We start from the raw sequence: 56631 nt of genomic DNA, 5'->3' as shown, positions 1-56631 counted from the left end.
CGGATCACATGGCGGGCGTCGGGATGCGGCCCCGCGTGGCACGTGCGGGAGCGCGGATGCGCGGCCGGCAGCCGCGCGATGATGGGGCCGGGGCTCAGGCGCCGGCCGGATGGCCCGGGCGCGGCTGCGGTGCCATCGGCGGCACCGTGATGTCGTCGTTCAGGCGCAGGAACTTGAACCCGGCCAGCACCTGGCCGTTCTTGTCCGCCTGCCGGTTGCGCTCCTCGCGCGCGGCCGCGCGGGCGATGAACGATTCGAACGTCTCTTCGCGCACCTGGGGGTCGGACGAATGGAGGAAGTGGCGCTGCCCGTCGGCGCCCAGCACGACGAGGCCCACGTGCGACGCCCAGTACTGGCCGTCGCGCGTCGAGATCACGTTGACGAGGTCGCCCTCGCGCAGCTGGCCGGTGATGGCGGCCACGCGGTCCTTCGGCACATACGCCTGGCGGCTCGTCTCGACGGGGACGCTGGCGTCCGTGTGGTGGCGCGTCTTGAGGAAGCGGGCGCGGTCGATCGTCATCGTGTATGCGGGCCCGTCCGGGCCCGCCAGCTCCGCGCTGACGTCCGTCACGAGCCAGCGGTTGGCGACGTTCCAGTCCATTTCCGTGTAGTGGTTGCGCGTGGCCACACCGACGACACCGTCGCGGTAGCGGATGCGCTGCAGCATCCAGAAGAATTCTTCCCACGACTGCGACAGCGCCATCGCGTACGTGTGTTCCGCGAACACGACGCAGTCGCTGTGGTCCAGGCTGAACATCGGCAGGTCGTCATGGACCTGGTACGGGAATTCGCCCAGGAGGTTCAGGCGGTAAGGCTGGCCAAGGTTCTTGCGGGCGATGGCGGCGATGCGCTTGCGCAGGTCGGGTTCCGCGTCGTGGACCCACGCGATGTAGCGTCCGGCTTCGACCGGATGCATGCGGTACAGCGGCTTCGCCAGGATCGCGTCCAGCGGTTCACTGGCCGCGACCTGTGCCGTCGGGACGGTATCGACGGTGGCCACGGGCGGTGCCGCGGGCGGTGCGGCAGGCGGCGTCGCGCAGCCGGCGACGAGGGTGGCGATCAGGGAGGGCAGCAGAAGCGCGGGCAGCGCGCGGGCAGGACGCATGACGGGTCTCGGACGATAAAACGCTACGCTAACCCGTCCGGCCGATGCTGTCAAAATGAAAATATTTATGCGGGTATAACCCGGCGTCATCGGCGCCGCCGCACATGCCTCTAAGTTATAGATTCTTTAACAGTAATCATTATCCAATGGCGTTGCCATCATCAATACTGTCCGCGCGACCGGGAGACACCGGCCTTGACAAGACAACGACAGGAGAGAGAAATGTTGAAGCAGAAGCCGCTCGCGGCCGCAGTCTCGATGGCGCTACTGGCCGCGGCGGGTGCGCCCGCGCTGGCCCAGAGCGACGCCGGCAGCCCGCAGATGCAGACGGTCGAAGTGACGGGCATCCGCGCATCGATGGCGAAGTCGCTGGCCGTGAAGCGCGACGCCACCGCCAACGTCGAAGTGATCACGGCCGAGGACGTGGGCAAGATGCCGGACAAGAACCTCGCCGATTCCCTGCAGCGCCTGCCCGGCGTGGCCGTGCGCACCGATTACGACGAAGCGGAAAAGGTCGCCATGCGCGGCACCAATCCGGACATGTCGCTCATCATCTTCAACGGCCACACCGTGAGCAGCGGCGACTGGTACATCGCGGATCAGGCGTCCAGCAGCCGCTCGACGAGCCTGTCGCTGATGCCGTCGTCCGTGCTGAACCAGGCCATCGTCTATAAAACGTCGCAGGCGAACATCGTCGACGGCGGCCTCGCGGGCACGATCAACGTCACGACGCGCAAGCCGCTGGCGCAGAAGGAGCGCCTGTCCGGCGTGGCCAGCGTCGGCGCCAGCTATGCCACCTTGCCGGGCAAGACGGCGCCGGACCTGAATGCGTCCGTCAACTGGAAGAACGAGGCGGGTACGTTCGGCTTCATCGTCCAGGGCTTCGCGGAAAAGCGCTACATCCGCCGCGATTCGGCGTCGCGCCTCGCGTACGGCACGAGCAGCGGCTGGGACGTCATCAACACGAGCACGATGAAGGGCATCACGGACGCGTCGCTGGCCGGCACCGGCTACAAGGCAGCGGACCTGAACGGCGTGCGCATGCCCGGTTCGATGAGCACGGAGTTCGTCGAAGGCGTCCGCGACCGCAAGGGCGGCATGTTCTCGCTGGAGTTCAAGCCGAACCAGGATCTCGATTTCACCGTGACCGGTTTCACGTCGACGCTGAAGGCGCCGAACTACGGCCGCTTGAAGGCCGGCGCCATCTACAGCATGCTGCTCGGGAAGGCGTCGCTGGCGGATGGCGCCACCGGCGCGTCCGCGCCGAACACGAACTCGAACGGCCAGCAGGTGTTCGCGGCGATCCGCAATCCCGTCATCGTCACGGAGACGACGATGTACGGCGACCAGCTGCGCGTGCTGAAAAGCGCCGACATCATGTTCCCCGACGGGACGACGCCCCAGTACACCGGCAACTCGGAAGGCTTTTATCGCCAGGGCGCGCGCGCCACCAGTTCGTTCCTCGACCTGGACGGCAAGTGGCGCGTGAACCCCGACTTCACGCTGAAGACCTTGCTGTCGACGACACGCGGCGTCGGCAAGACGGACTGGGACCAGGGCCTGACGTATGCCAGCTTCGGCACGGGCGTGTCGTATGCGCTGGCCGGCGTCGACAATGCGCCGTACGTGAAGTACTACGGCACCGGCATCAAGCCCGACCAGCTCGTCGTGCGCACGATCTCCGGCCTCAAGACGACGGACCGCGAGACGAGCGGGCAGGTCGATGGCGAGTACCGCGTCGCGCAGGGCTGGCTCCAGTCCGTCGAAAGCGGCCTGCGCTACGCCGACCACCATCGCGACAGCGCGCGCCGCTATCCCGCTTACCACAACGCGAACCTGCAGGCGGGCGCGCCCACGAGCACGATTCCGTGGCCGTCGAACTTCGGTGCGGGCCTCGATGGTCCGGTCGGCTGGGACAACACGGGCTACACGTTCGACCCCGCCGTGCTGATGGCGTATTTTGCCAACGCCACCAAGACGACGAGCGACGAGTACGAGCGCCGCATCGCGTCCGAGCTGCACCTGCGCGAGCGCCAGACCTCGGGCTACGTGATGGCCAACCTGGAAGGCGAGCACTGGTCCGGCAACGTGGGGCTGCGCTTCGTGCAGACGCGCATCAATGCCGACATCCCGACCCCGATCGCGGCCGGCATCTGCCAGCGCGCGGCGCCGGGACAGCCGGCGATCCCGTGCGCCGCGTATCCGGGCGCCATCTCGACGGCCGGCGACCTGCAGCCGTATTACGACGACGTCCCGTTCAATCCGCTGACGGGTAATATGTACTACTTCACGAAGACGAACCGCCGCTTCGATAACTGGCTCCCCAGCATGAACGTGCGCTACGAGCTGAGGCAGGACCAAATCGTGCGCTTCGGCGCGAGCCGTACGGTGGGACGCCAGAACTACAACCTGCTCGGCGCCGGCTTCGGCACGCCGACGTGCGATGCGCAGGGCTGCCGCGTGACGGGGCCGAACCCGGACATCAAGCCGCTCACGTCGGACAACCTCGACGCATCGTGGGCCTGGTATTTCGCGCGCCGTTCGATGGTGGGCGTGGACCTGTTCTACTCGCGCATCGAGGGCTATGCGAAGACCGGCACGTCGGGCGGTTCGACGATCGACTTGTGGGACCCGGCCGCGCAGGCGATGAAGACGTATGCCGTGCAGACGTCGCAGCAGCAGGGCGCGCACATCGCGGGCCTGGAACTGTCGTACGAACAGCCGATCGGCACGACGGGCTTCGGCATCACGAGCAACGTCAGCCGCGCGCACACGAAGGTCGACGATGGCCGGCCGATGGTCGGTGCATCGGAATGGGCCGCGAATGTCGGGGGCTATTTCGAGAACGACAAGGTGTCGCTACGCCTCGTGGCGAACTATCGCAGCGAGTACGTGAACAGCTCCACGGCCCCGGCGCCGACGGCGAACAGCCAGGGCTTGTACAGCGTGAACGGTGTGTTGATGCCGACTGCGCCGACGATGGCGGCACCGGTGACGACGCTCGCCTTCAACGCCAGCTGGAACATCACGCGCAACCTGTTGCTCGCCTTCGATGCGACGAATCTGACCAACGTGAAGCGCGCCTACTATCGCTACAGCGAAGAGGAACAGCAGAAGCTGGACGTGAGCGGCCGCCAGTTCTACGTGAACCTGAAATACCGGTTCTGACCCGTCCCGCGCGTTCGCAAAAGGAGGCCGCGGCCTCCTTTTTTCATCATGTTGCACTGCCGCGTAGGCGGAGTTGAAGGTGGGCTGTAGGACTGGAACTCATGGGGACGGACAGTGTGCGGCACCTAACGGTCCATACCCCTCATGCTTCGTTACGATGGAGGCGTCGAGTGAGGCGCCATGCGATGTCTGCGGCGACCAACCACCTCGACAGGTCAGCCGGTCGCCTCGAGGACCGGCACCAGAATTCACGCCGGCGATGCGAACGCGCCGGCCTAACGGAAGCGGAGGTTGCCATGTCCACGACGACGACGAACCATCCACCCAAGCACCTCGTGCGGGAATACCTCGAACGGCGCACGAAGGACACGACGCCCCCGCCGACACCGGAAGAAATCCGGCGCCAGTTGGGGTGGGGCATGCTGATGCCGTCCGACGACCGCATCGGCACCTCGCGCTCCTGAACCCGGATCGCGCGCGCCATGCGCGTGCCATTTCACTCCCACCGTCACGAACAGGAGAACCACCATGACCGCCAAGATCGGCAGCAAACACATCGCCCAGCACCGCGGCAAGAAAGAGCGCGAGGAAATCCACAAGATGAACATTGCGCGCGAGGCCATCAAGATCGCCACGGCGCGCGCCAAGTACCGCAACCAGCAGAAGGGCCAGCGTCCGCAGGCCACGGCCGCGTGATCGTCGCCTGATTCGTCCGCCACATCCGCTTCCGAGGGCCCGCCATGGCAACATGGCGGGCCCTTCCGCATTCGCCGGCGACGTTCGCCGACACCGCCGCCATTGACCGGCACCGGCCCGCCATTGGCCGAAAAGCGCTTCCATCCCGGCCCCCGTCTCCGTTATCGTGTCGACATTCGATCCAACGACAACCGGAGATGACATGAATAGCGAAGCTTCCTACCACCTGCGGCGCCAGGTGTTGTGGGGCCTGGTGCTGGTGGGGCTCGGCGTGGCCTTCCTGCTGGACCAGATGGATATATTCGACATCCGCAGCTTGTGGCATTACGCGCCGCTGCTGCTCGTCGTGGTGGGCATCAACCAGACCATCGGCTACCCGAGCGCCCGCGAATTTTCCAACGGCCTGTGGACGGTGTTCATCGGGCTGTGGCTGTTCGCCGTGCTCGAGGGGCTGTGGGGTCTCACGTTCGGCAACAGCTGGCCGCTGCTCATCATCATCAGCGGCATCACGATGGCGGTCCGGCCGATCGCCGAGCGCCGCTTCGGCCAGAAGGGAGGCAACGGCCATGGAAAATAACACGAACCGCGCGTCGAGCCAGGTCGTGCTGGGCCTGCTCGTCGTGGGCATGGGCGTCCTGTTCCTGCTCGATAACCTGGACATCCTGAACTTCCGCCACGCGATCGGTTTCTGGCCGCTCGCCTTCATCGTCGCGGGCGCCGTCGCGTTGTTCGGCAACGGATCGCGCAGCAGCAATTACATGGGCGGCGTGCTTGTCGCGATCGGCGTGCTGATGATCGCCGGCCGCATGGGTTTCTTTTACATCAGCTGGGGCACGCTGTGGCCGCTCGTGATGATCGCGCTGGGCGGCCTCGTGCTGTTCCGCTCACTGGGCCCGGGACGCGTGGCGCGGCCCGGCATGGCCGACGGGGCGGGGGCGGACAACGTGGTCGACGTCGTCGCCGTGCTGGGCGGCTTCGAGCGCCGCGTCACGACGTCGGATTTCCGCGGCGGCGAGATCACGGCGATCCTCGGCGGCTGCGAACTCGACTTGCGCGAAGCGTCGATCGTCAAGGAAGCCGTCATCAACGTCTTCGCGATCTGGGGCGGCATCAACATCAAGGTCCCGCCCGACTGGACCGTCGTCCTCAACGGCACGCCGCTGATGGGTGGCTTCTCGGAAAAGACGGTGACGCCACCCGACGCCAGCAAGCGCCTCGTCATCACCGGCTACGCCATCATGGGCGGCGTCGAAGTGCGCAACTGAGGCCAGGCCCGTGCACGGCATCTTCGCGAACTGGCGGGCGACAGCCCTCTACCTGCTGGCCTGGCTGATGCTGGGCCTGCTGTTCGCGGCCATGTTGGCCGTCAGCGGCGCGGGGTGGGGCGCCAGCGTGCTGTTCGCCGTGCCGCTGGCGTACCTGTACGCGTACGCGGCCGGTTTTTCCGCCTACTACGTGTGCCGCGCGTATCCGCTGGGCCGGCGCCGGCCCCTCGCCATCGCGGCCGGCGTCGGCGTGACGGCCGCGTGCGTGGCCGCGCTGTGGTGCGGCATGGGCGCCGCCTGGAACAGCCTGCTGGCCGCGCTGGCGCCCGACAGCTACGTGCCCGTCGCGAGCGGCCCCGTACTGGCGGCGATGTTCGCCGTCGGCCTGATCCTGTACGGCCTCGCGGCCGCCGTGAACTACCTGGCGATCGAGTCCGAACGCGTGCGCCAGCTCGAGACGCAGCGCCTGCAGATGAAGCTGACGGCCCAGGATGCGGAGCTGCGCATGCTGCGCGCCCAGGTCGATCCGCACTTCCTGTTCAACAGCCTGAATTCGATCAGCGCGCTGACGTCGCTCGATCCGGCAGCCGCCCGCGCGATGACCGTGCAACTGGCCGAATTCTTCCGCCTCACTTTGGGCCTGCGCGCCGACCACATGGTGACGCTCGACCGCGAATTGCAGCTCGTGCGCCATTTCGTCGCGATCGAGCAGGTGCGCTTCGGCGATCGCCTGCGCTTCGACGCGGCGATCGATCCCGCGGCCGGCGCCTGCCTGCTGCCGCCGCTGCTGCTGCAGCCCCTGATCGAGAACGCCGTCAAGCACGGCATCGGCCAGTTGGTCGAGCCTGGCCAGGTGCGCATCGAGGCCGTACGCGCCGGGTCGATCCTGCGCATCCGCGTCGAGAACGACGTCGACCCGGACGGCAGCGCCGGCACGGCGCGCGGCACGGGCCTCGGCCTCGTCAACGTGCGCCAGCGCCTTGCCGCCGTCCACGGTCACGAGGCCAGCGTGCACTGGGCGCACCGTGACGGCCGCTTCGTCGTCGAGCTGGCGCTGCCGGCCGTCACGGCGGCCCTCCCGCACACCGCAACCGAACTGGAAGGAATTTGACGATGCGCGTGATCATCGTGGACGACGAACCGCTGGCGCGCGCCGTGCTGCGCGAACACCTGGGCTTTTTTCCAGACGTCGAGATCAGCGGCGAATGCGCGAACGGTTTCCAGGCCGTGAAGGCCATTGCGGAACTGGCGCCCGATCTCGTGTTCCTCGACATCCAGATGCCCAAGCTGGACGGCTTCGAGGTCGTCGAGCTGGCCGGCGCGAAGACGCATTATGTGTTCGTGACCGCGTACGACCAGTTCGCGCTGCGGGCGTTCGACGTCCATGCGCTCGACTACCTGCTGAAGCCGTTCACGCGCGAGCGCCTCGCCCAGGCGCTCGCGCATGTGCGCGAACGCGTGGCCGCGCCCGCGCAGGGCGGCGACACGATGCGCGCGCTCGTCGCCGACGCGCAGGCACGGCACCAGCCCATCGAGCGTGTGCTGATCCGCGACGGTGCGCGTGTACAGGTGATTCCCGTCGACCGCATCGATTACGTCGAGGCCCAGGACGACTACGTCGCCTTCTTCGCCGATGGCCGCCAGTGGCTGAAGAACCAGCGCATGGCCGAACTGGAAAACCAGCTCGATCCGCAGGCGTTCCTGCGCGTGCACCGGTCGTACATCGTCAACCTCTCCGCCATCGCGCGTATCGAGCCGACGGGCAAGGATGGTCACTGCGCCGTGCTGAAGTCCGGTGCGCGCATTCCGATCAGCCGCAGCGGCTACCCGAAAGTGCGCGACCTGATGCGCTAGGCCGCCTTGGCGACGTGCCACCACGCGGGCAGCAAGGATTTGACGTCGGCCCGCGTGAAGCGGTCGTCGATCAGCCAGACGACGCCGCGGTCCTGTTCCGTGCGGATCACGCGGCCCGCGGCCTGTACGACCTTCTGCATGCCGGGATACAGGTACGTGTAGTCGTAACCGACACCGAACATCGCCTGCATGCGCTGGCGCAGCTGCTCGTTGACGGGATTCACCTGGGGCAGTCCCAGGGTCGCGACGAAGGCGCCGATGAGACGCTCGCCCGGCAGGTCGACGCCTTCGCCGAACGAGCCGCCCAGCACGGCGAAGCCGATGCCGCGGCCACCAAGGGCGAAGCGCGCGAGGAATTCGGCCCGTTCCGGCTCGCTCATGCGGCGCGCCTGGCGCCACACTGGAATGTCGGGATGCGCCTGCTCGAAGCGGTCCGCGACCTGCTGCAGATAGTCGAAGCTGGAAAAGAACGCGAGGTAGTTGCCGGGCCGCGCGTGATACTGGTCGGCCATCAGCGTGGCGATCGGCGCAAGTGAGCCGGCGCGTTCCTGGTAGCGGGTCGAGATGCCGTGTGCCACGTGCACGTCCAGCTGGCTCGCGCTGAACGGTGAATCGACGTCGATCCATGCCGTGTCCGCGGGCATGCCGAGCAGGTCGGCGAAATAATGCCACGGACTCAAGGTGGCGGAGAACAGTGTCGTCGAGTGTGCACAGGCGAAGCGCGGGCCGAGAAAGGGGGCCGGCACGACGTTGCGGATGCAGAGCGTCGTGTCGCGCTCGTTGTCGCGCGTGACGTCGAACAGCGAATGCTCGCCGAACGATTCGGCCAGCCGCCCGAATTGCAGCGCCGCGAAATAAAAGTCCTGCAGTTCCGGGTCCAGCGGCACGGGGAACGCCGCCATATGCTCCGTGATGGCGCTGGCCGCGGCCTGCAGCGCGTTCAGCAATTTGTCGGGCAGCGCGTCCAGCACCTGGTAGGGCAGGGGCGCGGACTTGCTCACGTCGGTCCAGGCGCGCTTGACCTTGTCGAGCGGCTTGTGCAGCGCCGGCGGCGCGACGGCGCGTGCCGCCCGCAGGTCGCCGCGCTGCATGGTCGCCGTGTACATAGCCCGTGCGCGCGACACGAGGTTGTGCGCCTCGTCCGCCAGCACGCTGACCTTCCAACCCCGGTCCAGCGCGAGCGCGTACAGCATCGCGCCGCCGTCGAACCAGTAGTTGTAGTCGCCCACGACGACGTCGCTCCAGCGCACCATTTCGCTGCCCAGATAGTACGGGCAGACGTCGTGCGCGAGGCCGATGTCGCGCAAGGTGGCGCGGTCGAGCATGTCCGCGTTCGTCGCTGCTTCACGCGCGGCCGGCAGGCGATCATAGAAACCCTGCGCCAGCGGGCACGATTCGCCGTGGCAAGCCTTGTCCGGATGCTCGCAGGCCTTGTCGCGTGCACTGAGTTCGAGCACGCGCAACGGAACCGTGCCGCCAGCCTTCAACGTCGCGGCCGCGTCCAGCGCGAGCTGGCGGCCGGGCGTCTTCGCGGCCAGGAAAAAGACCTTGTCGAGCTCCTGGGCCGGCGCCGCCTTCAGCACGGGGAACAGCGTGCCGATGGTCTTGCCGATGCCGGTCGGCGCTTGCGCGAGCAGGGCGCGCTTGCCCGCGTTCGCGCGGAAGATGGCTTCGGCCAGCTGGCGCTGGCCGGGACGGAAGCCGGCATGCGGAAAGCGCAGCGCCGTCAAGCCCGCGTCGCGCGCCGCGCGGTGCGCGAGCTCGCGCTCGGCCCAGGCGACGAACTGGCGGCACTGGTCGTCGAACAGCGCCGCGAGTTCGGCGCGCGTGCGGGTCTCGCTCAGCACCGTCTCCTGCTGGCTGCCGATGTCGAAGTAGACGAGCGCCAGGTTGACGTCGGCGAGATCCAGCTCCGTGCACAGCAGGTGGCCGTAGACGCGCAGCTGGGCCCAGGCGAGATGCCGGTGGTTGTCGGGTACGGAGGTGAACTGGCCGCGGTACGTCTTGACTTCTTCGAGCAGGTTGCGGTCGGGGTCGTAGCCGTCGGCCCGGCCGCGCACGTGCAGCGGACCCCAGTCGCCTTCCAGCGGCACTTCGCTGCGATAGTGCTCGCCGCGCCGCGATGCGACGACCGCGTGTCCGGCGATGCCTTCCTGTGCCATGGGCGACGGCGTGAAACGGAGGTCGAGGTCGCCCTGCTTGGCCGTGAACTCGCATAGCGCGCGCACGGCGACGACGTAGCGCGCGTCGGTCGTGGCGGCGCTCATGCCGCGGCCTGCTCCCACTGCAGATAGCACACCGTGATCGGCATGCCGTGCGCGGCGCAGTAGTCGATCCAGCGCAGCTGGTTGCCTTGCAGGCGGTCGCCGGGACCCTTCACCTCGATCATGTCGTAGCGCGCTTCGTTCGGCCAGAACTGGATCAGGTCGGGGAAGCCCGTGCGGTTTTCCTTCACGTCCTGCAGGATGCGGCGGAACCACAGCTGCAGATGCGCGGCCGGGATACAGTCCAGTGCCAGTTCGATGACGTCGCGCTCGAGCCAGTCCCACGCGACGAACGGCGATTGCAGGCCCGCTTTCTCGTCGTACGTGGCGAGGATGGCGGCGCGGTGCCGCCCGTCGTCCAGCAGGGCGAGGCAGGCGTCGAATTCGGCCTTGCGGCGCTGGTAGAAGTCGGCCGCGTGCAGGTCGGCCGGGCCGCGGTGGAACGGGTGGAAGAAGGCGCCGGGAATGGCCGCGAACACGGCGCGCCAGCACAGGAGGCCGAACAGCGTGTTGGCCAACGTGTTCTCGACATAGAACACGGGTGCGTCGTCGCGCCACAAGTGCTCGAGTACGACCCCTTCGACGCGCCACTCGCCGGCCGGCAGCGGCAGACAGAGGTCGAGGCGCGCGGCCGGCGTCGCGCGGCGTGACGGCCCTTTCGGATGGCCCAGCTTGCGCGCCAGGCGCGGGCCGATGCGCAGCAGGTGCTGGCGTTCCGCCTCGTTTTCCGGTGCCGCGCACGCCGTCTCGAACAGGGCGTAGGCCGCGTCGAACTTCTCGTGCTTTTCCAGCACGCGCATGGCGCGTCCGCGCGCGCCCGGGTAGCGGCACCCGGCGTACACGGCGTACGCATTGTCCCAGTCCCGTTCCTTTTCGAGCAACTGGCCCAGCTGGAACAGCAGGCGTTCGCGGCGGCTGTCGAGCCAGTCGTTGCCGAACGCGTGGCGCGGCAGGCCGGCCAGGATGTCCAGCGCCGGCTCGCCCGCGTAATAGCGCTCCTTGCAGGCGTGCAGTTGCAAGTAGTGCTCGATGTCCTGGCGCGCCCGGAAACCGCGCGACGCCGGCGAGAACTCGACCCGCTCGTAACGAAACAGGCCCAGGTCGGACAGGACGAACTCCGTCCAGTCCTGCGACAGGTTGCCGAAGAAGACGAGACGCAGCCGGTCGCACAGCGGTTGCACGAGCAGGCGCAGCGCGAGGTCGTCGCAGCCAGGATGCCATTGCGAGAACGGGCGCTCGTCCGCGTGGGCCGGGTCGGCGCGCAGCGCCTCGAGCTGGTCGGCCTTGCGCGCACTCTTTTGCGCGCCCGTCAGGCCGAACGCGTCGGCCAGCTCCGGCTTGGACAGCAGGTCGAACAATTCGTCGAGCGTCAGCGCGGGATCGGACTCGATCCAGCCGCTGGGCAGCAAGGCCTGTGCCGCGGCGCGGGGGCAGCCGATCTCGGCATAGTTGAGCTTGCTGGCCCGGAATAGCGTGCCTTTGCGCATCACCATCCGCACGAACAGGGCACGCGCGGGCTGCGGCAGCCGCGGAAAGGCGGCGATGAAGGCGTGCTCCTCGTCGATCAGGAGGTCGGCGTAGCGCTCGGCGATCCAGTCCAGCACGCGCTGGAAGTTATCCAGATAATAAAACTCGTTTTCCAGGACTTTGATCATCGTCATGCGGCACCAACTGTACTTTTGTACAGTATAACGGTGCCGGCGGCGCTGGCCCAGTGCTTTTGGCATGCGGCGTGTCGCCGCGTGGTTTTTTTCGTGCCGTCTTATTGTCGGGATGGCATGCGTGGTCCGCAAGACCTGTCGGCGCATGGGGGCGTGATGGCGCCATCGGCGGCGGCCTCGTGAGGGGCGCCGGTGTGCTGGAGGATGGCGGAGATCAGTGCGACGTCCGTATCGATCGTGGCAGGGGGCGTCGTCTTCGCGGCTGTAGCCCGTTTCTGTCGGGGCGGCACGCCGCCCGCATGCGCCAGCACGGGTGCCTGGTTCGTTACCGTCCGAGATGCCGGTTGCGCCCGCGTCGCCGGGTGATGGACTGCGGGCGGTTGCGCGCGCGATGGCGTCATGTCGGCTGTGGAATGCGGCGGGGCGGCGGGCGGGGGCGTCGCAATCGATGGCGTCGCAATCGATGGCGGCGATGTCGGCCCGGCGAGATCGACGATGACGGCGCCGCGTATCGTGGCCGATGCGTGCGCGCCTGGTTCGGCGACCGCGCGCGCGGATGCGGGCGGCTGCGCGGACGTTTCGGCGGCCAGTGCCGCATTCACGTCGTGCTCGATCGCGAAGGCGCTGGCGCGGGCTGCCGTACCGCCACCGGGCGCGACGGTCGCGTGCACCTCGTGTGCGACGGACGCGTTCGCGCCTGCCGTGTCCTTGTGCCGCGGTGGCGTCGCATTGCGCACGAGCCAGGCCAGTGCGACGAGCAGGGAGCAGGCCAGTACGCCCGCCGTACCGTACCAGAACACGGGGCGGGCGCGGAACCGCCGGCCGCGCGCCTGGCCGTCGAGCAGCGCAAGGATATTGATGTCGCCGGTCGCCCGACGCGACGACGACATCAGGTTGGGACGTCTGGAGCCGGGTTGATTTTCATCTGTAGGGCGCACCGCTTTACTCCTAAGATTTGAGACTAATGCCTATTAGAAACAAGCCGGAGAAGCCGATGCTGATCTTCCAGTTGTTCGACAAGGGCGTGCTGGACGACGCGGAAGGGCGCCAGATCGACTTCCGCAACACGATCATCATCCTCACATCGAACGCGGCGTCGAGCCAGATCATGCAGGCCTGCCTGAACAAGGGGCCGGAAGAACGGCCCACGCCGGACGCGCTGGCGGAACTGATCCGGCCCACCCTGATGAAGCATTTCAAGCCCGCGTTCCTGGGCCGATTGACGGTGGTGCCGTTCTATCCGATCGACGACGCCGTCCTTGCCAATATCATCCGCCTCAAGCTGAACCGCATCCGCGAGCGCGTCGCGGCAAACCACCAGGCCCGCTTCGACTACGACGACGCACTGGTCGCGGCCGTGCTGGCGCGCTGCACGGAAGTCGACTCGGGCGCGCGCAACGTCGACACGATCCTGAGCGGCACCTTGCTGCCCGAGATCGCGGACGCCGTCCTTGCAAGGATGGCGGAAGGTGGCGCGATCGGACGCGTGAAGGTCGGCGCGACGAAGGCCGGCAAGATCAAGTATGCCGTCGAGCCGGCATGAGGAGGCCGCCATGCTGAACCTGGACCGGTTGCTCGCGCCCGTGAGCGCGGAGAAGCCCTGCGGCGAGGACCTCGCGTTTTCCAGCGAGATCGACGCCATTGTGCGTGCGCGCCAGGCCGACGATCCGTCGCTCGAGCAGGGCGCCTGGGTCACGGACCTGAAGGAGGCGGATTGGAAGTTCGTCGCGCGCCAGTGCGCCCAGCTGATCGAGACGCGCAGCAAGGACTTGCAGCTGGCCGTCTGGCTGGCCGAAGCGGCCGCGCGGACGGACGGCCTGCGCGCGCTGGGCGACAGCCTGCTGCTCGTCGCGATGCTGTGCGAGCGTTACTGGGACGGCCTGTATCCGCTGCCCGACGAGGACGGCGTCGAGCGCCGCATCGGCAATCTCGCGTGGCTGGCTGCGCGCATCGCGCCGTGGCTGCGCGACGTGCCGCTGACGGAGGGACCCCATGGCCACGCGCTGCGCGAGTTCGACGTCGCGCGCATGGAGGGCGGCGACGCGCTGTTGAAGCTGGAAGGGGCGCGCCAGCGTACGTCGGCGGCGTTCGCCGCGAACCTGATGCGCGACTGCGAGCATTGCGCGGCCGCGATCGACCGGCTAGAGAACAGCGTCGACCCCGTGCTGGGCGCGGACGGACCCAGTTTCAGCGCCGCGCGCTCGGGGCTGGAAAGCCTCGTCCTGTTCGTCAAACCGGCATTGAAGGAAACGGTGCCGACGCCGATGCAGGCCGTGGCCGACGTCGTGGTCGCCGCGCCGATGCATGCACCGGCGCCGGCGGGGCCGCTGCAATCGCGCGCGCAGGCGCTGGCCCAGCTGCGCGCGGTGGCCGAGTACTTTCGCCGCACGGAGCCGCACAGCCCCGTCGCCTATTTGGCCGACAAGGCCGCGCACTGGGGCGAGCAGCCGCTGCACGTGTGGCTGCGCGCGGTCGTGAAGGACGATGCGGCGTTCGCCCAGATCGAAGAGATGCTGGGCGTGGGCGCGCGCACTTAGTGCGCAGGCGGTTTCGGCATCTGCGACTGGGCGGCCTTCAGCTGCTCGGTCGCGCGCGCCACCTGTTCCTCCACGCGGCGCATGGCGTCGCGCGTGGACTGCGTCACCTGTTCGTAGCCCTTGAACGCGTTCTCGATCGCCGCCTTGATGATCTCCACGGCGTTTTCCTGGCCCGGCTTGACGTTCTGCGTGACGTCGTAGATCAGCGCGGACAAGGTGTTCTTCGCTTCGGCCAGGTGGGTGTCGGCAGCCTGCTCGAATTCCTTCTTGATGTCGCCGATGATCACCTTGAGCTGGTCGCCGTAGGCCGCGGCTTCCGTCACGCCCGGCTGCACGCGCGAGGACAGGGCGTCGATGGCGGCCTTCGGATCGGGCGCCTGGCTGAACTGGCGGCTGGCCTCCAGCGTGTTTTCCATCGATTGCTTGGCGGTCGCCAGGTTCAGCGCCACGACTTGTTCGACGCCCTGCACGGCCTTGCTGGCCAGGGCATTGAAGGTCTGCATCTGCAGGTCGAACAGCGTCTTGGTGGCGGATGCGAATTGCTCGGGATTGTTGAACATCGATTTCTCCTCGGTTAGGAAACTACGGCGGCGACCTGGGTGACTCCTTCGTGTTCCGGCTGTTAATTATTTAGTAGGCAATGGTTTTTCGCAACGGGCGTCACGATAGGGCCCGTCGGCACGCGCCCAGCCGGGGCCCAGCGGTGTCTGCGAGCACGTCATGGTGCCCGTGCTCTTGCTGCGCCAGTGGTACCAGGGCGCGGGCTCCGCGTGCAGCGCGATGGGCCCGAGCAGGGCGACGACCAATGCGGTCAGAATAAACTTCGTCATGGTTCGTCGAGCTTAACCGCTTCGTGCCCCAAGTCAAGCGGACTTGAGCTTCCCATCGTGGGAAGGTGTATGCTGAGCGCATCGACGAGGACCACACCATGGATACGACGGCACGGGAAACCAGTTTCAACATCGGCGAAGCGGCGCGGGCATCCGGCGTGACGGCCAAGATGGTGCGTCACTACGAATCGATCGGCCTGCTGCCGCCGGCGCGCCGCACGGAGGCCGGGTATCGGCAATACGGCATGGACGACGTGCGCATCCTGCAATTCATCCACCGGGGCCGCGCGCTGGGCTTTTCGCTCGACCAGATCGGCGGCCTGCTGGCCCTGTGGCGCGACAAGGACCGTGCGAGCGCCGATGTGCGCCGCCTGGCGCTCGAACACATCGACGAACTGGATCGCAAGATCGCCGAGCTGGAAGCGATGAAGCGCACGCTCGCGGCACTGGCCAGCTCGTGCCATGGCGATGAGCGCTCGGATTGCCCCATCCTGGACGACCTCGCCGCGCACTGAGTCGCTGGACCGCACGGCGGCATTGCGGTGTAATGGCGCCATGTCTTTCCGCCCATCACTGTCCACGAGCCTGATCGCGCTCGCCATCGTCGTGCTGGCGGCCGCCGTGGTCGTTTGGTTGATCGGCTCGCGGCTGATCGCCGTCGCGCCGCACGCCGTGCCGCTGCCGGGGCTAGTCGCGGAAGACGTATGGCTGCAAGCCGCCCCGGACCAGCGCGTGGCCGGCTCGTTCCTGCGCGGACGCGGCAACGGGGCCATACTGCTGCTGCACGGGATCCACGGCGACCGCCGCGACATGGTCGACCGTGCCCGGTTCCTCCATGCGCAAGGCTATGCCGTGCTGTTGATCGACTTGCCGGGCCAGGGTGCAAGCACGGCATCCGCCGTTACGTTCGGCCTGCGCGAAGCGGACGGGGTGCGGGCGGCGCTCGAGGAATTGCGGCGCCGCGCGCCGGGCCAGCGCATCGGCGTGATCGGCGTGTCGCTGGGGGCGGCGTCGCTCGTGCTGTGCCGCGACTGTCCGCCGGTGGATGCCGTCGTGCTGGAATCGATGTATCCGACGATCGTGGACGCCGTCGCGAACCGGCTGCGCATGCGGGTGGGGCCCGTGGGCGGACCGCTGTCCGCGCTCCTGCTGTGGCAGCTCCCGCTGCGGCTTGGCATCCGGCCGGATGCACTGCACCCGATCGCACACATCGCGGACCTGAAGGCGCCCGTGCTGATCGCGGCCGGCGCCGCCGACCTGCACACGACGCTGCCCGAGACGCAGCGCCTGTACGCTGCGGCCGCGGCGCCGAAAGCGTTGTGGGTCGTGGAAGGCGCCGCGCACGTGAACCTGCACGCCTACGCGCCTGCGGACTACGAACGGCGCATCGGCGCGTTCTTCGCGCAGCACCTGAATCCTGCCCCGGTCGCCGACGCGCACTGAAACGCAAAACGCCGCAATCCTTGAGCAAAGATTGCGGCGTTTTGCGCCAGTATCCTGGAGGTCATTACGACCGGTAGCATTTGGTGCCCACGGAGGGACTCGAACCCCCACACCTCGCGGCACATGGACCTGAACCATGCGCGTCTACCAATTCCGCCACGTGGGCATGCAAAACTTCAAACGTACAGTAAACAACAAGGTAGCTTTTGGTGCCCACGGAGGGACTCGAACCCCCACACCTCGCGGCACATGGACCTGAACCATGCGCGTCTACCAATTCCGCCACGTGGGCATGCAAAACTTCAAACGTACAGCAAACAACAAGGTAGCTTTTGGTGCCCACGGAGGGACTCGAACCCCCACACCTCGCGGCACATGGACCTGAACCATGCGCGTCTACCAATTCCGCCACGTGGGCTATCAAATGAACCTGTACAATGCTCGCCAGCTGGTGCCCACGGAGGGACTCGAACCCCCACACCTCGCGGCACATGGACCTGAACCATGCGCGTCTACCAATTCCGCCACGTGGGCATTGGACCGCTTTGCTTGCATTGCTCGACGTTACCGCCGAATTCCGCTACGATATCAGGCTTTGCTGTTTTGCGCTAGACCAACTTCCGTTCGTCCCAGCGCGCATCGCCTGCGCAGCGCCTTCGTTTTTGGCTGTGCCGTTTCCGAAGAGACCGAGAGTATAGCGGATGGCCGGCAAATGTCAAAGGCCTCCGAGCGGGACACTCGCGGCACGCTTCGCTGTCGAAGTTAGGCGAATCCCACCGTCCTCCGTTACACTACGCCTGCCCATGTGTCAATGTAACGAGATCCGCGCCGTCAGACAGAGGGCGGCGCCACCACTGAGAAGAAGAATACGAATTTGAAGCACCCAACTCATACCATCCCAAGCCGCGAGGAAATCCTCGGCGTGTTTCGCGAAGCCCGCGGTCCGCTCGACAGCGGCGCCCTGGCCCGAGCCCTGCAAGTCAATCCGGAAGCGGAAGGCGTGCTGACGCGCCGCTTGAATGCGATGGAGCGCGACGGCCAGCTGCGCGCCAATCCGGCGGGCGAGTACGCGCTCACGGACCATTCCAGTTTCATTTCCGGCCGCATCAGCGCGCACCGCGACGGCTTCGGCTTCGTCATCCCGGACGAGGGCGGCGAAGACCTGTTCCTGCCCGATAAGGAAATGCAGAAGGTCCTGCACGGCGACCGCGTGCTCGCGCGCGTCGTCGGCACCGACCGCCGCGGCCGCGCCGAAGGCACGATCGTCGAAGTCACCGACCGCGCGAACACTCACGTCATCGGCCGCCTGCTGAACGAGAACGGGGTATGGGTCGTCGCGCCGGAAGACAAGCGCATCGGCCAGGACATCCTCGTGTCGGGCTCGCCGGGCAAGGCGAAGGCCGGCCAGGTGGTCAGCGTGGAACTCGTCGAACAGCCGTCGCGCTTCCGCCAGCCCACGGGCAAGATCGTCGAAGTGCTGGGCGAACTGGATGACCCCGGCATGGAGATCGAGATCGCCGTGCGCAAGTTCGGCGTGCCGCACATCTTCTCGCCGGCCGCCATCAAGCAGGCCAATAAACTGCCGAACGAGGTGCGCGACGCCGACCTCGCCGACCGCGTCGACCTGCGCGACGTCCCGCTCGTCACGATCGACGGCGAGGATGCGCGCGACTTCGACGACGCCGTCTACTGCGAACCCGTCAAGATCGGCCGCACGAAGGGCTACCGCCTGCTCGTCGCGATCGCCGACGTCAGCCATTACGTGAAGCCGAACGATGCGCTCGACGGTGATGCGATCGAGCGTTCGACGTCCGTGTACTTCCCGCGCCGCGTGATCCCGATGCTGCCGGAGAAGCTGTCGAACGGCCTGTGCTCGCTGAACCCGGCCGTCGACCGCCTCACGCTCGTGTGCGACATGGTCGTGACGACCGACGGCGAAGTGACGGCCTACCAGTTCTACCCGGCCGTGATGCACTCGGCGGCGCGCCTCACGTACAACGAGGTCGCGGCCATCCTCGGCAACACGAGCGGGCCGGAAGCGGGGCGCCGTCCCGGCATCGTGCCGCATCTGCTGAACCTGAACGAAGTGTTCCGCGCGCTGCTGAAGGCGCGCCAGGAGCGCGGTGCGATCGATTTCGAGACGACGGAAACGTATATCGTCTGCAATGCGATGGGCAAGATCGAGAAGATCCTGCCGCGCACCCGCAACGACGCGCACCGCCTGATCGAGGAATGCATGCTGGCCGCGAACGTCTGTGCCGCCGACTTCCTGATCCGCCACGACCAGCCGAGCACCTTCCGCATCCACGCCGTGCCGACCGAGGAAAAGCTGAACCAGCTGCGTACCTTCCTGAAGCAGGTGGGCCTGAACTTGGGCGGCGGCACGACGCCGCAGGCGCGCGACTATGCCGAACTGATGCTGCGCATCAAGGAACGCCCGGACGCCACCTTGCTGCAGACGATGCTGCTGCGCTCGATGCAACAGGCCGTCTACAGCCCGGACAACGTCGGCCACTTCGGCCTCGCGTACGAGGCGTATGCGCACTTCACGAGCCCGATCCGCCGCTATCCCGACCTGCTCACGCACCGCGCCATCAAGGCCGTGCTGAAGGGCAAGAAGTACGAACCGACGGGCGTCGACCTTTCCAAGCTCAACACGACTGTGTCGAACGCCGTGCGCAAGCAGGCGGCGAAAGACAAGGCGCAAGGCAAGCAGAAGAACCCGAAGGACTTGACGATCTGGGACGCGCTCGGCGTCCACTGCTCGGCGAACGAACGCCGTGCCGACGAGGCGTCGCGCGACGTCGAGAACTGGCTCAAGTGCTACTACATGAAGGATCGCCTCGGCGATGAATTCACGGGCGTGATCTCGGGCGTGACGCCGTTCGGCATCTTCGTCCAGCTCGACCAGTTGTTCGTCGAAGGCCTCGTGCACGTCACGGGCCTGGGCACCGACTACTTCCAGTACGACGAGGCCCGCCACGAGCTGCGCGGCGAGCGTACGGGGCAGGTGTACCAGCTGACGGGCCGCGTCACGGTGCAGGTGGCCCGCGTCGACCTGGAATCGCGCAAGATCGACCTCGTGCTGGCCCAGCCGAAGGCGGACGCGAGCGTGCCGGCACCACTGGAACGCGCCCGCGCCGCCGCGCTGGACGCGCGCGAGCCGAAGCCGCCGCGCCGCCGCAAAGCCAGGAACGGCGGCGTGCCCGTGTCGCAGCAGGAAGCGCACGTGACGCCGGCCGAGCCGGCCGCCGCCGCGCTCAGCGCCAGCGACGAGAGCGACGACGACGTCGTGTTCGTGCCGCCCACGCGCGGCCGCCGCAGCCCGCGCAATACCGCATCCGCAGCAAACCCGACCGCGGCCAAAAAGACCGCGGCGAAGAAAAGCGCTTCCACCAAGAGCGCGTCCAAAACAAGGAAGAAGAAGTAACGCATGAAAAATAAAATGATTTTTGGCTTCCACGCCGTCACCTCGCGCTTGCGTCACGAGGCCGCCAGCGTGGAAGAGATCTTCGTCGACGCCGGCCGCCAGGACCGCCGCATGCAGGACCTGATCGCGAACGCGAAATCGGCCGGCGTGCGCGTGATGCCGGTCGATGCCGAGCGCCTCGACAAGATCGTCGGCACCCGCCGCCACCAGGGCGTGATCGCGTTCGCCAGCCAGCTGTCGCTGGCGCGTAACCTGGACGAGCTGCTGGATGCCGTGGAAGGCCCGCCGTTGCTGCTGATCCTGGACGGCATCACCGACCCGCACAACCTGGGTGCCTGCCTGCGCGTGGCCGACGGCGTCGGCGCGCACGCCGTCATCGCCCCGAAGGACCGCTCCGTCGGCCTGAACGCGACGGCGGCCAAGGTGGCGAGCGGCGCCGCCGAGACCGTGCCCTACATCACCGTGACGAACCTCGCGCGCACGATGCGCGACCTGAAGGAGCGCGGGATCTGGCTGATCGGTACGTCCGACGATGCGGACAAGGGTTTGTACGAAGGCGATTTCACGGGCCCGACGGCGCTCGTGATGGGTTCGGAAGGCGAGGGCATGCGCCGGCTGACCCGCGAGACGTGCGACCTGCTCGTCTCCATTCCCATGTTCGGCTCCGTCGAGAGCCTGAACGTCTCCGTCGCGTCGGGCGTCTGCCTGTACGAGGCGCGCCGGCAGCGCCTGGTGCGCGAGCCGCAATAACCGTCGGCGTCACGCATACGTAATGGTGGGCACGGGGTGCCCACCAAGCGCCAGCGGAACACCATCCCAAATTCGTTTCCCTCATAAGCAAGTACGGCGCGGATAGGCTACCATGCTGTTTCATTGCCTATGTCCACGACTATGTTTTCCAACCTGCGCGAAGATATCCGGAGCATCATTGAACGCGACCCTGCGGCCCGCAACGCATGGGAAGTGCTCACCTGTTACCCGGGCCTGCATGCCGTCGTGATGCATCGCTGGGCGCATGCTTGCTGGCGCGCGAACTTGCGCTGGCTCGGCAGGTTCATCTCGTATTTTGCGCGCGTGCTCACCGGCATCGAAATTCACCCGGGCGCGACGATCGGCCGGCGCGTGTTCATCGACCACGGCTTCGGTGTCGTGATCGGCGAGACGGCCGTCGTCGGCGACGATTGCACGATCTACCAGGGCGTCACCCTGGGCGGCACGACGCTCGTCGCGGGCACGAAGCGCCATCCCACGCTCGAGCGCGGCGTGATCGTCGGCGCGGGCGCGCAGGTGCTCGGCGCGTTCACCGTCGGCGAATATGCGAAGGTCGGCTCGAACGCCGTCGTCGTGAAGCCGGTGCCCGCGGGCGCGACCGCCGTCGGCAACCCGGCCCACATCGTGCGCAAGGAAGACCAGACGCGCAGCGCCCAGATGTTCGCCGCGTACGGCGTCACGCCGAACGGCGACGATCCTCTGTCGAAGGCACTGCGCAACCTGATCAACCACGTGGCCCAGCAGGACGAGCAGATCGAACGCATGTGCGCGACGATGAAGGCGGCCGGCATCCGCTGCCATACGCCGGACGAGAGTGATAAACTCGACCAGGCGCAACTGAACCGGCTCGTCGATTGAAGCGGCCGGCGGGCGCCGAACGAACAAAGGACCACCGATGCAAGACGATATCCCGGGCAGCTTCGACCCGGCCTCCGACCTCGACCCCCAGGAAATCCGCGTCCTCGGCGTGCTCGCCGAAAAAGAGGCGCTCACACCCGACAATTATCCGATGTCGCTGAATGCGGTGATGAACGGCTGCAACCAGCTGTCCAGCCGCGATCCCGTGATGCAGATGTCCGAGGACGTCGTCCACGACACCTTGCAGCGCCTCATGCAGCGTAAGCTCGTGAACGGGATCGCGCAGGCCGGTGCGCGCGTCATCAAATACGAGCACCGCATGCGCATCAAGTGGACGCTCGAGCAGGACAAGGTGGCCGTGCTGGCCGTGCTCATGCTGCGCGGCCTGCAGACGGCGGGCGAGATCCGCAACCGCACGGGCCGCCTGCACGACTTCAAGTCGGTGGCCGAAGCCGAAAGCGCGCTGCAATTCCTGATCGACAAATATCCGCCGCTCGTCGCGCGGCTCGAGCGCGCGCCCGGCACGAAGGAGCCCCGCTACGGACAGTTGCTGGGCGGCCCGATCGACGTGGCATCGCTCGACGCGGGCGGCGGCGCTGCCGGAGCCGGCGGCTCGACGGGCGGCTCCGCCGGCGCCCGTATCGCCCAGCTGGAGCAGGAAGTGGCGGCACTGCGCGGCGAAGTCGACGAACTCAAGGCGCAGTTCGCGGCGTTCCGTCAGCAGTTCGAGTAGCGTTCTCGGGCGCGCCGTCGTCGAATTGCACGACGGCGTCGTCAGGCCAGCTGGTGTCGCCGATCGGCACCAGCGCATTCCATCCATGGACGTCCAGCGTGCGCGACCGGTCACCGGCGCGCAACCTCGCCCGCGCGCCCGGCCGCGGGGCCAACGTACCGTAATTGAAATCCTTCTTCGCGCACCAGTCCGACGTCAGCATCAGCGTGTTCACGGCAGCCTTCGCCAGGAACGGCATCTGTTCCTTCACGATAGCGATCGTCACCCTGCATTCGAGGCGCAAGTCGCCCATCCGGCGGACGTTGTCGGGCAGCCCGGCCGTGCGAACCTCCGGATGGCCCGTGTACTTGCCGCTCTTGCGGTTCAGGATGAACGTGGCGTCGGCGTCCCGGGCCGCCTCGCTGCGCTGCACGGTGAGCAGGCCTGCGGCGTCGATCGGTACCGTTTGCTGGAACGACCCGTCGTCGCTCGCAAGCCGCAGTTGCAGGCCGTCGTCCGCCGTCACCGGGCTGCCGTCCGCGTGACGCATGCGGAAGCGTAACGTGGCGTTCGGCGCCAGCGCGCGCTTGGCGTCGAACGCATCGAGACCGGCAGCGACGCTGCGGTAGGAACGCATCTCCGGATCCGCGATACCGGTGACGTGCACCGATTGCACGGGCTCGTCGGCATGCGCGGCCGGCAGGGCGCATGCCAGCAGCAGCGCGCACAGCGACAGGCTGGGGCGGATTTGTTTCAAGGTGCGGCTCCTTCCGGTGTGGTAGCAGGTTCGGGCGCTGCGAATACGAGGTCGACGATCGCGTCGTTGCTCCAGCTGGCATCGGAAAGCGGCAGGTCGAACTCGCGTCCCTTCACGCGCAGCGGCAACGAGCGTTCTCCTTCGCGCAACACGGCCGATGCGAGCGGCGTCTCCACGTTCACGGACCAGGTGCGGTCGCCATCCTTGAAGAAGCTGCACCAGTCGCCCGTCAGGAACACGGTGTTCGCCAGGGCGACGACCCAGAACGGCGCCTCCTTCTTCGCGATGGTGATGAAGACCTTGCATTCGAGCCGTAGGTCGCCCAGGCGGCGCTGATTGTCGGCCAGGCCCGGCGTGCGCACGTACGGCCACACCCTGACCTCGCTGCGCTTTCGACTCAGTACGAGCTCCGCGTTCGTGTCCCACGCCTGCTGGCTGCGCGGGACGTCGAACAAGGCGTCGGTGCCGACGGGCAGCGCCAGCGTGAAGTCGTCGCCGGCGAGCCTGACCGTCGGGATATCGCCCGCCAGCACGGCGCCGCCGCGGGTGCGGACGGCAAACCGCAGGTGCGGCACGGCCGGCGCCAGCGCGTGCTGGTCGTCGAACGTGTCCAGACCGGCCGCGATGGCGCGGTACGAATGCATCGCCGGGTTCTTGATGGCATTCACGTGCACGACGCCTTCGCGGTTGGCGCCCGGCGCGACGTCGTCCTGGGCGTGGGCCGCAGCGGCTGCGAACAGGACGAGCCCGAGGAGCCGGCTTGCGCGGAGCGGGCGCATCGCTCAGCCTTCGTCGCGCCAGCGGCGCATGCGCACTGCGGCGACCAGCATGGCCACGCCCAGCACCACGCCGATCCAGGCATCGATGCCGGCCAGCGACAAGTAGGACTGGGACACCACCCCGGTCATGTCGACGCCGTTCCCGCTGACGGGCATGCCAGCCAGCAGGTGTGGCTGGAACGTGAACCAGATGCCGGGCACGATGCCGCCCAGGAAGCGGGCAACGACGTCGCCGGCATAATGCGACAGCAGCAGCGTCTGGCCGGAAAAGTTCTCGAGCGCGGCATTGATCCACTTGATGACAATGAGTGCGACGACGGGTATGCCCACGGCCCACATGACCGGCTTCGATTTCGCCCAGCTCGACACGAGCATCAGCCAGCCCACGGTCGGCAGCGCCCACACGACGTACACAGGCAGCAGGGCGATGAGGCGCAGCGGCGACAGATACAGGCCGGACGACGCCAGCAGCGACGGAAACAGGTTCAGCCCCTGCGTGCTGATCGCCAGGCCGGTGATGACGAGCAGGGCCAGCGAGACGATGATGGCCAGCACGAGCGTGATGGCGGGCGCGACGACCATCGCCATGACGGCCTTCGACAACACCGTCACCGGATCGGACACGGGCAGCGATTTCCAGAACAGGATGCTGCGGTCGCGGCGCTCGTCGTACAGCGCGCCCAGGCAGTAGAAGAACACGACGCCGGTCAGGATGGCGAACAGCGGCAAGCCCGCGCCCAGGTACATCCCGGTGGCGATCTTTGCCACCATCAGCTTCGTTTCCTCGGGCAGGATCTGGTCCAGCCGGGCATGGTGCAGCGCCTGCCCATTGATCGTCACGTGCGCGGGAATGCCGTGCTGCATGATGCCGTAGGTGATCGTGCCGCCCATCAGCACGACGAGCACCGCGCCGACGATCAGCGGCGCCCAGAACATCGAGCCCTTGTGCTCCCAGAACTCGCGCCGCAGCAGCCACTGCATGGTGTCTGCGTAGTGATTGGTTTTCATGCGTAGGTTCCTTTCATGGTCGCGACGAACAGGTCCGCGACGCTCGGATTGCGGGTCTCGCCGAGGGCGGCCAGCTGCTGGCGCGACGCGCCGCCGGGGCCCGCGTCGAACAACAGCACGGCCTTGCCGAAGACGGTGCGGCGGTCGATCGGTTGCAGCGCGTTGGCGGCGCTCAGTTTTTCCTGCGGCACCATGACTTCGATATAGCGCTCGCCGATCTCTTCCATCGACGCGGCCAGCACGATGCGGCCGTCACGGATGAACATCAGGTCCGTCAGGATGTGCTCGACTTCCTCGACCTGGTGCGTCGTGATGACGATCGTCTTGTGTTCGTCAAAATAGTCTTCGAGAAGGTTCTGGTAGAACTGCTTGCGGTAGATGATGTCCAGGCCGAGGGTGGGCTCGTCCAGCACGAGCAGCTTCGCGTCGATGGCCATCACGAGCGCCAGGTGAAGCTGCACGATCATGCCCTTCGACATTTCCTTGACCTTCATCGATGGCTGCAGCTTCGTGTCCGCGATATAGCGTTCGGCCTTTTCGCGATTGAAGCGCGGGTGCACGCCGGCCACGAAGTCGATGGCGTCGCGCACGCGCAGCCAGCGGGGCAGGATGGCGACGTCGGCGATGAAGCAGACGTCCTGCATCAATTCGTCGCGGTGCGTGCGCGGGTCGAGGCCCAGCACGGACAACTGGCCTTCGAACGGAATCAGGCCCAGCGCGGCCTTCAATGTCGTCGTCTTGCCCGAGCCGTTCGGGCCGATCAGGCCGACGATGCGGCCGGCGGGGATGGTGAAGTCGATACCGTCGACGGCCGTGCGCTTGCCGTAGCGTTTCGTCAGGCTTTTCGCTTCGATGACGGCGCTCATTTTTCACCTCCGACCGGTTCGCGCAGCAAGTGCTCGACGTTCAAGCCGAGGCGGCGGATCCGTTCCAGCATCGCCGGCCATTCCTCGCTCAGGAAGCGTTCCCTTTCGCTGGCGAGCAATTTCTCGCTCGCGCCTTCCGTGACATACATACCGATCCCCCTTCGTTTTTCCACTAAGTTGTCGTCGACCAGTTCCTGGTAAGCCTTCGAGACCGTGATCGGATTCAGCTGGTATTCCGCTGCGATCTGGCGCACGGAGGGGAGCGGGTCCCCGGCCTTCAGCGCGCCGTCGAGCATCATGCCGATCACCCGGTCCTTCAGCTGCCGATAGATGGGTGAGTTGTCATTCCAGCCGATCGTCATTGCCGGCCCCCTTTCGTCGTAGTGCAGTCCATGTCATGCCTGCCTCCGTGTTGGTGATGTGATGTTGTGGTGTTGTAGTGAAGTATAACACTAAGTCGGCGCGAGTCAATACGGAAGATGCCAGGGCGACCTAACAGGATTGACAGGGTGTGGTCAGCGTCCGGAACGTGAGCCCGGCCGCGAAGTCAAACGACCAGCTCAGGCCAGTTCGTGGCCGGCGAGGTCGACACGCAGGATGCGTCCGTCTTCGTCGACGGCGATCCAGCCGCCCCGGACGGGTTCTTCGTCGAGTTCCCAGTCGGGCAGCACGTAGCGCCGCATGTGGCCGGCCTCGTGCAGGGCAGGGCGGTGCGTGTGCCCGTGGATGATGACGTCGGTGCCGGTGTCCGCATGCAGCGCGGCGACGGCGGCCGGGTTGACGTCCATGATGTCGTACGATTTTTCCGCGTGCGCCGCGCGGCTGCCTTCGCGCAGCCCGGCGATGATTGCCTTGCGCTGCGCGAGCGGCATGGCGAGGAACTGCTGTTGCCACGCGGGGTCGCGCACCTGCGCGCGGAAGGCCATGTATTTGGTGTCGTCCGTGCACTGGGCGTCGCCATGGACGAGCACGACCCGGCGCCGTGCACCGTCGCGGCCGCTGAACGTCGCGACGTGCGGTTCCGGCAGCAGGATGAGGCCGGCCGCCTCGGCGAAGCGGGTACCGACGAGGAAGTCGCGGTTGCCGCCGAGCCAATAGACGGCCGTGCCGCCATCGCTCACGCGGCGCAACGCGTCGACGACGGTGCGGTTGAACGGGTCGTCGACGTCGTCGTCGCCGGCCCAGTATTCGAAGATGTCGCCGAGCAGATAGAGTCGCTCGGCATGCGCCGCGCGTTCGGCCAGGAAGCGGAAGAACGCCTCGGCCGTACGCGGGTGGGACGCCTGCAGGTGCAGGTCGGAAATGAAGAGCGCGAGCAAGCGCGCGGGAGAAGCCATCGCTGGTGAGGTCATCGTGTTGCCAGGACGACCGCCGGGCGAACGTCCCGCGCGTCATGCCTGCCTGTTCGGGAATTACTGGACGACTTCGACTTTTTCGATGATCACGTCGTCGCTCGGCACGTCCGAGTGCATGCCGGCGCGGCTCGTCTTGACGGTATTGATCTGGTCGACGATGTCCTGGCCTTCGACGACCTTGCCGAACACGGCATAGCCCCAGCCGTCCTGGCCCGGGTAGTTCAGGAAGTCGTTGTTCTTCGTGTTGATGAAGAACTGGGCCGAAGCGGAGTGCGGGTCCATCGTGCGGGCCATTGCGATCGTGTACTTGTCGTTCTTGAGGCCGTTCTTGGCCTCGTTCTCGACCTTCTGCTCGGCGTCTTTTTGCTTCATGCCCGGCTCGAAACCGCCGCCCTGGATCATGAAGTCCTTGATCACACGGTGGAAGATGGTGTTCGCGTAGTGACCCTTGTTCACGTAGTCCAGGAAGTTGGCAACGGTCTTCGGTGCCTTGTCGGCGTCCAGTTCGACCTTGATGTTGCCCTTGTTGGTGGTCATGAGTACGGTGGTCATGTTTGTGTCCTGTGATGGTTGGTGATGCCGCGGCTCCCGGCGCAAAGCGACGCAGGTTGCCGGGCCAGAATTGCGAGTTCGCTATTTTACTAGCTTATCGCCCTTGAGGATGGTCGCGGACTGGATCACGACGGGCGTCACGGGCACGTTCTCGAGCCCGTGGATGTCGTCGACGACGACGCCCTTGATCTTATCGACGACATCCTGGCCTTTCACGACCTTGCCGAATACGGTATAGCCGGAGCCTTGCATGTTCGGATAGTCGAGGCCTGGGTTGTCGACGACGTTGATGAAGAATTGCGAGGTGGCCGAGTCCGGATTCGATTCGCGCGCCATGGCGACGGAATACTTGTCGTTCGACAGGCCGTTGTTCGACTCGTTCTTGATCGGCTTGTTCGTGCGGCGTCCGTGGAACTGGGCGTCCATGCCGCCGCCCTGGATCATGAAGCCGTCGATCACGCGGTGGAAGATCGTGCCCTTGTAGAAGCCGGACTTCACGTACTTGAGGAAGTTGTCCACGGCGATCGGCGCTTTGTCGTGGTTGAGTTCCAGCACGATCTCGCCCATCGACGTTTTCAGCGAGACTTGCGGTTCGGCGGCAAACGCGGCGGCGGACAGTGCCAGCGCGGCCAGGCCGGCGGCACACCGGACGGCAAACCGGGTGGCGAGCGGGGCGCCGGGCGATTTCAGGACGTGCATCGTAGCTTCCTCTCGGTGGATATAGCGCAAAGTGATGTCAAGGGTTTTGCAGAAAAATAAACCTATTGCATATGCGGCCAGTCGGGTTTTTATCAATGCTATACTTTGCGACGGACTGCCGATTCTATCAAAAAGAACAAGGTTTCCCGAAATCGCGGTCCTGACACTCCGACGCGTCCGCCCCGTCGCGGCATCGCCGCAAGGCTGCGCTTCGAGCGTCATGCTCCAACCCTCTAGCAAACATCCGATGAGCCAACTCAAGATCTACAACACGCTCGCGCGTGACAAGCAGGTATTCGTTCCCCTTCAACCCGGCAAGGTCAACATGTATGTGTGCGGGATGACGGTGTACGACTACTGCCACGTTGGTCACGGCCGGATGATGATGGCGTTCGACGTCATCTACCGCTGGCTCAAGGCGTCGGGCTATGACGTCAAATATGTCCGCAACATCACGGACATCGACGACAAGATCATCAAGCGCGCCGTCGAGAATGGCGAAACCATGACGGCGCTCACGACCCGCTTCATCAAGGCGATGGATGAGGACACGGCCGCGCTGGGCATCCTCCCGCCGGACGTCGCGCCGCGCGCGACGGACTACGTGCCGCAGATGCTGTCCATCATCGACAAGCTGGAAACGAAGGAACTCGCGTACCAGGGCGCCGATGGCGACGTGAACTATGCCGTGCGTAACTTCCCCGGCTACGGCAAGCTGTCCGGCAAGTCGCTGGACGATTTGCGTGCCGGCGAGCGCGTGGACGTCAACACGGGCAAGCGCGATCCGCTCGATTTCGTGCTGTGGAAAGCGGGGAAGGAAGCCGAGCCCGACGAAGCGAAATGGGACTCGAAATGGGGTAAAGGCCGTCCCGGCTGGCACATCGAGTGCTCCGCGATGTCGTGCGCCGTGCTGGGCGAACACTTCGACATCCACGGCGGCGGCGCCGACCTGCAATTCCCGCATCACGAGAACGAGATCGCGCAGTCGGAAGGCGCGTTCGGCGCGCCGATGGCCAATTACTGGATCCATAACGGCTTCGTGCGCGTCGACAACGAGAAGATGTCCAAGTCGCTGGGCAATTTCTTCACGATCCGCGACGTGCTGAAGCAATACGATGCCGAAGTCATCCGCTTCTTCATCCTGCGCGCCCACTACCGCAGCCCGCTGAATTATTCGGACGTGCACATCGACGACGCGAAGGGCGCGCTGACGCGCCTGTACACGGCGCTGGCCGAGGTGGACGTTGGCAGCGACCCGGTCGCCGTCGACTGGGACGAGGCGCATGCGCAGCGTTTCCGCGAAGCGATGGACGACGATTTCAATACGCCGCTCGCGGTGGCCGAACTGTTCGACCTGGCGTCGGAGGTCAACCGCAGCAAGTCGGTCGCGGCCGCGCGCCAGCTGAAGGCGCTGGCCGGCGTGCTGGGCCTGCTGGAGCGGAACCCGCAAGCCTTCCTGCAAGCCGGCAGCCCGGGCACGGGCGGCCTGGACGAAGCGGCGATCCTTGACGCCATCGCACGCCGCGCCGCGGCCAAGAAGGCGCGCAATTTCGCCGACGCCGACGCGATCCGTGCGGAGCTGACGGCGGCCGGCGTCGTGCTCGAAGACAAGCCGGACGGCAGCACCAACTGGCGCCGCGCCTGACGCCAGCGCGCCCGGACCCATCACGAGCATGGCACTTTCCAAGGACCTCACGGGCGCCGTTCCCGCGCCGTCGGACGTTCAGCCTTCCGTCCCTCCCTACTGGGCGGAGGCGAAGGCCGAGCTCATGCGTCGCGACCGCATCATGAACAAGCTGATCCCGCAGTTCGGCGACATGCACCTGCGCGGCCATCCCGATCCGTTCACCACGCTGGCCCGCTCCATCGTCGGCCAGCAGGTGACGGTCAAGGCGGCCGAGGTCGCGTGGACGAAGTTGCGCACCTTGTGTCCGAAGATGACGCCGTCGCAGGTCATCAAGGTGGGCGCGGCGGACCTGTCCGCCTGCGGGCTGTCGAAGCGCAAGACGGAATACATCCTCGACCTGGCCGACCATTTCAAGGCAAAGCGCGTGCATGCCGACCAGTGGTCGCAGATGGACGACGAAGCCGTCATTGCCGAGCTGGTCCAGATCCGCGGCATCACGCGCTGGACAGCCGAGATGTTTTTGATATTTAATCTGCTCAGACCGAACGTCCTGCCCCTGGACGATTCCGGCCTGATCCAAGGCATCAGCCAGAATTATTTTTCCGGCGAACCCGTCTCGCGCAGCGATGCGCGCGAGGTCGCGGCAAACTGGGAACCCTGGCGCACCGTTGCCACATGGTATTTATGGCGTAGCCTGGATCCGGTTCCGGTATAAAATAGCGCCCTTGCCGCCGCGTGGACGATCTTCCGCGGCCACGAACACACCCGGAGGTACAATGAGTAAAACAACTTTCCTCAGTTTCGAGCAGCCGATTGCCGAGCTCGATTCCAAGATCGAAGAGCTGCGCTTCGTGCAGGATGATTCCGCCGTCGACATCTCGGAAGAAATCGATCGCTTGGCCAAGAAGAGCCAGCAACTGACGAAAGACATCTATGCCAAGCTGACGCCTTGGCAGGTTTCCCAGATCGCCCGCCATCCGCAGCGTCCGTACACGATGGATTACGTGAACGCGATCTTCACCGATTTCCATGAACTGCACGGCGATCGTACGTTCTCCGACGACCAGTCGATCATCGGCGGCCTGGCCCGCTTCAACGGCCAGTCGTGCATGATCATCGGCCACCAGAAGGGCCGCGACACGAAGGAGCGCGCGGCGCGCAACTTCGGCATGCCGCGTCCGGAAGGCTATCGCAAGGCGATGCGCCTGATGAAGCTGGCCGAGAAATTCAACCTGCCGATCTTCACCTTCGTCGACACGCCCGGCGCGTTCCCCGGCATCGACGCGGAAGAGCGCGGCCAGTCGGAAGCCATCGGTCACAACCTGTACGTGATGGCCGAGCTGAAAGTGCCGCTGATCGCCACGATCATCGGCGAAGGCGGCTCGGGCGGCGCGCTGGCGATCGCCGTCGGCGACGCCGTGCTCATGCTGCAATACGCCACGTATTCCGTGATCTCGCCGGAAGGCTGCGCGTCGATCCTGTGGAAGACGTCGGAGCGCGCGGCCGACGCGGCCGATGCCCTGGGCCTGACGGCGCACCGCCTGAAGGCGATGGGCCTGATCGACAAGATCGTCAACGAACCGCTGGGCGGCGCCCACCGCGACCCGGCCCAGATGGCGCAATTGCTGAAGCGCGCGCTGGCCGACACGCTGCGCCAGTTCCAGGGCATGAAGACGAAGGATCTGCTCGATGCCCGTCACGCGAAGCTGATGGCCTACGGCAAGTTCAAGGAAACGACGCCGCGCGAAGAGTGAGCCGTCGTCCCCACGGACCGGGCCCCGCGTCCGGTCCGGCTGCCACATTCGCGCAGGCCATCGAGGCCCTGCGCGCCGAATATCTCCCCGATGCGCTGCCTCCGGTCGCGGTCGCCCTCAGCGGTGGCCTCGACTCGATGGTCTTGCTGCGCCTCGCGCATGCGCACGGGCTCGACGTCCGCGCGCTGCACGTCCACCACGGCCTGAGCCCGAACGCGGACGCATGGCGCGACCATTGCGCGGCCGCGGCCGCCGAACTCGGTATCCCGTTCGACTGGCGCGCTGTCGTCATCGCGAAAGGGAAGAGCGGCATCGAGGCCGCAGCCCGCAAGCTGCGCTACGCGGCGCTGGGCGAGATGTGCCGCGCGCACGGCGCCGGCGTCCTGCTGACGGCCCACCACCTCGATGACCAGGTCGAAACGGTACTGCTGCAATTGCTGCGCGGCTCCGGCCCGGCCGGCCTGTCCGGCATGGACCCGGCCAATCGCGCGCCCGGCCTGCTGGGCGACGAACGCCTGGCGATGGCGCGCCCGCTGCTGAGCGTCGCGCGCGCCGACCTCGAACGGTTTGCGCGCGAAGAGGGTATCGCCTGGGTCGAGGACGAATCGAATACCGACCCGCGCTATGCCCGCAATGCGCTGCGCCACCAGGTGATGCCGGCGCTGGCCGCCGCGTTTCCCGGCTACCAGCAAAGAGTCGCACGCGCCAGCGCCCACACGCGCTCAGCCCAGCGCCTGCTGGATGAGCTGGGTGGGCAAGACCTCGCAAGCTGCCTGGAAGGTGAAGCGCTCGACCTCGTGCGCGTGCGCGGATTGAGCCGCGACCGCATCGACAATCTGCTGCGTCATTGGTTCGCCGTGCGCCGCCTCGCGATGCCGTCGACGGCTTGGCTCGCGCAGATGGTGGCGCAGATCCTGTCCGCGCGCGACGACGCGCAACTGCTCGTCGAGCATCCGGACGTCGAGGTGCGCCGCCACCGCGACCATCTGTTCCTCGTGCCGCGCCGCCCGCAGCTGGCCGGCATGCGCGACCCCGAGGACGCCGGCATCATCGAGAAGCACGCGCAGGCCTTCCGCTGGCAGGGCGAGGCATCCATCGCGTTCCCGGACTATGGCGGGGTGCTGCACTTCGATGCGGCCGAACGCGGGTTCGATCCGGCCTGGCTGCGGGGGCAGGGACTCGAGATCGATTTCCGCAAGGGCGGCGAAAAACTCAAGCTGGCGCACAACCGGCCATCGCGCAGCCTCAAGATGCATTACCAGTCGAGCGGCATCCCTGCCTGGGAGCGGGGGCGCCTGCCCATCGTCAATGCCGGGTTCGACCTGCTGTTCGCGGCCGGGCTCGGCATGGATTGCCGGCACGTGACCGAGGGGCCGGGGCGCATCGCGCTGCGTTGGGAAAGCGCGACGCCAGCCATCCCGGGCTAATACCCTTTCCGTATTACCATATTCCTATTTGGTATAGATTTCGGCCCTTGACGGCTTGTGATTCCGCGCCGCAGCATGTAGAGTTAAAAGCTCATTTGATTTTTTACAAGCGGAAATCCCTTCAGTCATGGCCTTAATAGTCCACAAATATGGCGGTACGTCGATGGGTTCGACGGAACGCATTAAAAACGTCGCGGCCCGCGTCGCCAAATGGCACGACGCCGGTCACAGAGTCGTTGTCGTCCCCTCGGCAATGTCCGGTGAAACCAACCGTCTGATCGGCCTGGCGAAAGAGATTATGTCGCAGCCGGACCCGCGTGAACTGGACATGATTGCCTCGACCGGCGAACAGGTATCTGTCGGTCTGCTGGCCATGGCGCTGCTGGCGCGCGGCAAGGATGCCGTGTCGTACACGGGTTGGCAGGTCGGTATCAAGACCGACTCCGCATTCACGAAGGCCCGTATCCAGTCGATCGACGACAGCCGTGTGCGCGCCGACCTGGACGCCGGCAAGATCGTCATCATCACCGGTTTCCAGGGCGTGGATGACGAAGGCAATATCTCCACGCTGGGCCGCGGCGGCTCGGACACCTCCGCCGTCGCCATCGCGGCCGCGTTGAAGGCCGACGAGTGCCTGATCTACACGGACGTCGACGGCGTCTACACGACCGACCCGCGCGTCGTGAGCGAAGCGCGCCGCCTGCACCAGATCACGTTCGAGGAAATGCTGGAACTGGCGTCGCTGGGCTCGAAAGTCCTGCAGACCCGCTCCGTGGAATTTGCCGGCAACTACCGCGTGCCGACGCGCGTGCTGTCGTCGCTGACCGACCCCCTGATGCCGCTGGAAGAAGAAGCCAACTCGGGTACCCTGATTTCGTTTGAGGAAGAAAGCAACATGGAACAAGCCGTCATCTCGGGCATCGCCTTCCACCGCGATGAAGCCAAAATCACCGTTCTGGGCGTGCCCGACAAGCCGGGCGTCGCTTATCACATCCTCGGGCCGATCTCGGAGGCCAACATCGAGGTCGACATGATCATACAGAACCAGTCGGTCGACGGTAAGACCGACTTCACGTTCACCGTGTCGCGCAACGATTACCAGCGCGCCATGGGCGTCCTGGAAGGCGTGAAGGCCGAGATCGGCGCCGCGAAGATCCTGGGCGATGCCAAGGTCTCGAAGGTGTCGGCCGTGGGCGTGGGCATGCGCAGCCACGTGGGCGTGGCCTCGCAGATGTTCCGCACGCTGTCGGAAGAGGGCATCAACATCATGATGATCTCGACGTCCGAGATCAAGATTTCCGTCCTGATCGACGAGAAATACATGGAGCTGGCCGTGCGCGCGCTGCACAAGGCGTTTAACCTCGAGCAAGCTTAACTTTTTTCAAAAATTTAGCCGTGCTTCCTTGACCAAACGAGGTGCGGCTATTAATATGCGTGCACTCAGCGCTGACGCATAAACGTTGCTGCTGACTGGAGGCGTGGCCGAGTGGCCGAAGGCACTTCCCTGCTAAGGAAGCATACGGGCTTAAACCTGTATCGTGGGTTCGAATCCCACCGCCTCCGCCAGGACAATTGTTAGAGAGAAATCTTTGACATTCAGGAGAGACCCGCTAGCTCTGAGAGCTGCGGGTCTTTTGTCTTTCTGGGCTCTGGATTCGACAATCAATACGAGTCCCGCAACCGGATTTGTATTGGTCGACACGACCTGCGAAGGGCCGTTCCGGACTGGGTGACCGAACCCGAATCTGCCAAAGTTTAAGGGTAGGATTGGCGCTCTACGGCGGCGCCGTACCCTGGGAATACCGGTCGGGCGACCTTATGTGAAAAAACGTCCAAGTTTTTCCTGTAGCAGCCAGTCCGCTTCATAAGGCAAGCCGCATAGGAGGCTTATCGCGCCGGTGCGTATGCGGACGTCGACTGTCGGGTCGCGTATCGGCTTGCGAATCCACGCCTCAAGCTGCGCACGTGGATTTCTGACTCCATCACTTGCGCCGCAGCCGCAGCATCTGGTAGCCAGTGCCGAGCAAGAACAACCCGAACACGCAGGCGAGCGCCAGTTTGACAGGTGGCGAATCGGGGCCGTGGCCGATTGGATGGCCGGCAGGAAGCCGACTCAGGGTCTCGTTCGTCCCTGGCACCAGCAACAGCATGAAGCTGAACGACATCAGGCCCACCTGCACATACGCGGCGGCGCGGCCGAGGAAGGCAATCCGCGGCGCGATGGTGGCGATAGCCATCACCAGCAGCGTCAGCAGGCCAAGCGCATGACCGGGATTGAAGCCACCGGTGCTCGACAGTCCAAAGGTGGTGATTACGGACGCGGCCATGCCAACCCAATAGATCTTGCCGAGGCCGCTGGCGGGATCGATCCTGCCGTGGCGGCCGAAGGCCAGCAGGCCGGCGACCACAGGGACAAGGCTCAGTACGGTGTGAACGGCGCCCAGGCTCGAGAGGGGATGAGACATGGCAAACTCCTTTAATGATATTGACCTACTAGTTGGTAGGTGCATTGCGCACAAAAATGGCCGCCCTGGACAGGACAGCCTCGATGCTCAGGCCGACAGGCGCGCGAGCTGCGGGTCCATGATGGTGCCGAACACAGTGGTATCGCCATAGGCACGGGCCGACAGCATCGCACCGTGCACCGTGGCCATGAACGCTTCCGCTTCCACGCGCGGCGTGCCGGCCAGCGTCACGGTGCCCGATTCCACGCCGCGCGTAAGGACAGACGTGAGCCAGCCCGACAGGAAGCGGAAATACGCGCGGATCTCCAGTGCGATCTCGTCCGGCAGCACCGGCAACTCATTGGCCAGCAGGGCGCAAATGCAAAAGGGCGCGCTCGCATCTCCAATACACGCCTTCCAGTACGCGATGTACGCCCGGAGCTGGTCGAGCGGTCCGGCGACGGTGCGCTCGAGATTGGCGATGCCTTCCTCGGCAGCTTCACGGTATTGGATGACAAGCGTTTGGACCAGGTCGACCTTGCTCGGGAAGTGATGGTGGATGCTGGGCTTGCGGATGCCTACCACCTTGGCGATGTCCGCATAGCTGAATCCGTTGTACCCGCCCGCCACGATCAGGCTACGGGCGCAGTGCAGGATGTCGTCGGCGGTGGAGGATATCTTGTTCATGCGACGCAGCCTACCTTCTGGTAGGTTGGCTGTCAAGCGCCCGAGCCCGATCGGGCAACCCGACGCCACGGCTGACGTAAGAATTTGTCATTGGTCCAGACCGCGGAATTGACCTTTTTGGTATACATGCATAACATTGGTCTTTTGTCACATTAATTTTTAGTTTCACAAAGGCAAGCAAACCCATGACAGAACCGACCGATCAGCCTAACAGCAAAAAACGGCGCGCGGCAGCGGAAGCACCCGCTGAGTCCGAACGCAGCCTGCGCGCCCAGGGCCTGCGCACCCGCAATGCCATCATCGAGGTCGCAAAAGGACTCTTGCTCGAAGGCGGCAGCCTGGAGTTCACACTGCGCGAAGTCGCGCAACGTGCCGGCATCAGCATCAGCAACCTGCAGTACTACTTCCCCACCAGACTGGCGGTGCTGCGCGCCGTCGTCGAACCGGTGGTCGACGCCTACCTCGACGAATTGCGCCGGGCGTTGGACGCCAAAGGGTCGCCCCGCGCGATGATCGATACGCTGATCGATCGTGCCCTCGAGGATGCGAAGAACGCGGAGCGCACCGCGCTGTGGTGGCATTTCGTGTCGCTCGCCGCCATCGATCCCGAGTGCTCGCAGCTGCTCGACGAATGGTACGAGGAGGTTACGCCGGGTATTGCGAAGTTCATCCGCGGCGTGGACCCCGACTGCAAGCCTGCGGACAGCATGCACCGCGCCACGCTGCTGATCGCGATGGCCGATGGCCTCAGTTTCCAGCTCGGCGCCGGCCGCCGCAAGCGCAGCTACACAAGGGGCCTCGATGCCAAGTTCCGCGCGGCCGTCGACTGCATCCTGTTCGGAGGTGCACCGCGCGCCGGGGACGGCTGACTCCCCGGGCACGGACCCCCACCACCCGGCAAGGAACGACAGGCGATGCCTGTCGTTTTTTTATGCTCCTTATTTTTGTAATTTGTCCTAACTTTGGTAGTATGTTCTAATATTAGGGCAGGGCGACCGGCATCCGCGGCCGGTGGCCACATATCGAAAAGGAGACAATCATGATTCGTCTGTACAAGTCCACAGCGTTGCCGTTGGCCGGTCTGAGCGGTTTCGAGACCCCGCTCTCCGAAGAGGAGACGGCGATCCAGCACACGGTGCACCGGTTCGCGCGCGAGGTGCTGCGCCCCGTCGGACGTCAACTCGACGGCATGACGCCGGAAGACGTGATCGCGCCGGGTTCGCCGTTCTGGACCGCCATGGTCGAGAGCGCGAAGCTGGGACTCGATCCGCAGCTGATCGCCCAGTTTCCGCCGGAAGTCGCGGTCCGCATCGAATCGCTGATCGGCGAGGAACTGGGCTGGGGCGATCCCGGCCTGGCCATCGCCATCGGAGTGGCGACCGCGCCGTTGATGATGGCGCAGTCGGTCGGCAACCAGGAGTTGATCGACCTGTGTACCGGCAAGATCGGCTGCTGGATGAACACGCAGCCGGACCGCGGTTCCGACGCGGCGATCCTGTATCGCGAGGAGTTGAGCGCGGGCGGCAAGCAGCCCGTGGGGAACATCAGCGCGAAGGTGGGCGCGGACGAAATCGTCATCAACGGCCAGAGCTCGGCCTGGATTTCCAACGGCTCGGTGGCGCAGGTGGCGCTCGCCTACATGGCGGCGGATTACGGCGACGGCTTCTACGGCAGCGGCGACAACGCCGCCTTCACGAACGGCATCGGCCTGATCATCCCGCTCGACCTGCCGGGTATCTCGCGAGGGAAACCGCTAGACAAGATCGGCCAGCGCGCGCTGCCGCAGGGCGAGATCTATTTCGACAACGTCCGCGTGCCCAAGCGCTTCGCCGTCGCACTGCAGGACGAATACCTCGGCAACCTGACGTCGATGTGGTCGTACGCCGGCACGCACATGTGCCAGGTGTTCGTGGGCGCCGCCCGTGCCGCATTCGAGCTGGCGCTGGCCTACTGCCACGAGCGCAAGCAGGGTGGCGCGCTGCTGATCGATCACCAGATGACGCAGCTGCGCCTCGGCGACATGCTGCGCCGCCTGGAAATGGCGCGCGCGATTGCCCGGCGCAGCCTTGCCTACGCGCGCATGTCGCCGCAAAGCCATCCGTTCGTCACGGCGCAGGCCAAGGTGAGCGTGACGGAAGAGGCGATGAAGATCACGCACGAGGCGATGCAGCTCTTCGGCGGCAATGCGACCACGCGCGAATTCCCGATCGAGAAAATGTTCCGCGACGTGCGCTCCGCGCTGATCGAGGATGGCGAGAACTACATCCTGACGTCACGCCTCGGCGTGCTGGCGGGCCGTCTCTACCGCAACGGTTGGACGCAGGAGTGACCATGGATTCCAAGACCCTCATCCTCTGCACCGCCACGGTCCTGCTGCTGGCGACGTCGCTGATCTACGGCATCAAGTTCCTCGGCAGGCGTAACTACCTGCTCGGCGTCGAATGGCTCGTCGTGACGCTGTCGACGTCGAACCTGCTCGTCTTTCTGCTGAGCGGCGCGCAGACCGCGTACAAGATCTCGTATTTCTGCGACGCGTTCTCGCGCGGCTTCGGCATCCCGATCATCGCCACGGCGGGCCTCATGGCCGTGACGCACCGCTACAAGCCGTCCACGTTTACGGACATCGTGTTCTTCGCGGCCGCGATCGCGGGAACGGCGGTGCTCGTGTCGGCCGGCTTCGTCGCCAAGCCGCTGCCGTATTTCTATGTGCTCATGTGGTCGGCGTACTCCGTCTATCTCGCGTATTTCGCCTACCGCCTGGCGCACGCCGGGCAGGTCGGCCATGCGTTCGGCGTGATCGTCGTCCTCGTTCTGGGCGAAACTGTCGCCTGGACCTACGACCTGTTCCAGTTTCCGCATGACGATGGCCGCATCCTGTTCTACACGTTCGCGCTGACGACGTGGTCGTACACGGTCGTGCAGCTGTATTACTCGTATGGCGCCCTGGAGCGCGCGGAGTCCGCAGCATGAGCCAGTCATCCAACGCGGCCGTGCGCTTCACGGCCTGGACCGCGATCGTCGGCGGCCTGTTCGCGTACGCCAACGTGGGCCTCGTGCTGGCGGTCACCCGTGGAGACACGGCGATGATCCTGGACGGCGCCAGCATGCTGGCACTGCCGGCCGACCAGCGCGACCTGTTCCGGTGGGGGATGTTCGCCGATATCCTCGGCTTCTACCTGCCGGTGCTCGCCATCGGGGCGTACCTGTGGCACCGCTTTCGCGACCGCACGGGGGCGATGGGCGACATGGCGCTGCTGGCCATTGCGCTCTACGCCATCGTCGGCGTAGCCGGCGCCGCGCTCCAGCTCGCGGCACTCAATCCGTTGGCCCAGCTCCATGCGGGCGGCGATGCGTCGGTGCGCGCCGCCGCCGAGACGGCGTGGACCGCCATCGCCAATGCCAGCCAGAAGGGATTGTGGTGGAGCGAGGGTCCCGTCGTGCTGTTCTGGGGGCTTGTCGTCGGGCCGCAGCTCGGCAAGGAGGCTTGGGGTCAGCCGCGCCTCGTCCTGCTGAAGATCACCGGCTGGTGTTTCGGCCTGTTCTTCCTGTCCGGGATGTTCGCGGCGCTCGAGCCACTGATGAAGGCAATGCTGGTGATCGTCGTGCTGATCTTCCCGCTGTGGATGCTGTCGTTCGGCACGCAGCTGCTGCGCTGCTGGTCGGGAAGGGCGGTCATCACTTGAAGACGATGGTCGCGGCCTGACGCGCGCCGCATCCATGCGAGGCCGGCTCCGACGTTCGTTCGGATCCGGCCTCGTTCGTTTACATCCCGTGCATGCCCGAATATTACCGCTTCGTTGTTTTTCAAATTTATGTTTGTATGTTTGACCTATCTTTAGTAGGATGTCCTAAAAATAGCAGGCGATATTCATCAACAGGAGACGAAGATGGACATGAAGACGATTTTTCTCGGCACGACGTTCGTGCTCGGCGCGGCGACCCATGCCGCGGTTGGCGCACAGGACGCGGCAAAACTCGGCAAGGAGCTCACGCCCGTGGGTGCCGAACGGGCTGGTAACAAGGACGGAACGATCCCCGCGTGGACGGGTGGCGACGTGAAGGCGCCGTCAGGCTGGAAGGTGGGCGCGGCGCGTCCCGATCCGTACGCGGGCGACAAGCGCCTGTTCTCGATCGATGCATCCAACGTCGACAAATACAAGGACAAGCTGGCCGCCGGCCAGGTCGAGATGATCAAGACGGTGCCCGGCTACCGGATGGACGTGTACCCGACGCACCGTTCGTGCGGCTACCCGGAGTTCTACTACGAACGTACGAAGAAGAACGCAACGAGCGCGAAGCTGGCCGCCAACGGCTACGATATCGCCGAGGCGATCGGCGCGGGCGTACCGTTTCCGATCCCCCGCAACGGCGCCGAAGCGGTCTGGAACCACAAGCTGCACTGGAAGGGCGAAGGTTTCACGTCGCACTACGCAGGCTACATTCCGCCGAAAGGCAGCGACAGCATCGGCGAGCCGATCGCGCAGGACGAATTCGAAATGTCGCCCATGTGGTCGCCCGCTAACAAGGGCATCGCGGACGCCCACGGCGTCGAGTACCAGCTGCTGAACGTCTTCACCGGTCCGCCGTCCATCGCCGGCGACGCGACCCTCGCCCAATACAACTTCTCCAAGCCGAACGACGTCTGGCTGTACTTCGCGAGCCAGCGCCGCGTGCGCCGCGCGCCGACGTACCAGTACGACGCGCCCGTGCTGAACACGGAAAACCTGGAGATCGTCGACCAGTACCTGCAATTCAACGGCCCGCTCGACCGCTACGACTGGAAGCTCGTCGGCAAGAAGGAGCTGTACGTTCCCTACAACACGTACCGCCTGAACTCGCCCACGAACAAGGTCGCGGACGTCGTCAAGCCGAAGTACTTCAACCGCGACCTGACCCGCTACGAGCTGCACCGCATGTGGGTCGTGGAGGCCAACCTGAAAGGCGGCATGCGCCACATGTTCCCGAAGCGGACGTTCTACATCGACGAGGACACGTGGACGATCCTCGTGGAGGACATGTTCGACGCGCAGGGCAAGGTCTGGCGCACGGCCGAAATGGGACCGTACATGGCGTGGGAAGTCCCCGCGTGCGTGTGGGCCGCCAACAGCAGCTACGACCACGTCTCGGGCCGCGTCGTGCTCGACCGCGTCCTCGCCGGCGGCAAGGAACCCGACTGGCTCGCGGCCCGCGAGGGCCGGCTGAAGGCGGGCACGTTCGAACCGGACGGCCTGCGCCGCGCGACGACGCGCTGAACGACAAGGTGCTGAACGAAAACGACAAGGATGCGGAAATGAAGACACGTAACGATGTGGATGTGCGCTCGACCAGGACGCTGGCTTGCCTGGCGGTCCTGGGCGCATTGGCGGTGATGGACGCCGGGACGGCCCGCGCCGCGGAATGGCCGTTGGCGGACGGCTGGCAGGTGAATCTCGATTCGACGGTATCGTTCGGCCTGGCCGTACGCACGTCGAAGGCGGATTGTCGCAACGTCGGCAACGACAACGGTGGTTGCGTCGGCGATGCCGTGACGCCGCTGCAGGCCGCGTATCCGGCCGCGTACTCGATGAACCTCGATACGCTGCGCCTGAACCAGGACCTGGGCAACCTGCATTACAAGAACGGCCGGGCCGTATCGGCCAACCTGCAATACACGGCCGACCTGCTGGTCAAGGGCACCGACGGCTGGAGCGGCTTATTGCGCGGCGTCGTCAACCACGACTTCGCCATCGACCACACGAAGCGCGGCCCGCTGGATCCGGACGCGAAGGATTTCGCCGTCAGCAATCCGCGCTGGCTGGACGCCTATGTGTCGAAGGAATTCGACATCGGGGAGCACCAGGCACGCATCCGCGTCGGCAATCAGGTCCTGAGCTGGGGCGAAGACCTCTACATCACAGGCGGTGTGAATTCCATCAACCCGATCTATGTGCCGGCCGCGCACCAACCGGGGACGCCACTGAAGAATTTGTTCATCCCGGCGCCGATGGTCTCGTTCAGCACCTCGCTTGCGCATGGCCTCGGCCTCGAAGCGTTCTACCAGTGGAAGTGGAACCGCTTCGAATTCGACGCACCCGGCACGTTCTTCTCGACCAGTAACTTCCTCGGCAAGGGCGGACGCGGCATCTATCTGCCGACGTCCGTCCTGAACGCGGCCGTGGCGCCGTTCGGCCTCGGTCCGTTCCCCGCCGGGACGATCGGCAACACGGGAACCGTCATCACGGGCCCGAATCCGGCGACAGGCCTGCCGTACGATCGGCGCCTGGGCTTCGGCGAACTGGCGGATCCGACCGCCAACCCGGCCGGCGCCATCCTCGGCACGGGCACAGTCATCCCGCGCGCCGCAGACCGCACGCCCCGGAACGGGCAGGGCGGCATCGCGCTGCGCTACCAGTTCCCCGATTCCGGCAACGAACTGGGGCTGTACTACACGCGCTACGACGACAAGGTCCCGTTCGTGAGCTACCAGGTGGTGGGCGGTACGGCCAATCCGTTCGGGTGGGAGGCCGCGCTCGACTATGGCCGCAACCGCAACCTGTTCGGCGTCTCATATAACTTCCAGGCGGGCGAATGGGCGATCGGCACCGAGCTGTCGTTCCGACCGCGCGACGGCGTCGCCATCGATCCGAGTGCCGTCATCGATCCGCGCAACGCCCATTACTGCAATGCGCTGGCCGATTTCACGGCCGCGCCGGTCGGCACGCATTGCCGCGGCTGGGTCGACACACGGCACTACCAGCTGCACCTGACGGGCATCCACATCATGTCGCCTTCGGGTTCGTTCGGCGGCCTGCTGCGGCTGCTCGGCGCGAGCGAAGGCACGATCACGGCGGAGACGGCCATCGCCCACTATCCGAAGCTGAAACTGGACGGCAGCGTGCCGTACGCCGTCACGGCCGACTACAAGCTGCCGACGAAGACGTCGTGGGGCGTGGTCGTCGCGAGTTCCGTCACTTATCCGAACGTGTTCGGCACGCGCGCCTCGCTGGCGCCGGACATCGCGATCTCGCAGGGCCTGTCGGGCGTCGCGGCGACGGCGCTCCCGGGCTTCGTCAAGGGCATGGGTGCCGCCGTCCTGGGCGCGACGATCGACTTCAAGGTGAAGCCGGAAACAAAGCTGCGCGTCGACGTCACGCAGAATTGGGGCGGTGGCGCGAGCAACTTGATGCGCGACCGGAATTTCATGTCCATCAGCCTGACGTCGTCCTTCTGACATGCTTGCGCGCCTCATTACTCGCCTCGAACGCACCCTGTTCGGGCATCGCTTCGCATTCCTGCTCGTGCTGGCGGGCTTCACCGCCTTCATGGGATTCCATGCGACGAAGCTCCAGCTCGAGGCCGGATTCGAAAAACAGCTGCCGCAGGGGCACGAATACATCCGCACGTTCGAGCAGTACCGCGGCCAGCTGTTCGGCGCGAACCGCCTGACGATCGCCGTCCACGCCCGCCGCGGCGACATCTGGAATCCGGCCGCGCTGACGCAGGTGCTCAAGGTGACGGACGCCCTGACGTACCTGCCGGGCGTGGACCGCACGAGCGTGACGTCGCTGTGGACGCCGAACGTGTTCTTCACGGAGATCACGGAAGACGGCTTCCGCGCCGAGCCCGTGGCCGGCGGCGACATCGTGCCGGACAAGCTGTCGCCCGACGTGATCGCGCAGATGCGCCAGCGGACCATGGCCGGCGGGCACGTCGGCACGCTGGTCGCGCGGGACCAGACCAGCGCCCTGATCACCGCGCAGCTGACCGACGTCGACCCGCGCACCGGGAAGAAGCTCGACTACATCGCGTTCAACCGCCTGCTCGAGGACAAGATCCGGAAGCCGTACGAGAACGACCAGGTCGAGATCGAGATCATCGGCTTCGCCAAGCAGATCGGCGACATCGCCGACCGCTCGGATGAGGTGACGCACTTCTTCGCCATCGCGTTCCTGCTGACCGGGGTCGCCGTGTACTGGTATTGCCGCTCGATCCGCCTGACATTGCTGCCGCTCGCGTGTTCGCTCACGTCGCTCGTCTGGCAGTTCGGCACCCTGCACCTGCTGGGCTTCGGGCTCGATCCGCTCGCGATCCTCGTGCCGTTCCTCGTGTTCGCGATCGGCGTGTCGCACGGTATCCAGCAGATCAACTTCATCGTGCGCGAAGTCGCCCGCGGTACCGACTCGTTCGGCGCCGCGCGGCACAGCTTCACGGGCCTCCTGATCCCCGGTTCGCTGGCCCTCGTCACGGCCCTGGTGAGCTTCGTCACGCTCGTGCTGATCCCGATCCCGATGATCCGCGAACTCGCCATCACTGCGGCCATCGGCGTGGGCTACAAGATCCTCACGAACCTCATGATGCTGCCGGTCGCCGCATCGTACTTCCGGTTCACGCCGGAATTCGCGCAGCGCGCGCTCATCCGGCGCGAGAAGCAGGGCGCGTGGCTGGGCGTCGTGGCCCGCGTCGCGAAGCCGCGCAACGCGCTCGTCATGACGCTGATCGGCGCAGCGGTGTTCGGCCTCGCGTACTGGAAGAGCCAGGGCCGGCACATCGGCAGCCTGCAGGCCGGCGCGCCGGAACTGCGCGCGGAATCGCGCTACAACCGCGACGCCGCCGCCATCGTCGACCGGTTCGACGTCGGCCTGGACTGGCTGACGGTCGTCTTCGAGGCCACGCCGCAGCAGCAGGGCGACGTCTGCTCGCGCACCGAGGAGTTCCTGTTTATCGACGAATTCGCGTGGCGGATGGGCAGTGTACCGGGCGTCGTCTCGGCCGATTCGGCGGCGGGGCAGCTCAAGCTGTACAACGCAGGCCTCAATGAAGGCAATCCGAAGATGGCGACGATCACGCGCGACCCGCGCGGGCTCGGCTCGCAATTCCAGAACGTGAACAACCGCATCGCGGGCCTGGCGTCGAACGACTGCCGCGTGCAGGGCGTGAACCTGTACCTGCCGGACCACCGGGCAACGACGATCAAGAGCGTCGTGGCGGCCGTGAAGGATTACCGCAACGCGAACCACCTGGACGGCGTGAATATCCGGCTCGCGAGCGGCAACGCGGGCGTGCAGGCCGCGACCAACGAGGTGCTGGAAGAAAGCGAGATGCCGATGATGCTGTACGTGTATGCGGCGATCCTGATCCTCGTGTTCCTCGTGTACCGCGACTGGCGCGCGATGATCGCGTGCTGCCTGCCGCTCACCGTCGCGACGTGGATCGGCTACTGGTTCATGAAGGAATTCCAGATCGGCCTCACGGTGGCAACCTTGCCCGTGATGGTGCTGGCCGTCGGCATCGGGGTCGACTACGCCTTCTACATCTACAACCGCCTGCAGGTGCAGCTCGCACAAGGCCTGGACTTCACGCGCGCCCTCGGGCTCGCGCTGACGGAGACGGGGCTGGCGACCGTGTTCACGGCGATCACGCTGTCGATCGGGGTGGCGACGTGGACCTTCTCGAGCCTGAAGTTCCAGGCCGACATGGGCGCGCTCCTGACCTTCATGTTCATCGTGAACATGGTCATGGCGATCACGTTGCTGCCCGCGTTCGCGGCGGTACTCGAATGGCTTTTCCCGCGCCGCGGTCCCGTGCGCATGCCGGCGATCCTGCAGCACTGACCGACAAGGAGTGATCACATCATGCAACCCAACCGAATCATTCCGATCCTCGCGCTCGTCCTGTGCAGTGCACGCGTGGCCGCGATCGACGACCCCGCCGCCGGCACGCCCGCGATGAAGCGCTGGCCCTCGATGGCGCCGGCGCAGCACGTGGCGAACGCGGCTCAGGCGCCGCTGCTCGCGGCGACCCGGGCCGGTAACCGGATCGTCGCCGTCGGCGACCACGGCGTGGTGCTGCTGTCCGACGACGGCAAGACGTATCGCCAGGCGAAGACGGTTCCCGTGCGCTCGCTGCTGACGTCCGTGCAGTTCCTCGATGATCGCCGCGGGTATGCGGCCGGCCACGACGGCGTCGTCCTCGCCACGCAGGACGGCGGCGAGACGTGGAGCTTGCTGCGCGCCATGCCCGGCCAGGAGCAGCCCGTCCTGTCGTTCCACTTCGACAGCCCGCAGCACGGCATCGCCGTGGGCCTGTACGGCTGGGCGATCGAAACGAGGGACGGCGGGCGCACCTGGACCGAGCGCCATATCGGCACCGGCGAGGACAGCGACCGCCACCTGTTCCACGTGTTCGCATCCGGCCACGGGACGCTGTTCATCGCGGCCGAGGCGGGCGCGTTGTATCGCTCGGCCGACGGGGGTAAGTCGTGGCAGACGCTCGCCACCGGCGACAAGGGCTCGCTGTGGCACGGCCGCGCGCTCGTGGACGGCACGCTGCTCGTGTGCGGCATGCGCGGCCACCTGTATCGCAGCCGCGACGACGGCCTCACGTGGCAGGCCGTGCAGACGCACACCACCCAGTCGCTGACCGGCATCGCGCAACTCGCCGACGGCAGCACCGTGGTCGCAGGCATGGCCGGGACGGTCCTGCGCAGCACGGACGGCGGCGCAACGTTCGCGCTCGCGCAGCGTACCGAGCGCGAACCTCTCACGGCGGTGATCGCGGCGGGCGCGCACCCGCCCGTGCTGTTGTCGATGGCGGGACTGGTCGCGAGGTGAGCACCATGAAACGGAACATCACGAAACACGAGACGCCGGGTCTCACGCTCACGCGGCGCGGCTTCCTCGGTGCGACGGCGTCCGTCACGGCGGCGGCGATCGCCTTGCCGAAGGGTGCCAGCGGCGCGGCCGCGGCGAATACGGAGGGCGACGTGCTCGACGTGGCGATCATCGGGGCCGGCCTCGCCGGGCTGACGGCGGCGCGTGACCTGCAGCGCGCGGGCTGCACGTCGTTCGTCGTGCTGGAGGCGCGCGACCGCGTCGGTGGCCGCACGCTCAACCACGATCTCGGCAAGGGCTATTTTTCCGAGGCGGGCGGTCAGTGGATCGGGCCGGGCCAGACGGCCATCCTCGACCTGGCGCGCGAGCTGGGCGTCGGCACGTTCCCCACGCATTGGCAGGGCAAGCTCACGATCCTCGCCGGCGACGCGCGCGCCACCATCGAAAGCGACGGCGGCTTCGGCACGGATCCCGTGCTGCGTCACGAGCTGGAACAGATGGCGAAACTGGTGCCGTCCGGCGCACCGTGGACGTCGCCGCGTGCCGCCGAATTCGACGCGATGTCGCTCGCCGACTGGCTGGCGACGAAGAACCTGGCGCCGGAAGACCAGTTCAACTGGGTACTGGCGGCAACGCTCACTACGGGCACGGCGCCGACGAAGATCTCGCTGCTGCACTACCTCGCGCTGATCAACTCGGCGGGATGCAATTACGAGCGGCTGGAAGCGATCAAGGACGGCGCCCAGGAGACCCGGATCGCGGGCGGCTCGCAGATCCTGTCCGTGAAGATGGCCGAGGCGCTGGGCGACAAGGTGCGGCTCGCGACGCCCGTGCTGCGCATCGAGAACTGGAAGGACGGTCCCGTCGCGCTTCACACGCCGCAGGGCATCGTGCGGGCACGCTCCGTGATCGTCGCGCTGTCGCCACCGCTGTGCAACCAGATCGCGTTCGATCCGCCGCTGCCGGACAAGCGCCGCGAACTGCAGCGGCGCTGGCCCGCGAACGCGCCGATGCGCAAGACGGTGCACGTCTACCGCAAGGCGTTCTGGCGCGAGCAGGGCTACAACGGCTGGATCGTGCAGGCGCGGGGACCCGTGCTGTGGGCCTTCGACAACTCGCCCGAAGACGTGTCGTTCGGGGTGATCACCGCGTTCGTGAACAACGGCGTGCTGCCGTCCGACCCGAAGCAGGCCGAAGCCGAACTCTCGCGCGTCTATGCGCAGGCGTTCGGCGACGAGGCGCTGCACCCCGTTGCCTATCACGACTACGACTGGGGCAAGGCCGACCGTTGGTCGCTCAGCTGCGCGTCGCCCGTGCCGCCCGGTTTCTACACGACGTACGGCGATGCGCTGCACCCGGCCGTGGGACGGCTGATCTGGTCGGGCACCGAAACGGCGGAGATCTGGGCGACGTCCATGGACGGCGCCGTGCGTTCCGGTCACAAGGCGGCATTGCAGGCACTGCGTGACGCCGGCACGCGCAAGACCGCATGAATTCGATTTTTGAAGGTGACAAGATGGACAAGGCTAAAAAACAAAAGGATGACGGGCTCACGCGCCGCGGCTTCCTCGGCATGGCGACAGCGGCAACGGCCGCGGCGGCGCTGCCCCGGGTGGCCGGCGCCGTCGGCGAGGGACGCGATGTGCTCGACGTCGCGATCATCGGCGGGGGTCTCGCGGGCCTGACGGCCGCGCGCGACCTGAAGCGCGCCGGTTGCGAATCGTTCGTCGTGCTGGAAGCGCGCGACCGCGTGGGCGGCCGCACGCTCAACCACGACCTCGGCAAGGGCTATTTCACGGAAGCGGGCGGCCAGTGGATCGGACCGGGCCAGACTGCGGTCGCCGACCTGGCGCGCGAGCTCGGCGTCGGCACGTTCCCCACGTACTGGGAGGGCAAGACGACTTTCCTGGCCGGGGGCGCGCACGCCACGGTTGCCATGGGCGGCGGGTTCAACACCGACAAGCGGCTGACGAGCGAACTGGAAGCGATGGCAAAGCTGGTGCCGTCCGGGGCGCCGTGGACGTCGCCCCGTGCTGCCGAATTCGACGCGATGTCGCTGGGCGACTGGCTGGCGAAGAAGAACATCGCGCCGGAAGACCAGATCGGCTGGACGACGGGCTCCGTACTCTCCGGTGGCAACGTACCGGCCAGGTTGTCGCTGCTGCACTGGCTGTCGATGATCAATTCGGCCGACTGCAATTACGAGCGCCTCGAAGCCGTCAAGGATGGGGCGCAAGGCACGCGCATCGCGGGCGGCTCGCAGATCCTGTCGATCAAGATGGCACAGGCGCTGGGCGACAAGGTGAAGCTGGGGACGCCCGTGCTGCGCATCGAACACTGGAACGATGGTCCGGTGACGATCCGGACGGCCAAGGGCGCGATCCGCGCGCGCCACGTGATCGTCGCCCTGTCGCCGCCGCTGTGCAACCAGATCGCGTTCGATCCGCCGCTGCCCGAGAAGCGCCGCGAGATGCAGCGCCACTGGCCCGCCATGGCGCCGGCGCGCAAGACAGCGCACGTCTACAAGAAAGCGTTCTGGCGCGAGAAGGGCCTGAACGGCTGGATGATCCAGGCGAAGGGGCCGGTCCTCTGGGCCTACGACAACTCGCCGGAAGACGCGTCGTTCGGCGTGATCAACGCCTTCGTCGCGAACGGCCAGCTGCCGTCCGACCGCGAGGCCGCCGGCGCCGAGCTGGCGCGCATTTATGCCGAGGCGCTGGGCGACGAGGCGCTGCATCCGGTCGCGTACTACGACCACGACTGGGGCAAGGTGGACCGCTGGACGCTGACGTGCGTGTCGCCGATGCCACCGGGCTTTTACACGACCTATGGCGAGGCGCTGCATCCGCCCGCGGGTCGCCTGATCTGGTCGGGCACGGAAACGGCGGAGATCTGGGCCGGTTACATGGACGGCGCCGTCCGCTCGGGCCACAAGGCCGCGCTGCAGGCGCTGCAAGCATTGAACGAAAGGAAAGCATGATGGGGACCACGACGACACCGCGCAAGGCCCGCACCGCCACCGCGACGGCACCGCGCAGCCGCGCCAAACGATTCTTCGCCTGGACGGGCGGCCTGCTGCTGGTGGCGGCCATCGTGGCCGGCGTCCTGTACGGACCGGAACTCATCGGGCTGTACCAGGTCGGCAAGCAGATCGACACGATCGCAGCCGACAGTGTACGCACGGGCGGCCCGTGGCCGCGCGCGACCGACGCCTGCGTGTACTGCCACGGCTACGACGGCAACGCGCGTGCCCAGACCTATCCGCGTCTCGCGGGCCAGCCCGAGGCCTACCTGAGGAAGCAGCTGGCGGGGTTCGCCGCCGGTACGCGCACCGACCCGACGATGACGCCGCTGGCGCTCAGCATGTCGGACAAGGAGATCGGCGCATTCGCGGCGCACTTTTCGAAGATGGCGCCGCTGCCCAACGCGACCTTCCACGCCGATCCGGCCCGGGTCGCGCGCGGCGAAGCGCTCGTCAAGGGCGGCAGTTGCACGGCATGCCACGGCCAGAAACTGGAAGGCAACGGCGAATTCCCGCGCCTGGCGGGGCAGGGCTACGACTACCTGCGCGACCAGCTGATGCGCTTCAAGGACGGCACGCGCCGTGATCCGATGGGCGCCATGGCCGGCGTTGCCGCGCCGCTGTCGCAGCAGAACATCGACGACCTGGCCCAGTACCTGGCCAGCAGATAAACGTTTTTTTCACACACACAAACAAGGAGACTCTCATGGCTAAGCATCCTGTCGTCGTCTACGGCGCAAGCGGTTACACCGGCATGTTGATCATGGACTGGCTGATCGACCAGAACATCCCGTTCACCGCGGTGGCGCGCAACGCGAAGCGGACGAAGGAGATGATGGAGCAGCGCGTCGTGCGCCTCGAATCGGCACGGTACGAAATCATCGAAGCGGAGCACAACGTCGAATCGCTGACGAACGCGTTCCGCGGCGCGAAGGTCGTGTGCAATACCGTTGGACCGTTCAGCAATTTCGGTCTCGTCGCCGTCGAAGCGGCGCTCAAGGCGGGCTGCCACCACCTCGATCCGGCCGGCGAGCAGGCCTACATCCGCAAGGTGCGCGACGAGTTCGGCGAGCAGTTCCGTCAGGCCGGCCTGCTGGTGTCGTCGTCGAACGCCTACATGTACACGTATTCCGAAATCGCCGCCGAGCTGGCGCTCGAGACCCCCGGCGTGGACTCCCTGCAGACGGCGGCACTGTGCCGCGGCGCGCGCGGCGCCGGTGCCGGCGTGAGCGTCGGTTCGACGGCCACGATCTTCGAAGGCTATCGCCAGGAATCGTTCTACCTGTGGGAAAACCAGCTGATGGCGCATGCGCCGGACGCGTCGTTCGAGATCATCGACCCGTCGTTCACGCAACCCGTGTTCAGCCTGCCGTGGGGCGGCACGTCGCTGCCGATCTATTTCGAACACGACGCGCGCGTGCGCAGCTGCATTTCCAGCGTGGGCTTCTACGACAACGACGCGATGCGAATGGTACATGCCCTCGGCAAGAAGTGGGAAGCGGAATACAAGCACCTGCCGCGCGAACAGCAGGACGCGGTGTTGAAGCAGATCGTGGACTCCACGACGCCGTCGATGCCGCCGCGCGAACGTACCACGATCCATCGCACCGTCGATTTCGCGATCGGCCGCGGCCAGTTGGCGGCCGTGCGCGCGACCGTGCACGGTATTACGCCCTACATCGCGACCGGTGCGATCCACGCGGCCGCCGCCCTCAAGCTGCTCGACGGCGACACGGCGAAGGTCGGCTTCGCATCGGGATCGAAGGCGTTCGGCCATCGCTACCTGCTTGGCTTCCTCGAGCAGCGCGGCCTGGCCCGCGCGACGGTGACGCAGCTGTAAGAGGACATCATGGCCATCATCGATTTCTTCGACCGCGGCTGGCGCATCAATCCGCGCGGCATCGCCTACATCCAGGACGAGCGCACCTTCTCGTTCCAGGAAGTGGGCGAGCTGTCGTGCCGCATTGCCAACGCACTGGTCGACAACGGCTACAGCAAGGGGACCAACGGCGCCGTCTGGGCCGACAACGACGTCGGTGCCTGGACCTGCGCGCTGGGCCTGTGGCGCGCCGGCATGGCGTACATCCCCGTCAACGGCCGCAACGTGCCGGAAGAGAACCAGTACGTCCTCGACGCGTTCGATTGCGAAGTGGTGTTCTTCCAGAACGCGTTCGCCGGCATCATCAACGAACTGCGGCCGCGGCTGCCCAAGGTCCGGCGCTGGGTATGCATCGACGCCGACCTGCCGTGGGCACCGGCGCTGGCGGAATGGAGCGACGGCCAGCCCGCGACGCCGCCGCGCGTCGCCATCGACATGGACGACGTCGTGGCGCTGTCCGCGACGGGCGGCACGACGGGCATGCCGAAAGGCGTGATGAACACGCACCGTTCGCTGCAGACCTATTTTGCGCAATTCATGATGGCGCACCCGTACCAGGGCGCGCGCCCCGTGAACCTGGCGGCGGCCCCGATGACGCACACGGCCGGCATGCTGTCGCTGCCGTGCACGGCGCAGGGCGGCACCGTGGTCGTCGTCACGAAGCCCGATCCGGCATCCGTCTTCGGCGCCATCGTGAAGCACCGCGTCACGGAGCTGTTCCTGCCGCCGACGGTGATCTACCGCCTGCTGGACATCCCCGGCGTCGACAAGCTGGATCTCTCGTCGCTGAAGTACTTCCTGTACGGCGCCGCGCCGATGTCGGTCGAGAAGCTCAAGCGCGCGATCGAAGTGTTCGGTCCCGTCATGTCCGGCGGCTACGGCCAGACGGAGGCGCCGGCGTCGATCGCCTACCTGCCGCCGGCGGAACACTTCGCCGACGGGAAGATCGCATCGGATGCGCGCCTGTCGTCCGTGGGGCGGCCGAATCCGCTGATCCGCGTCGAGATCATGAACGAGCGTAACGAGATACTCGCCCAGGGCGAGACGGGTGAGATCTGCGTGCGCGGCGATCTCGTGATGAAGGGGTATTACAAGGCGCCGCAGAAAACGGCGGAGACGATCGTCGACGGCTGGCTGCACACGGGCGACGTCGGCCACATCGATGCCGAGGGCTACCTGCACATCACGGACCGCAAGAAGGACATGATCATCAGCGGCGGTTTCAACGTGTATCCGAGCGAGATCGAGCAGGTGATCTGGGCGCACCCGGCGGTGCAGGACTGCGCCGTGATCGGGGTGCCGGACGAGCAGTGGGGCGAGGCCGTGAAGGCCGTCGTCGAGTTGAACGCCGGCCAGAGCGTCGATGCGGCGGAACTCGTCGCCCTGTGCAAGCAGAAGCTCGGCTCCGTCAAGGCGCCGAAGACCGTCGACTTCGTGGACGCGCTGCCCCGCAGCCCCGTCGGCAAGGTGCTCAAGAAGGACTTGCGCGAGCGGTACTGGCAGGGCGTGGAGCGCCGCATCTGAGGCGCCATGCAACGCGGCCGGCCTCCGGGTCGGCCTTCACCAGAAAGACATCATGAACAATATCTACATCGCCGGCATCGCCATGACGGTGTTCGGCCGGCATTTCGAGCGCAGCCTCGACGACCTGGCGGGCGAGGCGCTGCAGGGCGCCCTGCGCGATGCCGGTTGCAATGCGGCCGACATTGGCGCCGCGTTCTACGCCGGCATCACCAACGGCCCGCTGCAGGGGCAGTTGTCGATCCCCGGACAGGTCGTGTTCAGCAAGATCGGCATCGAAGGCATCCCCGTGTTCAACGTCGAGAATGCATGCGCGTCCGGCAGCACGGCCGTGCATCTCGCCTTCCAGCACCTGAAGGCCGGCGCCTGCGACGTGGCGCTGGCACTCGGCGCGGAAAAGATGAATGTCCCGGACAAGGCCAGATCGCTGGCGCTGTTCGAGTCTGGATGGGACGTGGCGCGCGTCGACGAGAATTTTGCGACATTGGCGGCGCTGGGTGACGGCGTCGTGCCGCCCGCCGGCTCGGAATCGGAACGGCCCTACAGCCGCTTCATGAAGATCTATGCAGCGATGTGCCGCTACCACATGAAGACGTACGGCACGACGCAACGCCAGATCGCTGCCGTCTCGGCCAAGAACCACCAGCATTCCGTGCACAATCCGTATTCGCAGTTCCGCCAGCCGTTCACCATCGACGAGGTGCTGGCCGCGCCTCCGATCACGTATCCGATCACGTTGCCGATGTGCGCGCCCGTCACGGACGGTGCCGCCGCGGCGATTCTCTGTACCGAGGCGGGACTGCGCCGCCTGGGCCTCGACCGCAAGCGCTACGTGCGCGTGGCGGCCAGCGTGATCCGCAGCTTCACGCACCGGCCCGTCGACGCGCCGGAGCGCGGCATCGGGCACCTGGCCGCGCTGCAGGCATACGCGCAGGCGGGCCTGGGACCGGGCGACATCGACGTGGCCGAGGTGCATGACGCGTCCGCGATGGGCGAAATCATCCAGGCGGAAAACCTGGGCTTCGTGCCGTTCGGCGAGGGCGGCCCTGCCGCCGAGCGGGGCGATTTCACCTTGGGCGGGCGCATTCCCGTCAACACATCGGGCGGCCTGGAGTCCAAGGGACATCCGCTCGGCGCGACCGGCATCGGGCAGTTGTACGAACTCGTCACGCAACTGCGCGGCGAAGCGGGCGCGCGCCAGGTACAGGGCGCGCGCCACGCGATCCAGGAAAACGGCGGTGGCCTGCAGGGCGTCGAAGAGGCGGCCCTCGCCATCCACATAGTGAGCAAGGACTGAGGAGAACGACATGACCAGCACGATGAACGTCGCATCGGATCGCGGCGCCGCCGGCGCCCTGCCGGCAGCGGCAGCGGCGACTGCGGCGAAGTTCCGCCCGATCGGCGGGTGGATCGAGCGGCCCGAGCATCCGCAGCCTGCGCTCGAGGGGCACGTCAACGCCGACGTGATCGTCGTCGGCGCCGGTTTCGCGGGCCTGAACACGGCGCTGGCGCTGCGCGCGCGCGGGGCTTCGGTGATCGTGCTCGAACGCGACTTCGCCGGCTTCGGCGCGAGCGGCCGCAACGCCGGCTACCTGGGCGGCAGCATGGCCGTCGAATTCGAGATGTTCGCGAAGCGCGTCGGCCACGAGCAGGCGAAGCGGATCGTGCAGTTCTACGACGCGGGCGTCGACTACGTGGAAGGCAAGCTGGCCGAATACGGCATCGAGTGCGACTACGTCCAGTCGGGCATCATCCGCGCCGGCGTCCATCCGTCGCAGGAAAAGAAGCTGCGCAAGGACAGGGCGACCGGCCTCGAACTCGGTTCCGTCACGGAGTACCTGGAACCGGCCGACATGCGCGCACGCGGCATTCCGCCGGCATTCCTGTTCGGGTACTACACGCCGCGCGGCGGGACGCTCGACCCGGGCAAGTACGTCACCGGATTGCGCCGTGCCGCCCTGGACGCCGGTGTACGCCTGTACGAGAACACGGCGGTGCTGTCGTACGACGAAGGCACGACGGTCCGCGTCACGACGGCCGGCGGCAGCGCGAGCGCGCCGTTCCTCGTGCTGGCCACCAACGCGTACACGCCGCAACTGGGCCTGCTCGGCAATAAAGTGGCGCCCATGCGCGTCTCGGCCATCGAGACGGAACCGTTGTCGCCGGCGCAGCTGGCATCGCTCGGGTGGCAGGGACGCGAGGGCATCATGACGCCGCACTACGTCATGGAAAGCCACCGGCTCACCGCGCGCAACTCGCTCGTGATCACGACGAAGCGGCTGAACTACGTCTACGGTTCGAAGACGCCGAACGTGCCGGACGACGACGCGTACGAGGCGCTGGCGGGCGCGCTGCGCGACCGTTTTCCCACACTCCAGGGGCTCGGCATCCGCGCGTGCTGGAGCGGCTACGTCAGCCTCGCCTACGATGCGCTGCCCGTCGTGGGAGAGTCCGGCGAATACCGGAACATTCTGTATTCGGCCGGATGCTCCGGCCACGGCGTCGCCACGCAGTCGATGATGGGGCAGATGCTGGCGGACTGGATCGCGGGCGAAGCGCATCCGCACATGGCCGCGCTGGATCACAAGACGCCGTCCACCTTGCCGGAGCCGCTGCAGTGGTGCGCCATCAAGGGCGCGCTGGCGCTGACGAACCTGCTGGACGAGCACGTGAACCGCAAGGCGCGCCGTGCGGCCGGCGGCGGGAAGTGACCGCATGCGTGCGCTGAAACTTGCGTGCCTGGCGCTGTATGGCTTGGCGCTGGCGGCCCTGGCGGGCATATGGACGGGGACGGGCGCGGTGGCCGTGCGTGACCTCGCGCTCGTGATCCTGGCCGCGCACGCGGTCGAAACGGGTGTCGCATTTCGTTTCGTGCGGCGCTATCGGGGCGCGCTCGCCCTGAGTGTGCTGCTTGCATTGCTGTTTGGATTACTTCACATCGTGCCGCTGGCGCGGCAGTCCGCCCGAACCTGATTGCGGGTGTCTCTCCATCCATCGGCGGTATGGATGGCCCTTTTGCCCGGCGGCGTAGAACCCGCTGGGTTTTTTTTGCCGCGTACATCGATAAAAAA

Annotated in this window: 51 protein-coding genes, 5 tRNA genes and 1 pseudogene; 37 read left to right on the top strand and 20 right to left on the bottom strand. The window is 66.2% G+C overall.

From position 1 onward, the window contains the following. Positions 1–94: 94 nt before the first annotated feature. Positions 95–1105: an N-acetylmuramoyl-L-alanine amidase-like domain-containing protein gene (locus NX784_RS14065; protein WP_258817303.1), complete on the bottom strand. Its 1011-nt coding sequence runs from the start codon at positions 1103–1105 to the stop codon at positions 95–97. Between the two features lie 222 nt (positions 1106–1327). Between NX784_RS14065 and NX784_RS14060 the strand changes: the two genes are divergently transcribed. From NX784_RS14060 to NX784_RS14030, 7 genes are all read left to right on the top strand, one after another. Beyond that, entirely contained in the window at positions 1328–4273 is a 2946-nt protein-coding gene (locus NX784_RS14060; protein WP_258817302.1) for a TonB-dependent receptor, read from the top strand. Between the two features lie 296 nt (positions 4274–4569). Further along, entirely contained in the window at positions 4570–4737 is a 168-nt protein-coding gene (locus NX784_RS14055; protein WP_258817298.1) for a hypothetical protein, read from the top strand. Positions 4738–4801: 64 nt separating this feature from the next. Then, complete coding sequence (locus NX784_RS14050) at positions 4802–4969, top strand: hypothetical protein (RefSeq protein ID WP_258817297.1); 168 nt, start codon at positions 4802–4804, stop codon at positions 4967–4969. A gap of 202 nt (positions 4970–5171) precedes the next feature. Next, complete coding sequence (locus tag NX784_RS14045; RefSeq protein ID WP_258817295.1) at positions 5172–5546, top strand: LiaF transmembrane domain-containing protein; 375 nt, start codon at positions 5172–5174, stop codon at positions 5544–5546. Then, positions 5536–6234 carry a LiaI-LiaF-like domain-containing protein gene (locus NX784_RS14040; protein ID WP_258817294.1) on the top strand — a complete coding sequence of 233 codons (699 nt, stop codon included), beginning with the start codon at positions 5536–5538 and terminating at the stop codon, positions 6232–6234. The genes NX784_RS14045 and NX784_RS14040 overlap by 11 nt, the downstream gene beginning before the upstream one ends. A 10-nt stretch (positions 6235–6244) precedes the next feature. Beyond that, positions 6245–7345 carry a sensor histidine kinase gene (locus NX784_RS14035; RefSeq protein ID WP_258817293.1) on the top strand — a complete coding sequence of 367 codons (1101 nt, stop codon included), beginning with the start codon at positions 6245–6247 and terminating at the stop codon, positions 7343–7345. Between the two features lie 2 nt (positions 7346–7347). Next, entirely contained in the window at positions 7348–8088 is a 741-nt protein-coding gene (locus NX784_RS14030; RefSeq protein WP_258817292.1) for a LytR/AlgR family response regulator transcription factor, read from the top strand. Here the strand turns inward: NX784_RS14030 and NX784_RS14025 are convergent. The 3 genes from NX784_RS14025 to NX784_RS14015 form a co-directional block, all read right to left on the bottom strand. Next, entirely contained in the window at positions 8085–10355 is a 2271-nt protein-coding gene (locus NX784_RS14025) for an ATP-dependent DNA helicase (protein ID WP_258817291.1), read from the bottom strand. The two genes, NX784_RS14030 and NX784_RS14025, sit on opposite strands and share 4 nt — an antisense overlap. Beyond that, positions 10352–12007 carry a VRR-NUC domain-containing protein gene (locus NX784_RS14020; protein ID WP_258817457.1) on the bottom strand — a complete coding sequence of 552 codons (1656 nt, stop codon included), beginning with the start codon at positions 12005–12007 and terminating at the stop codon, positions 10352–10354. The genes NX784_RS14025 and NX784_RS14020 overlap by 4 nt, the downstream gene beginning before the upstream one ends. 107 nt (positions 12008–12114) lie before the next feature. Then, complete coding sequence (locus NX784_RS14015) at positions 12115–12903, bottom strand: hypothetical protein (protein WP_258817290.1); 789 nt, start codon at positions 12901–12903, stop codon at positions 12115–12117. Positions 12904–13010: 107 nt separating this feature from the next. Here NX784_RS14015 and NX784_RS14010 point away from each other — a divergent pair. Both NX784_RS14010 and tssA read left to right on the top strand, forming a co-directional pair. Beyond that, positions 13011–13556: pseudogene (locus NX784_RS14010) on the top strand (AAA family ATPase); the annotation flags it as partial. Positions 13557–13566: 10 nt separating this feature from the next. Next, on the top strand, positions 13567–14550 hold the full coding sequence (tssA, locus tag NX784_RS14005; protein WP_258817289.1) for a type VI secretion system protein TssA: 984 nt from the start codon (positions 13567–13569) through the stop codon (positions 14548–14550). Here tssA and phaP read toward each other — a convergent pair. Continuing rightward, the gene (gene phaP / locus NX784_RS14000; protein ID WP_258817288.1) at positions 14547–15110 is read right to left on the bottom strand and encodes a phasin family protein; all 564 of its coding nucleotides are present in this window, start codon (positions 15108–15110) and stop codon (positions 14547–14549) included. The two genes, tssA and phaP, sit on opposite strands and share 4 nt — an antisense overlap. Before the next feature lie 66 nt (positions 15111–15176). After that, positions 15177–15380: a hypothetical protein gene (locus tag NX784_RS13995; RefSeq protein WP_258817287.1), complete on the bottom strand. Its 204-nt coding sequence runs from the start codon at positions 15378–15380 to the stop codon at positions 15177–15179. Between the two features lie 98 nt (positions 15381–15478). Here NX784_RS13995 and cueR point away from each other — a divergent pair, with 98 nt between their 5' ends. Both cueR and NX784_RS13985 read left to right on the top strand, forming a co-directional pair. Further along, positions 15479–15895, top strand: coding sequence for a Cu(I)-responsive transcriptional regulator (cueR, locus tag NX784_RS13990; protein WP_258817286.1), 417 nt, complete (start codon positions 15479–15481; stop codon positions 15893–15895). 40 nt (positions 15896–15935) lie between these two features. After that, positions 15936–16823 carry an alpha/beta hydrolase gene (locus NX784_RS13985; RefSeq protein WP_258817285.1) on the top strand — a complete coding sequence of 296 codons (888 nt, stop codon included), beginning with the start codon at positions 15936–15938 and terminating at the stop codon, positions 16821–16823. Positions 16824–16904: 81 nt separating this feature from the next. Here the strand turns inward: NX784_RS13985 and NX784_RS13980 are convergent. The 4 genes from NX784_RS13980 to NX784_RS13965 form a co-directional block, all read right to left on the bottom strand. Then, a tRNA-Leu gene (locus tag NX784_RS13980) sits at positions 16905–16989 on the bottom strand. Between the two features lie 41 nt (positions 16990–17030). After that, positions 17031–17115: transfer RNA gene (locus NX784_RS13975), tRNA-Leu, on the bottom strand. Positions 17116–17156: 41 nt separating this feature from the next. Continuing rightward, a tRNA-Leu gene (locus NX784_RS13970) sits at positions 17157–17241 on the bottom strand. Between the two features lie 31 nt (positions 17242–17272). Next, positions 17273–17357 (bottom strand) — tRNA-Leu (locus tag NX784_RS13965). Between the two features lie 340 nt (positions 17358–17697). On the opposite strand from NX784_RS13965, the gene rnr reads away from it, so the two are divergent. The 4 genes from rnr (at position 17698) to NX784_RS13940 (ending at position 22615) form a co-directional block, all read left to right on the top strand. Continuing rightward, positions 17698–20253, top strand: a complete 2556-nt coding sequence (gene rnr / locus NX784_RS13960) for a ribonuclease R (RefSeq protein WP_258817284.1) — start codon at positions 17698–17700, stop codon at positions 20251–20253. A gap of 3 nt (positions 20254–20256) precedes the next feature. After that, on the top strand, positions 20257–21003 hold the full coding sequence (rlmB, locus tag NX784_RS13955; RefSeq protein WP_258817283.1) for a 23S rRNA (guanosine(2251)-2'-O)-methyltransferase RlmB: 747 nt from the start codon (positions 20257–20259) through the stop codon (positions 21001–21003). Positions 21004–21144: 141 nt separating this feature from the next. Further along, positions 21145–21882 carry a serine O-acetyltransferase gene (gene cysE, locus NX784_RS28825; RefSeq protein WP_307735988.1) on the top strand — a complete coding sequence of 246 codons (738 nt, stop codon included), beginning with the start codon at positions 21145–21147 and terminating at the stop codon, positions 21880–21882. Between the two features lie 37 nt (positions 21883–21919). Then, the gene (locus tag NX784_RS13940) at positions 21920–22615 is read left to right on the top strand and encodes a YceH family protein (RefSeq protein WP_258817282.1); all 696 of its coding nucleotides are present in this window, start codon (positions 21920–21922) and stop codon (positions 22613–22615) included. Here NX784_RS13940 and NX784_RS13935 read toward each other — a convergent pair. The 8 genes from NX784_RS13935 to NX784_RS13900 all read right to left on the bottom strand — a co-directional run bounded on the left by NX784_RS13935 (position 22575) and on the right by NX784_RS13900 (position 28610). Then, entirely contained in the window at positions 22575–23351 is a 777-nt protein-coding gene (locus NX784_RS13935; protein WP_258817280.1) for a hypothetical protein, read from the bottom strand. The genes NX784_RS13940 and NX784_RS13935 overlap by 41 nt on opposite strands. After that, a complete protein-coding gene (locus NX784_RS13930; RefSeq protein WP_258817279.1) occupies positions 23348–24130 on the bottom strand; it encodes a hypothetical protein in 783 nt (260 codons plus the stop codon). Before NX784_RS13930 ends, NX784_RS13935 begins: the two co-directional genes overlap by 4 nt. 3 nt (positions 24131–24133) lie before the next feature. After that, entirely contained in the window at positions 24134–25138 is a 1005-nt protein-coding gene (locus tag NX784_RS13925) for a hypothetical protein (protein WP_258817278.1), read from the bottom strand. After that, the gene (locus tag NX784_RS13920) at positions 25135–26004 is read right to left on the bottom strand and encodes an ABC transporter ATP-binding protein (protein WP_258817277.1); all 870 of its coding nucleotides are present in this window, start codon (positions 26002–26004) and stop codon (positions 25135–25137) included. The genes NX784_RS13925 and NX784_RS13920 overlap by 4 nt, the downstream gene beginning before the upstream one ends. After that, positions 26001–26366: a GntR family transcriptional regulator gene (locus NX784_RS13915; RefSeq protein ID WP_258817276.1), complete on the bottom strand. Its 366-nt coding sequence runs from the start codon at positions 26364–26366 to the stop codon at positions 26001–26003. The genes NX784_RS13920 and NX784_RS13915 overlap by 4 nt, the downstream gene beginning before the upstream one ends. 198 nt (positions 26367–26564) lie before the next feature. After that, a complete protein-coding gene (locus NX784_RS13910) occupies positions 26565–27356 on the bottom strand; it encodes a UDP-2,3-diacylglucosamine diphosphatase (protein WP_258817274.1) in 792 nt (263 codons plus the stop codon). Between the two features lie 60 nt (positions 27357–27416). Next, positions 27417–27911, bottom strand: a complete 495-nt coding sequence (locus NX784_RS13905) for a peptidylprolyl isomerase (RefSeq protein WP_258817273.1) — start codon at positions 27909–27911, stop codon at positions 27417–27419. An 81-nt stretch (positions 27912–27992) separates the two neighbouring features. After that, on the bottom strand, positions 27993–28610 hold the full coding sequence (locus NX784_RS13900; RefSeq protein WP_258817272.1) for a peptidylprolyl isomerase: 618 nt from the start codon (positions 28608–28610) through the stop codon (positions 27993–27995). Between the two features lie 247 nt (positions 28611–28857). Here NX784_RS13900 and cysS point away from each other — a divergent pair, with 247 nt between their 5' ends. The 6 genes from cysS (at position 28858) to NX784_RS13870 (ending at position 34984) form a co-directional block, all read left to right on the top strand. Continuing rightward, positions 28858–30255 (top strand): cysteine--tRNA ligase, encoded by a 1398-nt coding sequence (cysS, locus tag NX784_RS13895; protein WP_258817271.1) that lies wholly within the window; start codon positions 28858–28860, stop codon positions 30253–30255. 28 nt (positions 30256–30283) lie between these two features. Further along, positions 30284–30952 (top strand): DNA-3-methyladenine glycosylase family protein, encoded by a 669-nt coding sequence (locus NX784_RS13890; RefSeq protein WP_258817270.1) that lies wholly within the window; start codon positions 30284–30286, stop codon positions 30950–30952. A gap of 61 nt (positions 30953–31013) precedes the next feature. Continuing rightward, a complete protein-coding gene (locus tag NX784_RS13885) occupies positions 31014–31991 on the top strand; it encodes an acetyl-CoA carboxylase carboxyltransferase subunit alpha (protein ID WP_258817269.1) in 978 nt (325 codons plus the stop codon). Continuing rightward, on the top strand, positions 31988–33418 hold the full coding sequence (tilS, locus tag NX784_RS13880; protein ID WP_258817268.1) for a tRNA lysidine(34) synthetase TilS: 1431 nt from the start codon (positions 31988–31990) through the stop codon (positions 33416–33418). The genes NX784_RS13885 and tilS overlap by 4 nt, the downstream gene beginning before the upstream one ends. A gap of 127 nt (positions 33419–33545) precedes the next feature. Next, complete coding sequence (locus NX784_RS13875) at positions 33546–34793, top strand: aspartate kinase (RefSeq protein WP_258817267.1); 1248 nt, start codon at positions 33546–33548, stop codon at positions 34791–34793. Between the two features lie 97 nt (positions 34794–34890). Next, positions 34891–34984 (top strand) — tRNA-Ser (locus NX784_RS13870). Between the two features lie 416 nt (positions 34985–35400). Here NX784_RS13870 and NX784_RS13865 read toward each other — a convergent pair. After that, positions 35401–35883 (bottom strand): hypothetical protein, encoded by a 483-nt coding sequence (locus NX784_RS13865; RefSeq protein ID WP_258817266.1) that lies wholly within the window; start codon positions 35881–35883, stop codon positions 35401–35403. An 87-nt stretch (positions 35884–35970) separates the two neighbouring features. After that, the gene (locus NX784_RS13860; RefSeq protein WP_258817265.1) at positions 35971–36549 is read right to left on the bottom strand and encodes a TetR/AcrR family transcriptional regulator; all 579 of its coding nucleotides are present in this window, start codon (positions 36547–36549) and stop codon (positions 35971–35973) included. 185 nt (positions 36550–36734) lie between these two features. Between NX784_RS13860 and NX784_RS13855 the strand changes: the two genes are divergently transcribed. From NX784_RS13855 to NX784_RS13780, 16 genes are all read left to right on the top strand, one after another. Continuing rightward, positions 36735–37418: a TetR/AcrR family transcriptional regulator gene (locus NX784_RS13855; RefSeq protein ID WP_258817264.1), complete on the top strand. Its 684-nt coding sequence runs from the start codon at positions 36735–36737 to the stop codon at positions 37416–37418. Positions 37419–37588: 170 nt separating this feature from the next. After that, positions 37589–38878, top strand: coding sequence for an acyl-CoA dehydrogenase family protein (locus NX784_RS13850; protein WP_258817263.1), 1290 nt, complete (start codon positions 37589–37591; stop codon positions 38876–38878). Between the two features lie 2 nt (positions 38879–38880). Then, positions 38881–39519 carry a hypothetical protein gene (locus NX784_RS13845; protein ID WP_258817262.1) on the top strand — a complete coding sequence of 213 codons (639 nt, stop codon included), beginning with the start codon at positions 38881–38883 and terminating at the stop codon, positions 39517–39519. Beyond that, positions 39516–40232 (top strand): hypothetical protein, encoded by a 717-nt coding sequence (locus tag NX784_RS13840; protein WP_258817261.1) that lies wholly within the window; start codon positions 39516–39518, stop codon positions 40230–40232. The genes NX784_RS13845 and NX784_RS13840 overlap by 4 nt, the downstream gene beginning before the upstream one ends. Before the next feature lie 210 nt (positions 40233–40442). Then, positions 40443–41801 (top strand): DUF1329 domain-containing protein, encoded by a 1359-nt coding sequence (locus NX784_RS13835; RefSeq protein WP_258817260.1) that lies wholly within the window; start codon positions 40443–40445, stop codon positions 41799–41801. A 38-nt stretch (positions 41802–41839) separates the two neighbouring features. After that, complete coding sequence (locus NX784_RS13830; RefSeq protein WP_258817259.1) at positions 41840–43759, top strand: DUF1302 domain-containing protein; 1920 nt, start codon at positions 41840–41842, stop codon at positions 43757–43759. Position 43760: 1 nt separating this feature from the next. After that, positions 43761–46139: an efflux RND transporter permease subunit gene (locus NX784_RS13825; protein WP_258817258.1), complete on the top strand. Its 2379-nt coding sequence runs from the start codon at positions 43761–43763 to the stop codon at positions 46137–46139. Positions 46140–46160: 21 nt separating this feature from the next. Next, positions 46161–47138 carry a WD40/YVTN/BNR-like repeat-containing protein gene (locus NX784_RS13820; protein WP_258817257.1) on the top strand — a complete coding sequence of 326 codons (978 nt, stop codon included), beginning with the start codon at positions 46161–46163 and terminating at the stop codon, positions 47136–47138. Positions 47139–47143: 5 nt separating this feature from the next. Then, entirely contained in the window at positions 47144–48631 is a 1488-nt protein-coding gene (locus tag NX784_RS13815) for an NAD(P)/FAD-dependent oxidoreductase (protein WP_258817256.1), read from the top strand. Positions 48632–48654: 23 nt separating this feature from the next. Beyond that, on the top strand, positions 48655–50118 hold the full coding sequence (locus tag NX784_RS13810; protein WP_370662940.1) for a flavin monoamine oxidase family protein: 1464 nt from the start codon (positions 48655–48657) through the stop codon (positions 50116–50118). After that, a complete protein-coding gene (locus tag NX784_RS13805; protein WP_258817254.1) occupies positions 50115–50831 on the top strand; it encodes a c-type cytochrome in 717 nt (238 codons plus the stop codon). Before NX784_RS13810 ends, NX784_RS13805 begins: the two co-directional genes overlap by 4 nt. 35 nt (positions 50832–50866) lie before the next feature. Continuing rightward, positions 50867–52000: a saccharopine dehydrogenase family protein gene (locus NX784_RS13800; protein WP_258817253.1), complete on the top strand. Its 1134-nt coding sequence runs from the start codon at positions 50867–50869 to the stop codon at positions 51998–52000. 9 nt (positions 52001–52009) lie between these two features. Next, complete coding sequence (locus NX784_RS13795) at positions 52010–53563, top strand: class I adenylate-forming enzyme family protein (protein ID WP_258817252.1); 1554 nt, start codon at positions 52010–52012, stop codon at positions 53561–53563. A gap of 52 nt (positions 53564–53615) precedes the next feature. After that, the gene (locus tag NX784_RS13790; protein ID WP_258817251.1) at positions 53616–54857 is read left to right on the top strand and encodes a thiolase family protein; all 1242 of its coding nucleotides are present in this window, start codon (positions 53616–53618) and stop codon (positions 54855–54857) included. A 10-nt stretch (positions 54858–54867) separates the two neighbouring features. After that, entirely contained in the window at positions 54868–56271 is a 1404-nt protein-coding gene (locus NX784_RS13785) for an NAD(P)/FAD-dependent oxidoreductase (protein WP_258817250.1), read from the top strand. Positions 56272–56275: 4 nt separating this feature from the next. Further along, positions 56276–56533, top strand: coding sequence for a hypothetical protein (locus NX784_RS13780; protein ID WP_258817249.1), 258 nt, complete (start codon positions 56276–56278; stop codon positions 56531–56533). Positions 56534–56631 lie beyond the last annotated feature (98 nt).

This window comes from Massilia pinisoli (assembly GCF_024753285.1).
Lineage (GTDB): Bacteria > Pseudomonadota > Gammaproteobacteria > Burkholderiales > Burkholderiaceae_D > Telluria > Telluria pinisoli.
This window is presented reverse-complemented; position numbering and strand designations above follow the sequence as displayed.

Bases quoted from the DNA above. Each gene is read 5' to 3' on its own strand.
- NX784_RS13905 (WP_258817273.1), bottom strand. From the start codon at position 27,911: ATGACCACCGTACTCATGACCACCAACAAGGGCAACATCAAGGTCGAA.
- NX784_RS13855 (WP_258817264.1), top strand. From the start codon at position 36,735: ATGACAGAACCGACCGATCAGCCTAACAGCAAAAAACGGCGCGCGGCA.
- NX784_RS13790 (WP_258817251.1), top strand. From the start codon at position 53,616: ATGAACAATATCTACATCGCCGGCATCGCCATGACGGTGTTCGGCCGG.
- NX784_RS13830 (WP_258817259.1), top strand. From the start codon at position 41,840: ATGAAGACACGTAACGATGTGGATGTGCGCTCGACCAGGACGCTGGCT.
- NX784_RS14065 (WP_258817303.1), bottom strand. From the start codon at position 1,105: ATGCGTCCTGCCCGCGCGCTGCCCGCGCTTCTGCTGCCCTCCCTGATC.
- NX784_RS14045 (WP_258817295.1), top strand. From the start codon at position 5,172: ATGAATAGCGAAGCTTCCTACCACCTGCGGCGCCAGGTGTTGTGGGGC.
- NX784_RS13925 (WP_258817278.1), bottom strand. From the start codon at position 25,138: ATGAAAACCAATCACTACGCAGACACCATGCAGTGGCTGCTGCGGCGC.
- NX784_RS14030 (WP_258817292.1), top strand. From the start codon at position 7,348: ATGCGCGTGATCATCGTGGACGACGAACCGCTGGCGCGCGCCGTGCTG.
- NX784_RS13860 (WP_258817265.1), bottom strand. From the start codon at position 36,549: ATGAACAAGATATCCTCCACCGCCGACGACATCCTGCACTGCGCCCGT.
- NX784_RS13885 (WP_258817269.1), top strand. From the start codon at position 31,014: ATGAGTAAAACAACTTTCCTCAGTTTCGAGCAGCCGATTGCCGAGCTC.
- NX784_RS14040 (WP_258817294.1), top strand. From the start codon at position 5,536: ATGGAAAATAACACGAACCGCGCGTCGAGCCAGGTCGTGCTGGGCCTG.
- NX784_RS13850 (WP_258817263.1), top strand. From the start codon at position 37,589: ATGATTCGTCTGTACAAGTCCACAGCGTTGCCGTTGGCCGGTCTGAGC.
- NX784_RS14025 (WP_258817291.1), bottom strand. From the start codon at position 10,355: ATGAGCGCCGCCACGACCGACGCGCGCTACGTCGTCGCCGTGCGCGCG.
- NX784_RS13920 (WP_258817277.1), bottom strand. From the start codon at position 26,004: ATGAGCGCCGTCATCGAAGCGAAAAGCCTGACGAAACGCTACGGCAAG.
- NX784_RS13805 (WP_258817254.1), top strand. From the start codon at position 50,115: ATGATGGGGACCACGACGACACCGCGCAAGGCCCGCACCGCCACCGCG.
- NX784_RS13910 (WP_258817274.1), bottom strand. From the start codon at position 27,356: ATGACCTCACCAGCGATGGCTTCTCCCGCGCGCTTGCTCGCGCTCTTC.
- NX784_RS14020 (WP_258817457.1), bottom strand. From the start codon at position 12,007: ATGATCAAAGTCCTGGAAAACGAGTTTTATTATCTGGATAACTTCCAG.
- NX784_RS13835 (WP_258817260.1), top strand. From the start codon at position 40,443: ATGAAGACGATTTTTCTCGGCACGACGTTCGTGCTCGGCGCGGCGACC.
- tssA (WP_258817289.1), top strand. From the start codon at position 13,567: ATGCTGAACCTGGACCGGTTGCTCGCGCCCGTGAGCGCGGAGAAGCCC.
- NX784_RS13900 (WP_258817272.1), bottom strand. From the start codon at position 28,610: ATGCACGTCCTGAAATCGCCCGGCGCCCCGCTCGCCACCCGGTTTGCC.
- NX784_RS13995 (WP_258817287.1), bottom strand. From the start codon at position 15,380: ATGACGAAGTTTATTCTGACCGCATTGGTCGTCGCCCTGCTCGGGCCC.
- NX784_RS13820 (WP_258817257.1), top strand. From the start codon at position 46,161: ATGCAACCCAACCGAATCATTCCGATCCTCGCGCTCGTCCTGTGCAGT.
- cueR (WP_258817286.1), top strand. From the start codon at position 15,479: ATGGATACGACGGCACGGGAAACCAGTTTCAACATCGGCGAAGCGGCG.
- NX784_RS13845 (WP_258817262.1), top strand. From the start codon at position 38,881: ATGGATTCCAAGACCCTCATCCTCTGCACCGCCACGGTCCTGCTGCTG.
- NX784_RS14060 (WP_258817302.1), top strand. From the start codon at position 1,328: ATGTTGAAGCAGAAGCCGCTCGCGGCCGCAGTCTCGATGGCGCTACTG.
- NX784_RS13915 (WP_258817276.1), bottom strand. From the start codon at position 26,366: ATGACGATCGGCTGGAATGACAACTCACCCATCTATCGGCAGCTGAAG.
- NX784_RS13815 (WP_258817256.1), top strand. From the start codon at position 47,144: ATGAAACGGAACATCACGAAACACGAGACGCCGGGTCTCACGCTCACG.
- NX784_RS13795 (WP_258817252.1), top strand. From the start codon at position 52,010: ATGGCCATCATCGATTTCTTCGACCGCGGCTGGCGCATCAATCCGCGC.
- cysS (WP_258817271.1), top strand. From the start codon at position 28,858: ATGAGCCAACTCAAGATCTACAACACGCTCGCGCGTGACAAGCAGGTA.
- NX784_RS13930 (WP_258817279.1), bottom strand. From the start codon at position 24,130: ATGCGCCCGCTCCGCGCAAGCCGGCTCCTCGGGCTCGTCCTGTTCGCA.
- NX784_RS13780 (WP_258817249.1), top strand. From the start codon at position 56,276: ATGCGTGCGCTGAAACTTGCGTGCCTGGCGCTGTATGGCTTGGCGCTG.
- NX784_RS14015 (WP_258817290.1), bottom strand. From the start codon at position 12,903: ATGTCGTCGTCGCGTCGGGCGACCGGCGACATCAATATCCTTGCGCTG.
- NX784_RS14050 (WP_258817297.1), top strand. From the start codon at position 4,802: ATGACCGCCAAGATCGGCAGCAAACACATCGCCCAGCACCGCGGCAAG.
- rlmB (WP_258817283.1), top strand. From the start codon at position 20,257: ATGAAAAATAAAATGATTTTTGGCTTCCACGCCGTCACCTCGCGCTTG.
- cysE (WP_307735988.1), top strand. From the start codon at position 21,145: ATGTTTTCCAACCTGCGCGAAGATATCCGGAGCATCATTGAACGCGAC.
- NX784_RS14055 (WP_258817298.1), top strand. From the start codon at position 4,570: ATGTCCACGACGACGACGAACCATCCACCCAAGCACCTCGTGCGGGAA.
- NX784_RS13825 (WP_258817258.1), top strand. From the start codon at position 43,761: ATGCTTGCGCGCCTCATTACTCGCCTCGAACGCACCCTGTTCGGGCAT.
- NX784_RS13840 (WP_258817261.1), top strand. From the start codon at position 39,516: ATGAGCCAGTCATCCAACGCGGCCGTGCGCTTCACGGCCTGGACCGCG.
- NX784_RS13985 (WP_258817285.1), top strand. From the start codon at position 15,936: ATGTCTTTCCGCCCATCACTGTCCACGAGCCTGATCGCGCTCGCCATC.
- NX784_RS13940 (WP_258817282.1), top strand. From the start codon at position 21,920: ATGCAAGACGATATCCCGGGCAGCTTCGACCCGGCCTCCGACCTCGAC.
- NX784_RS13810 (WP_370662940.1), top strand. From the start codon at position 48,655: ATGGACAAGGCTAAAAAACAAAAGGATGACGGGCTCACGCGCCGCGGC.
- NX784_RS13785 (WP_258817250.1), top strand. From the start codon at position 54,868: ATGACCAGCACGATGAACGTCGCATCGGATCGCGGCGCCGCCGGCGCC.
- NX784_RS13865 (WP_258817266.1), bottom strand. From the start codon at position 35,883: ATGTCTCATCCCCTCTCGAGCCTGGGCGCCGTTCACACCGTACTGAGC.
- NX784_RS13875 (WP_258817267.1), top strand. From the start codon at position 33,546: ATGGCCTTAATAGTCCACAAATATGGCGGTACGTCGATGGGTTCGACG.
- phaP (WP_258817288.1), bottom strand. From the start codon at position 15,110: ATGTTCAACAATCCCGAGCAATTCGCATCCGCCACCAAGACGCTGTTC.
- NX784_RS13800 (WP_258817253.1), top strand. From the start codon at position 50,867: ATGGCTAAGCATCCTGTCGTCGTCTACGGCGCAAGCGGTTACACCGGC.
- NX784_RS13890 (WP_258817270.1), top strand. From the start codon at position 30,284: ATGGCACTTTCCAAGGACCTCACGGGCGCCGTTCCCGCGCCGTCGGAC.